We start from the raw sequence: 56,684 nt of genomic DNA on the forward strand, positions 1-56,684 counted from the left end.
GGCGGTCATCTCGTGCTCGTCGATCACAAACGGCAGCCCGAGCCGGTCGGCGGCCTCCACCAGCCACTCGGCGAACTGGAAGGGCACCGGCAGGCAGCGGGCATCGACCTTGGTCCAGCCCGGGATCTCCTCGACGGCGTAGGTCAGCAGAGCCTCGGCGATGGCCGGCTGGCGCTCGTGCCCGGCCGAGATCGGCCCCATGTAGTCGGTCAGGTCCTCGCCGCCCAGGAACGTGAGGCACCCGGGGCAGTCGGGGCCGGCGGGGTCCAGGACCAGCGGCGCCAGGCCCACCGGGTCCGGGTCGAGGAAGGTCAGGACCAGGAGGCGGCGCCCAGCACCGAACTCGCCCCACCACGCCCGGCTCCACTCGGGAGTGGCGAACACGTGGCGGTAGGGGTCGGCGGCCAGCAACGCCGGCCACTGGGGCAGGTCGAAGGCGGCCTCCCCCTCGGTGACGGCGACATCCACGGCCGAGACGCTAGCACGGGCCCTGTTGTGGGCCGGTCTTGTCGTACCCTCCAGGGCGTCTACCGGCTGGCGGGCATGACCCCCAGCGTGCGCCAGGACATGATGGCGGCCGTCCTCGCCGGGGGCACGGGGCCGTACTGTCGCACCGGGCCGCCGCCTGGCTCCTGGGCCTCCCCGGCGGCAGCATGGCGCCGGCGATCACCGTGCCCCGCGGCCGCCGGCCCCGGGCGCCGGGGGTGACGCTGCACACCACCACCGACATGCCGGTACCGGATTGGGGCGTGCACCAGAACATCCCGGTCACCACACCCGCCCGCCTCCTGGGTGACATGGTCCCCGTCACCTCTCGCCGGGAACTGGAGATCCTGGTGGACGCGATCCTGGCCAAGGACCTGGCTAAGCGGTCCCGGATCGCCTGGCGCATCCAGGAGCTGTCCAGGCAGGGCCGGGAGACAGGCGTGCTGGTGGAGCTGCTCGAGGCCCGCACCGACGAGGCCGGGGTCCCGGCCAGCGTGCTCGAAAGCCCATTCCGGCTCGTGGTCCAGGGCTTTCCCGGCCTCACCTTCAACCGGCGGGTGGTGGCGGGCAAGGAACGCCGGGTGGACTGTGACCTCAACCCGCTGAACCTCATCGCTGCCTGGGCAGCGGTAGACCCGCGGGTGGCGGATCAGGCGATCTGCGGCTCCGGGAGCGGCAGCACGGACGCCAGGCGCAGGAAGACGTCCACCACCTCGGGATCGAACTGCACGCCCGCCCCCGCCTCCAGGCGGTCGAGCGCCTCGTCGACCGCCAGGGCCCGGCGGTAGGGCCGGTCGGTGGTCATGGCGTCGAAGGCGTCCACCACCGAGAACACCCGGGCGCACAGCGGGATGTTCCGGCCCGTCAGGCCCTCGGGGTACCCGGTGCCGTTGAACCACTCGTGGTGGCAGCGGATGACGTCGAGGGCGTCGGCGTCGAGGAAGCGCAGCGGTGCGACGATCCGCAGCCCCATCGGGACGTGCGAACGCATGATGGCCTCCTCGGCCCGGGTGAGCGGCCCGGCCTTGTCGAGGATGGACTCGGGGACCACCACCTTGCCGACATCGTGCAGCAGGAAACCGTACTCCAGCTCCGGGTTGACCATGTCGGCGTCGATCGCCTCGGCCAGCGCCAGCCCGTAGGTGCGGCAGCGCTCCAGGTGGGAGCCCGTCACGGCGTCCTTGGCGTCCACCATAAAGGCGAGGGTCTGGACCATGGAGTAGTCAATTGCCCGCCGCTCCAGCACCAGCTCTTCGAGGCGCGCCTTCTGCGCCCGCTCCCGCCGGTACGCCTCGCCCACTTCTTTGGCGAAGACGAGGAGCTGCTGGCGCGTGCGGTCCAGGTCCATTACGTAGTTCCCTGCGACGTCCTCAGCCACCGGTCGTCCCCCTCCCCCAAGCGGCGGCCTCCGCCGCCACTAACAAGATTAGCGCCCGCGACTGGCGGAAAGATACTCCTGCGGGCCACCGAAGCGGTGAGTTTTTCTTCAGGCCCGGGCGACGCTCCGAGCGGTCCCGGGCGCGCCCGGGATAGGCCCGGTCGGTCCCGCAACTCCCGAAACGGGGCACCGACCTAAAGCTGCAGCCCGATCCCGCCGACGCTTACTCACGCGTGCACTAGTCATTTTTCGCTATGGCACACCATCCCGGCGGGCCACCCCTCCGGGGGGCTGTAGGCCGGAACGCAGGGCGGCAGGAGTTCGCAGTGCGACGTACTGGCGGTTCGAGGATGTTCATCTGGGTGATCGCGGTCCTGACCGCAGGGCTACTCTCGGTCACCCTCTTCGCCATGAACCGGTCGCTGCAGAACGCCATCTCGCCCCTCTTCGCCGCCGGGCGGGTGCAACCCACCGCCGCCGCCGGATCGCCCAGCCCGCTGACGCCGGCCACCCCCATCGTGCTGGCCACAGCCACCACCGTGCCGCCCGCCGAGCCCCTGGTGGGCGTGAACTTCGCCGCCCCGGACACCGGCTCCGGCCTTTCCCCGAATCCCGCCCCGAATCCCGCCCCGGCGCCCGCCCACGCACCCCAGGCGCCCGTCCACAAGCCAGCCCCCAGGGTGCTCGCCGCCGCCATCTCCGTGCCCAAGGCCGGGGCGTTGGTGGCGCCGGTCGCCGAGGTGCCCCGGCCCCCGGTCGCGCCCGTGAAGGCCGCGGTCGCGCTCGCCGCGGCGCTGCACTCCCCCACCCAGACCGCCTTTCTCGACATGCCTGCCGTGGCGCCCCTGTCCACGCCGGCAGTGGCGGCAATCGTGCTGCCGGTGCCGCATGTGATCACCACGATGCCCATGCCCACCCCGACCGCGACCCACCATCACCACGACGGCGCCCAGGAATCGGTGGGGACGAGGAGCGGGGGCCACAACGGCCGGAGCCCGGACCGCGGGGACAGCCGGGACAGCTAGAGCGCTTCGGCGGGCTACGAGGACAGCAGGGCGGTCGGGTCTTCCTGGCCCTCGCGGTAGCGGCGCACCAGCTCGGCGGTGAACTGGTCCATGACGCCCTGGACCCGGCGGCGGCGCTGGGAGGTCTCCCGCTCCGCCTCGGTCAGGCGCTCGACCATGTCGCCGATCTCGTCGGAGGTCAGCTCCTCGAGCCGGGCCAGGTCGGCGGTGGACGCCACCCGCTCCACCTCCCGGCGCTGGTTGTCGGCGTTGGCCGGGGCCAGGATCCGGGGCAGCCGGCCAGCGGCGCCGCCGACGCCCTCGGAGAGGATGCCGGGCAGGTCCTCCACCATTTCGGTCACACCCAGGCTCTCGCCGTCGGCCATCTTCTCGGCGCCCGCCCGCAGGATGTCGAGCTTGCCCTGGATGAGGCGGCGGGCGTAGGAGATCTCCGCCTCGAGGGCCTCGCACTCGTCCTTGCGGCGGCGGATCTCCTCGACCGGCATGGCCTGCAGGCCCTCCACGTAGGTCGGATCAACGATCCGATCGATTGTCCTGCGCGGTCCCTCGGCCATACAACAACATTACCAAGACTTGGGAGGCCCGCTTCCCACCGACCGCACCGGCGCAGCCGCGCGGGGACCCGGGGGCCCCGTGGCATGATTGCCTCGTGCGTGGCGTCGAGGATTACCTCCAGCAGATCAAGCGCCTCGAGGAGGGCGGGCAGCGCTGTACCGCCACCGTCCTCGCCCAGACCCTGGGCGTCTCCCTCCCCTCGGCCAGCGAGATGCTGAAGCGCCTGGCGGAGGAGGGCTACCTGGAGCGGGAGAAGGACGGGGCGATCCGCCTGACCGCCTTCGGCCGGCCGCTCGCCCACCAGGTGCTGCGCCGCCACCGGCTGGTCGAGCGCCTCCTCACCGACATCCTGGGCATGCCCTGGCACGAGGTCCACCGGGAGGCCCACCGGCTGGAGCACGCGGTCTCCAGCCGGGTCGAGGAGCACCTGGCCGCGGCCCTCGGCTACCCGGAGTACTGCCCGCACGGCCACCCGATCTGCCCGGTCGACCGCCGGGAGCTCCGCCCCTTGGAGGCGCTGCACCCGGCCGAGCAGGCGGCGGTGGCCCAGATCTCCGAGATCTCCGAGGAGCTGCTGGCCTACCTGGACCAGATCGGCATCAGGCCGGGGACAGTGCTGACCATGGTCGAGGCTGCCCCGTTCGACGGCCCGCTCACCTTCGAGGGCGAGGGTGGGCTGGTGACCGTGGGCCGGGAGGTGGCGGCCCACGTCCGGGTGTGCGACCCGGCGCAGGCCAGCTGGATCGAGCGCCGGGCGATGGGGATCGGGAGCCGGATCTAAAGCGCCTCGAACGCCCGCCGGATGAGGTCGGCCTGCTCCACGGCGTGCACCTTGAGGCTCCCGGTGGCCGGGCTGGCGCTGGCCGGCCGGGCGACCACCGACAGCGGGAGGCCCAGTTCCTCGGCGAACGCCGCCTGCACGACGCGCCAGGCCCCCATGTTCTTCGGCTCCTCCTGGACCCAGACCCACTCGGTGGCACCCGGGTAGGCGTCCAGCTCCCGGCGGAGCGCCTCGGCGGGGAACGGGTAGGGCTGCTCGAGGCGCACGACCGGGAACCGCAGGCCCCGCTCCTCCCGGAGCTTCACCAGGTCGTAGTACGGCTTGCCCTGGGTGAGCAGGACCCGGGTCGGGGCGTCGACCGAGGTCACTGAGGGATCGCCCAGCACCTCGCAGAAGTGCCCCTCCACCAGGTCGGCGGCGGCCGATCTCGCCGCTGGCAGGCGCAGCAGCGACTTGGGGGTCATCACCACCATCGGTTTGGCCGGCATCCGGTGGGCCTGAGCGCGCAGGGCGTGGAAGTACTGGGCCGGCGTGGACGGCACGATGATCTGCATGTTGTCCGCCGCCCCCAGCTGCAGGAAGCGCTCCAGGCGGGCGCTGGAGTGGTCGGGCCCCTGGCCCTCGTAGCCGTGCGGCAGCAACAGCACGAGGCCGCTGCGCTGGCCCCACTTGTCCTCGGCGGCGGCCAGGTACTCGTCGACGATCACCTGGGCGCCGTTGACGAAGTCGCCGAACTGGGCCTCCCAGGCCACGAGGGCGTCGGGGTTGCCCACCGAGTAGCCGTACTCGAAAGCCAGCGCCGCCATCTCGGAGAGTGGGCTGTCGTAGATGAAGAAGCGGGCAGGGCTCTCGGGCAGGAGCCCGCCGAAGCCGCCGGAGAGGGTGGCGAGCGGGATGTGCTCGGCGGCCGTGGTCTGATCCACCAGCACGGCGTGTCGCTGGCTGAAGGTCCCCCGCCGGGTGTCCTGGCCCGCCAGGCGTACGGTGCGCCCCTCCACGAGCAGCGAGCCCAGGGCCAGCGACTCGGCCAGCGCCCAGTCGATGGCGTCCCCCTTCAGCGCCTCCCGCCGGGTGTCCAGCCACTTGCGCAGCTTGGGGTGCACATCGAAGCCGTCAGGGACCTCCACCAGGGCGGCGAGGACCCGGTCCAGGGTGTCCCGATCCACCGTGGCCCCGTCCCCGGCGGGCTGCAGCGCCTCGGGCCGCAGGAACGCGATCCGGGGCGGTCGGGCGGGCCCCTGGGTCTCGTCGAAGGCCTGCTGCAGGCGGCGGCGGAAGGCCTCGAGGTGCTCCTCGGCCTCGTCGATGCCCAGGTCGCCCCGGTTGACCAGGGTCTCGGTGTAGCGCTTGCGCACCGACCGCCGGGCCTCGATGGCCCGGTACATCAGCGGCTGGGTGAAGGCGGGGTCGTCGGCCTCGTTGTGCCCCCAGCGCCGGTAGCACCACAGGTCGATGATCACGTCCCGGCGGAAGGTCTGGCGGTACTCGAACGCCAGCCGGGCCACCCGCAGGCAGGCCTCGGGGTCGTCGCCGTTGACGTGGAACACCGGGGCCTGGATGACCTTGCCGACGTCGCTGGCGTACGTGCTGGAACGGCCGAACGTGGGGCCGGTGGTGAAGCCCAGCTGGTTGTTGACGATCACGTGCACCGTGCCGCCGGTCCAGTAGCCCTTGAGCTGCGAGAGGGCGAGGGTCTCGGCCACCACACCCTGACCGGCGAAGGCGGCGTCGCCGTGCACCAGCAGCGGCAGCACCTGCGCCTCCCGCACCCGGTCCAGCAGGTCGAGCTTGGCCCGCACGATGCCCTCCACCACGGCATCGACCGATTCCAGGTGGCTGGGGTTGGGGGCCAACATGACGCCCAGCCGGTTGCCCGCCCGGGAGGTGTGCTCCCCGGAGGCGCCGGTGTGGTACTGGACATCCCCCGAGCCGTGCACCGCCTCCGGGTCGATGTCGCCCTCGAACTCCTGGAAGATCTGGCCGTAGCTCTTGCCGACCACGTTGGCCAGCACGTTCAGCCGGCCCCGGTGGGCCATGCCGATGACCCCCTCCACCAGGCCCCCGTCGGCGGCCTCGTCCAGGATCGCCCGCAGGATGGGGATCAGGGACTCGGCCCCCTCCAGCGAGAAGCGCTTGTGGCCCACGTACTTGGTGTGCATGAAGCGCTCGAAGGCCTCCGCCTCGCTCAGGTCCTCCAGGATGCGGAGCATGTCGGCCCGGGAGGTGAACGCCGGGACGCCCTCGACATGCTCCTGGATCCAGCGCTTCTGGGCCGGCTCCTGGCTGTGCATGTACTCGACGCTGGAACGGCGGCAGTAGGCGTCCAGGAGGATCGCCAGGATCTCGCCCAGGGTCAGCTCCTGCTTGCCCGCCAGGCCCCCGGTGTCGAAGCTGCGCTCCAGGTCCCAGATGGTGAAGCCGTAGGTGGCGGGGTCCAGCTCCGGGTGCATCTGGGCCGGCTTGGCGGCGAGGGGGTCGAGGTCGGCCATCAGGTGGCCCCGGACCCGGTACATGTTGATGAGCTGGCGCACCCGGCCCTGGCGGCGCTGGGCGTCGGCGGACCCGGCGGGCGGGTTGACGTCCCGGCGCCACGACACCGGCACGTAGGGGGCGCCCATCGCCTTGAAGACGTCCTCGTAGAAGCTGCTCTCCCCCGCCAGGAACCCGTGGACCCGGCGCAGGAACTCACCGCTCTCGGCCCCCTGGATCACCCGGTGGTCGTAGGTGCTGGTGAGGGTCAGCACCTTGCCGACGCCGAACTCCGCCAGCCGGTGGGGGTCGGCCCCGGCGAACTCGGCCGGGTAGTCGATGGAGCCCACGCCGATGATCGCCGCCTGCCCGGCCATCAGCCGGGGCACCGACGCCACCGTGCCGATGGTGCCCGGGTTGGTGATGGTGACCGTCGTGCCGGCGAAGTCGTCGGGCGCGAGCGTGCCGCCGGACGAGCGGCGGATCAGGTCCTCGTAGGCGGCGAAGAACTCGGCGAAGCCGAGGGCCTGGGCGCCCCGGATGTTGGGGACCACCAGGCCCCGCGTGCCGTCGGCCTTGCGGACGTCGATCGCCAGGCCGAGGTTGACCTCGGGGCTGCGCACGACCTGCGGGACCCCGGCCACCTCCCGGTAGACGGCGTTCATCGCCGGCACCTCGGCCAGCGCCCGGGCGACCGCCCACCCAACGAGGTGGGTGAAGCTCACCTTGCCGCCGTCGGTGCGCTGCAGGTAGGTGTTCAGCGTGGTGCGGTTGACCTCGAGGAGCCGGGCGGGCACCGTGCGCATCGACGTGGCCGTGGGCACCCCGAGGCTCTCGGTCATCCGCTGGGCGGCGAACCGGGCCGCACCCCGGAGCGGGGTGCCTACCCCGCCGGCTGGGGCGGCCGGGACCGCCGGGACCGCTGGGGCCGCAGGAGCGGCTGGGGCCGCGGCATGGCCGTTGCCGGCCGCGGGGGCCGATACCGGGATGGCGGGCATGGGGCCGGTGGCGTCGGGCGAGAGGGTGCGCTGCGGGGTGCGGGGCTGGTAGCCGGCGAAGAACTCCCGCCAGCTCTCGCTCACCGAGGCGGGGTCGGCGACGTAGGCGTGGTGCATCTCGTCGATCAGCCAGGTGTTCGGGCCGAAGTCGCCCCGATCCAGCTTGCCCGCCACGTACCGCCTCCCCGTCGGAGCCCTCCACCCATCGTACGCGGCCGGGAGGTCTCCGGCTGCGATCTACGCCTGCAATTCCTCCTCGAACAGCTCGGCGACCACCCCGTAGGCGTCCGGGCGCCGGTTGTCGTCCATCGGGATGAGCAGCAGGCCCCGGCCCCGGGCGGCGGCCACCGCCAGGGCGGGATCATTGGTATCCATGATGGCGATGGCGGGCACGCCCCGGGCCACCGCCGCCCCGGCGAAGCCGTGGTCGGCGAAGACCAGGTCGGGGGCCTCCGGTCCGTCCCCGTTGGCCAGCACGTGCTCGAGCACGTGCTCCATGGCGTTGGGCAGGTGGGTGTGCAGGACGTTGGCGCCGTCGGTGAGCGCCGCCACCCCGCCGAAGTACTCCAGGCGCAGGGCGCGGCCGTCGTGGTGGTACAGGATCTGGCCATCCATCGGCCGGACGATGCTCGCCCCCGCCCGCTCGAGCGCCCGTACCAGGCGGCCGTGGTGGACCAGGAGCCCGGTGGGGTGGCCGGTGGCGACGAAGATCCGGTGCTGCTGGCGGCACGCCGCCTTCAGGCGGGCGGCGGCTGCCCGGATGCCGGCGATGGTGGCGGCCGGGTCGATGTGCTCGGCCCCCGGCGCCGCCCCGGTCACCGCGGCAACGGCGGCGAGGGCGTCCTCGGCGCTGGCCGACGTGACCTCGGCCATGCCGAAGGTGAAGTCGGTGTCGCCGGTGGCGAGCATCCCGGCGTTGCGCCGGTTGGAGGCCTCGGAGTGGGACTGGTGCGGCCCGGCCAGCCCGCCGGCGATCAGGCGGGCGACGACCTCGTCGTCGGTCATACCTGCAGTTCGATGGGGGTCGCGTCGACGGTGCGCACCACACCGCCCCGGGAGAGGCGCACGGTGACGCTGCGCCCGATCGCCTCGCCCACCATCACGGTCTGCAGGTCGCCGGCGGTGCGGATCGGGATGCCGTCGATGTCCAGGATCAGGTCCTCGGGGCGCAGCCCGGCCCGGGCGGCCGGCGACCCGTCGAAGACCTCGACGATCTCCACGCCCGCCCGGCGGCCGGTCTCCTCGGCCAGGCGGGGCGGCAGCGGCCGGGGGCCCACCGCCACGCCCAGGTAGGCCCGGCGGAACCGGCCGTCGCGCATGAGGGCGCCCACGATGCGCCGGGTGGTGGCGTTGATCGGCACTGCCAGGCCGAGTCCGACGCCCGCCACCGCGGTGTTGATGCCCACCACCCGTCCCCGGCCGTCGGCCAGGGCACCCCCGGAGTTGCCCGGGTTCAGGGCGGCATCGGTCTGGATGACGTTCTCCACCATCCGCATGGCGGCGCCCTCCCGGGTGGGGAAGGAGCGCCCCAGGGCGCTCACCACCCCGGCGGTGACCGAGCCCGAGAACCCGAGCGGGTTCCCGATGGCCACGACCAGCTGGCCTACCCGCAGCCCGTCGGCATCGCCGAGGGCGGCCTCGGGCAGGTCGTTGGCCGCCGCCCGGAGGACGGCGAGGTCGGAGAGCGGGTCAGCCCCGACCACCTCGAAGTCGATCTCCCGGCCGTCGGTGAAGGCCGCCTCGCCGCTCTCGGCGCCGGCGACCACGTGGGCCGAGGTGATGACGAAGCCGTCGGGCGTGATCACGACGCCCGAGCCCGACCCCTGTGCCTGCTGGCCGTTGCGGGCGCGCCGGGTGACGGTGAGGCTGGCCACCGAGGGGATCAGCCGCTCGGCCACGGAGGTCACTGCCAGCGAGTAGGCGTCGAGGGCCTCGGCGTCGGTGGGCGCTCCGGGCTGCTCGGCGGGGCGCTCCGCGGGCAGCTCCGGGCCCCGGAAGGCGAGATCGATGAAGCGCAGAGAGTCCACGAGAAAGGTATACCACCGGGGCGGATTTGTCGGGTTTTGCAATCTGTGTACATCGGTTTGCCCGGCAAGGACACTCCCGCATACACAGAACTTCGTCAAACCTCCGGGCGGACGACTAGTCGGGGGTGATTGCCCGTCTCTCGGTCTGTGAGTGTCTAGGGGTGCCATAGGGACCTGAGCACTCACAGACCCCGCACCGCTGGCCCAGCGTGTTGAAGGCGGGGCCGCACGCACACCGCCCGGGCTAGCCCGGCGGCCAGGTCATCGGGCGGCCCCCCAGCACGTGCATGTGCAGGTGGCCCACGGTCTGGCCCCCGTCGGCGCCCACGTTCAGCACCAGGCGGTACCCGGACTCGGCCACGCCCTCGGCCTGGGCCACCCACTGGGCGGTGGCCACCATCTCGGCCAGCAGGCCGGCGTGCGCGTGGGTGAGGTCGGCGGCGTTGGTCAGGTGCTCCCGGGGGATGACCAGGGCGTGGACGGGGGCCTGCGGATGGATATCCCGGAACGCGATCACCCGATCTCCCTGGCGCAGGACATCGGCGTCGACGTCCCCGCGCGCCAGGGCGCAGAACAGGCAGCCCTCCACGTCAGGAGTGGATCCGGCCCGCTGCCTGGTCCAGGTGGCCGCCGGAGCGCCCCGACCGCAGGGCGATGATCTGCGCCATGATCGACACCGCGGTCTCCTCGGGGGTCCGGGAGCCGAGGTCGATGCCGAGCGGGGCATGCACCCGGGCGATCTCCTCGTCGGTGATGCCCACCTCCCGCAGGTTGGCCTTGCGCTTCTCATGCGTGCGCCGGCTGCCCATCGCCCCGATGTAGCCCACCGGCGACTTCAGGGCGAACTCGAGGATGGGGATGTCGAATTTGGGGTCGTGGGTGAGGATCACGATGGCGGTGCGCTTGCTGATCGGGGCGGTCTCCAGGAACTCGTTCGGCCACTGGACGATGACCTCGTCGGCCTCCGGGTAACGGTCCCGGTTGGCGAAGATCTTCCGGGCATCGACCAGGGTGACTTTGTAGCCCAGGAACTTGCCGAGGTGGACCACGGCGCTGGCCAGGTTGACCGCGCCCAGCACGTACATGTCCGGCGGCTGCGAGAAGGCCTGGATGAAGACCTCGACCTCCTCGGAGTTGCCCTGCCCCTGCGGCCCATAGGTCCGGGTGCCGGTCTGGGACATCTCGATCATGCCCCGGGCGTGGTCGAGGACGGCCCCGTCCAGGCCCTCGTCCCCCAGCGAACCGAGCACCGACTCCTCGCCCACCAGCATCTTGGCCCCCGGGTTGGGGCCCTGCACCTCGGTGACGAGGGCGACGGGATCCTGGGCGTCGATCGCCTTGCGCAGCGCGTCGAAGATCTCACCCATTACCAGTCCACACGCTCGATCATCAAATGGACGGTGCCCCCGCAGGTGAGGCCCACGGCGCAGGCGTCCTCGTCGGTGATGCCGTAGGTCATGCGCTTGGGGGCGCCGGTCTCGATGACCGTCATCGCCTCGCTGATGGCTGCAGGCTCGACGCACCCGCCCGAGATGGAGCCGAGCACCTTGCCGTCCTCATTGACCGCCAGCGCGGCGCCCGGGTCCCGGGGGGCCGACCGCTCGGTGGCGATCAGGGTCACCAGAGCCACCTTCTTGCCCTGGTCCAGCCAGTCCGTTACGCCATCCAAAATGTCGAGCATTGCGGCTCACCTCCTGATCGGCCGGTTGTTGCAGGCCCTCGCGTCGCAGGCTATCGCAGTGCAAGAACTACCTCGCCCGGGGGCGATATTCCCGGGCCGATGCGCCGCGAGCGAACAGAGGTGGATAACTGGACCCCCCGGGTATCCTGGTCCCAGGCAACACGAGTGCAACCCGAGTGCAGCCCGAGTACCAGGGACACCAAACCGGGGAGGAACGACATGGCCGAAGTCGTCGAGCTCGACGGCGACAACTGGGATACCGAGGTGATGCAGTCCCCGCTCCCCGTACTCGTGGACTGCTGGGCCACCTGGTGCGGGCCGTGCGCCCTCATGGAGCCCGAGGTTGCGGCCCTCGCCGACCAGGAGCAGGATCGGCTCCGGGTGGCGAAGATCGACGTCGACGCCTTCCCCTTCCTCATGCAACTCGTCGCCGACATCGACCTGCTGCCCACGTGCCTGCTGTTCGTCAACGGCGAACTGGCGCATACCATCCCCGGGTTCCATGCCAAAGACGAGCTCCTCTGGGAGATCGAGCCCTTCCTCAAACGCCGGAAGATGGAGCAGCCACCCATGACGTCGCTCACCTCCGAATACTGAGTGACTAGGTAAGACGGCGGGTGGGGGATGGTTTTCCCCGAAATCAGGTGCTGGCGCTTCAGCTTCGCGGGCGGGGGGACGACTCTAAGTAGGACAGAACGCCACACCACTCACCGAGACACGGAGACGTCGATATGACCGACGGGGGACTTCCGGACTACATTGCCGATCACTTTGAATACCTGGTGCGCTGCTCCAAGCCCGCCCGCCTCGGCCAGCTTGCCTTCTTCGGCCTCGGGCTTGTCGTAGCCCTCGCCGGGCCGTTCTTCCTGCCGGACCTGGTCAACGCTTCCGGGCTCGTCGACAAGGCGATCTTGTTCGTGGGCGGAGCGGCCTTCGTGGCTTCCTTCCTCTGGTACGTCACCTGGCTGCAGGAGCGCCGGGACAAGTTCCGCAAGGAGATGCCCACCAGCTACGCCCGCTGGTTCGGCGCCCGCCGGCGCAGCCCCTTCGGCGGCCTGCACATCCGCCCGAACCTGCGCCTCGCCCGCCTGCAGCTGCGCTACCTGCTGACCTCGGTGGAGCCCTCGTCCAGCGAGACCCTGGCCCTCACCATGGACTTCGCCCGCCACAGCCTCGTCTAGCTCGCCACGACACCCGAAACGCGAACCAGCGCGAGCCACCCGGCCCGCGCTGGTTTTTCCGTATTGGAGTCCGTATTGGAGTCCGTATCGGAGAAGGGCTAGACCGAAGCCTCGACCTCGATGTCCACGGCATCCTTCAGGCGGAAGGCGCCGAGCGGGCCCTTGAAGGGCTTGATGCCGAAGTTGCTCTGGACGATGGTGGCCGTGGCCTTGACCCGGCCCCCCATGTCGGAGAGGTTGACGGTCAGCGGGCCGCTCTTGCCGGCGATGGTGAGGGTGCCCTGGACGGTGGCCGAGTTGCCCGACGACGAGACCGACGAGGACTGGTAGCTGATCTGGCCGGAGCCCAGGATCTTGCCGGTGATGTTCTTCTTGATTTCGTTGCGGTCGTTGTCGCTCAGGGGCTTCACGCCGCCGTGGCCCTCACGGATCTCGAAGGAGCCGATGTCGACCGAGGCGGAGAGCGAGCTGGCGCCGGGGTCCTCCGCCACGGTGGCGGTGGCATTCCAGCGGGTGGCCTCGATGACCAGGGCGTGGGCCATCCGGGCGCCCGGGCCTTCAACGCCGGTCTTGATGATGAGTTTGCCGTTCTGCGGCCCCAGGTTGTAGGTACCGGGCTCTATTGCCACGAGTCGACCACCTCCGTCTAAGAAATCGCCCACCCCTAAGCGGTGGGCGGCGAGCGTACATTACCAGGCTGACATTCCCGCAGGCCCCGAGGCGCGCACCACCTCCCCCGGGCCCTAATGCTGACTACCTGAGGGTGTTCATTATCTAAAAATGCCCTCGCGCAACGCAACAGAAACCGCCCGGGCACGATCGGTCACCCCCAGCTTGCGGAAAATCGCCCGCACGTGGGTCTTCACAGTGTCCTCGGAGATCACCAGGGCGTCGGCGATCGCCCGGTTGTTGAGGCCGTCCACCATCGTGCGCAGCACCTCGCTCTCCCGCTGGGTGAGGCCCATCTCGGACCCCGGCCAGATGTGCCCCGGGCGCACCTGGGCGGCCCGCCGGGCGATCTGGCCGGTGAGGGCCGGGTCCACGATGGTCTCGCCCCGCCCCACTTCCTCCAGCACGCGCACGATGTCCTCGGGCGAGGCCCGCTTCAGCATGTAGCCCTTGGCGCCGGCCCGGAGGGCCTCGAAGACGTACTGCTCGTCCTCGTACACGGTGAGGAACACCACCGCAAGTCCGGGATGGGTGGCGGTGATCACCCGGCAGGCCTCGAGCCCGGACTGGCCCTGCAGGCGCACGTCGAGGAGCACGGCGTCGGGCATGTCCCGGGCGATCTCCCGCAGGGCACCGGCCAGGTCCGGGGCCTCGCCGATGATCTCGACCTTGGTGTCGCGCAGCATGGCCCGCAGCCCGGCCCGCACCATCTGGTGATCGTCGACGATGAGCACCCGGATGCGGCCCTCGCCCTCCTCAGCGCCCTCGCCGCTCCGTGGGAACGTCACGCCACCCCCTTGGTGCGCCCGCCCGACAAGCCGTCCTTGAGGGCCGGGCGCTCCACCGGGATCCGGATCTCCGCCCGGGTGCCGCGCCCGGGCTCGGAGGACAGCGAGAGCGTGCCGCCGACCATCGCCAAGCGCTCGACGACGCCCGCCAGCCCGAAGGAGGTCTCCGGGCGCAGGCTCCGGTACGCCTCGACGTCGAAGCCGCGCCCGTCGTCGATCACGATCATGCGGATCTCGTCCCGCTCCGACTTCAGGTTGACCTCGACGTGGCGGGCGGCGGCGTGCTTGCGGACGTTGTTGAGCAGCTCCTGGCAGATGCGGTAGACCGCGGTCTCCAGGTGGGTGGGGTGGGGCTGGATGTCGGTGGCGACGTTGACCTCCACCTCGGGGCCGAAGGTCCGCCGGGCCAGTGCCTCGACCGCCGGGACGAGGCCGAGGTCGTCGAGCGTGGCGGGGCGCAGGTCGTAGATTGCCGAACGGGCCTCCTCGAGGGCCTCACCGATCAGCGACTTGGCCACCTCCAGCTCGGCCCTGGCGGCCGGGACATCCCGCTCCAGCAGGCGCTCGCAGGCCTGCACCCGGTACCAGATCGAGATGAGCTGCTGGGTGACGCCGTCGTGGATCTCGGTGGCCACCCGGCGGCGCTCCTCCTCCTGGGCGGCCACCGTCCGCTTCACCATGCCCTGGAGTGCCTCCTCCTGGTCCTCCAGGGCGCGGAAGAGGGTGGCGTGCTCGATGGCGGCGGCGAGCAGCGAGGCGACGTGGTTCAGCAGGTCGATGTCGCGCTGGCCGAAGGCCCGGTACCGTTCGGTGTGCAGGTTGACGACGCCGATCAACCGGTCGGCGGGCGAGATCAGCGGGACGGAAAGCATCGAGGTGTAGCGGTCGCCGCCCAGGGCCGGGATGTACTTGTAGCGGGCGTCGGCCCACTTGTTGTCCGGGATGACCACCGGCTCGCGGTGCTCCGCCACCCAGCCCGAGACCCCCTCGCCCAGGGCCAGCGTGACCGTGCCGACCACATCGGTGTACGGTTCGCTGGCCGCCGCCAGCACCAGGCGCCCGCCCCCCACCGCCTCGTAGAGGTGCAGGAAACAGGCATCCACGGCGGTGGTCTGCAGGACGAGTTCGACCGCGGCGGACAGCACGCGATCGAGGTCGACCCCCGACGAGAAGACTTCGATGATGCGGTTGAGCGCCCGGTTCTCCTCCTGAACGAGGTTCAGGGCCGTACGTAGCGCTTCGCTGTCTCCGGCCTCGGCCACACGCTCTGTCTCCCGGCGCTCCGCCCCCGGCGCCGCTGTCTGCGGCGTCTCCGGCGTCTCCGGCGTCTCCGGCGGGCAGGGCGCAGGTTAGCATCGCCCCACTGCAGGAGGGCGGCGGTGCCGTCAGCCCTTGGCGCCCTCCTGGGCCCGCAGCAGGTGGCGGGCGCTCACGATGCCCACCAGCTTGCCGTCATCCACCACCGGCAGGTGCCGGAAACCGTTGTCCAGCATCAGCGCCACCGCCTCGGAGATCAACGACGCCGGGGTGGCGACCAGGGGGTCCTTGGTCATGACGTCCTCCAGGTGGGTGTTCCAGGGCACGAGGCCGCGGGCGACCGCCTTCATGACATCGCGCTCGGAGATGATGCCGACCACCTGGCCCTGGGTGACCACGACTGCGGCGCCCACGTTGCGCTCCACCATCGACTGGGCGGCCTGCTCCAGCGTGTCATCGGGCCGGGCGGTGGTGACGTTGCGGTTCATGTGCTCGCCGACGGTCGTCATCCCTGGACCCCTCCTGGGCTGCGTGCTGAGGCTGCGAACGATAACACCCGCCCGGGACCGCCCAGCAAGTCCCCGAATTCAGGGCCCGGGCTCAGGGGCCGGGCTCCAGGGCAGTCGGGCGGAGCAGGCCGAGCGCCGGCTCCAGGAGTCCTGCGGTGGTGACCAGGATCCCGCCGCTCCCGTCCGGGTCGGGGGCGCCGTCCAGCGAGCGTGCCTGGAGCCCGGCCCTCTCCACCAGCAGCAGCCCGGCGGCCACGTCCCAGGGGCTTGCCGGCATGAGCACCAGGCCGTCCACCCGCCCGGCGGCCACCCAGGCCAGGTCGAGGCTCACGCACCCCAGGGTGCGGAAGGCACGGATGGCCCCCATGAGCCCGCCCGCCACCTCCCACAGCACGGGCGCCCGCTGGTAGGCCTTGTTGACGATGAAGACCGCCCGCTCCAACCCGGTGGGGCCGGGCGGGGCCACCCGGGCGGCGTCGGTCCGGAGGCCGAGGTGCCACTCGTCCAGGGCGGGCGCGTAGATCACCCCGAGGGCTGAGCCCTCGCCGTCCAGACACCCGAGCGAGACCGTGAACATCGGGAGCCCGGCGACGTAGTTGGTGGTGCCGTCCAGGGGGTCGACCACCCACCGGAAGCCGCTGCTGGATTCCCGGGCGGTGCCTTCCTCGGCCAGGAGGCCGTCACCCGGGAACGCATCGGCGAGCGCGCCGGCGATCAGAGCCTCCGCCCGGCGGTCGAGCTCGGTGACGATCCCCCGGCCCTTGTCCTCGGTCCCGACGCCAGCCCGGAAGCTGGCCATGAGCAGCTCCCCGGCCTGGCCGGCGACGGTCTGCGCCCAGGCGAGCCGGGCCGGGAGGGTGGCGGTCACCCGCAGGCGGCGAGTGCCGCTTCGATGTCGGCGAGGAGGTCGGCGGGGTCCTCCAGGCCGGTGGACAGCCGGATGAACCCGTCGCCCATCCCCTGGCGGCGGCGCACCTCCGGGTCGATCTGGCGGTGGGTGGTGGAGGCCGGGTGGGCCACCAGGGTGTGCGGCCCGCCCAGGCTGGCGCCGATCCAGGGGATGGTGAGGGCTTCGCAGAACGCCGTCGCCGCCTCCAGGCCCCCCTCGAGATCGAAGGCCACCAGGCCCCCGGAGCCGCCGCACAGGATGCGCTGGCCGGTGCCGTGGGAGGGATCGCCGGGCAGTCCGGGGTACCGGGTGGCGGTGACCCGGCGGTGGCCGGCCAGCAGCTCGGCAATCGCCTGGGCGGTGGCGCAGTGGCGCTCCACCCGGAGGGCAAGCGTCGCCAGCCCCCGCAGGCACAGCCAGGCCTCCAAGGGCTGCATGGCCCCCCCGGTCTCCCGGGCGGTGGCACCCAGGGCGGCGACCGCGTCCGCCGAGGCGCACACCGCCCCGCCGATCAGGTCGCTGTGGCCGCCGATGTACTTCGACGCCGAGTGGAGCACGTGGGTGAAGCCGAAGGCTGCGGGGGTGCACAGGTAGGGGGTGGCCACCGTGTTGTCGACCACCGCCGGCACGCCGGTGCGGGCACACAGGGCCCCGAGCGCCGCCAGGTCGGCCACCGTCAGCAGCGGGTTGGCGATGGTCTCGACGTACAACGCCGCGGCCCCCTCCAAGGCGGTTTCCACGGCGCTGAGGTCGGTGGGGTCCACGAAGTCGACCGCGATCCCGTAGCGGGGCAGGACGGTGGCCAGCAAGGAGTAGGTGCCACCGTAGACCTGCGGGCTGGCCACGATCCGGTCGCCGGAGCGGGCAAGCGTGGTGGCAACGGTGTGGACCGCGGCCATCCCGGAGTCGAAGGCCATCGCCGCCCCGGTGCCCTCGAGGCTGGCCATGGTCGCCTCGAAGGCGGCGACGGTCGGGTTCCCGTACCCCCGGCCGTAGACGAAGCCGTCGCGCTCTTGGGCGATAACCTCGGCGAAGTCCTGCAGGGTGTCGAAGCGCCAGGTCGAGGTCTGGTAGATGGGCGTCGATGCCGGGCGCTGCCCCACGGGTGGGGCGGCGGCCCCGTGGACGGCCCGGGTGGCGAAGCCGGGCCGGCCGGCGCGGTGGCCGTGGGCCGTCGCACCCGCCTCCTGCTCGCCCATCACCAGGCCGCCCACCCTACCGTCCCGCCGGGGACTCGGCGGTGGCCCGTAGAGTGGATCCATGAGACCCGAACACCCCGCGCCCCACCGGGTTGGGGAGATCCTCGATCAGCTCGCCGCCCGGGGGATGCGGCGCACCTCGGCCCGCCAGGCCATCCTGGAGGCCCTCGTGGGGTCGGAGGACCACGTCACCGCCGAGGACATCGCCACCGAGGTCCATCGCCGGTTCCCATCGGTGGACGTCTCCACCGTCTACCGCACCCTGGACATCCTGGAGCAGCTGGGCATCATCGAGCACACCCACCTCTCGCATGGGCCGGCCATCTTCCATCTCGCCGAAGACGACCACCAGCACCTGGTGTGCGAGCGCTGCGGCCGGGTCGAGGAGGTCCCGCCCGGGAAGCTCGAGCCCCTGCTCGAGGCCATCCGCACCGAATTCGACTTCGACGTCGACCGCCGCCACTTCGCCCTCGTCGGCCTGTGCGGCGAGTGCCGCCGGGTTTCGCCGGCCCCCGGGACGGGCATCCCGCTGACGTAAGCACGTCTCGAAGGAGGTCTTCCATGTCGCATGTCTTCGCCAGCCCCCACGATGCCGAGAATGCGGTCGGCGATGAGCCGGAACCGAGCGTGGGTCCCTGGTCGCCCCGGATCGACGTCATCAACCACGAAGGGATCACCGAGGTGCGGGCCGACCTGCCGGGCATCAACCCCGCCCGGGACCTGAAGGTCATCGCCCGGGACGGGCACCTGACGCTGCGCGGGGAGCGCCGCGCGGAAGCCACCATCCCCACCGACACGATCGTCCACGCCGAGCGTCGCCACGGCATGTTCGAGCGGACGATCCTGCTCCCCGAGGGCGCCGACCCGACCCGGGTGCGGGCCGAGTACCGCGACGGCGTGCTGCGGGTGACGATCCCCACCGACGGCGTTGCGCTCTAGCCACGTTTCGCTGTAGCCGGGGGGAATCCCGGCGGTTTGCCGAGGGCCCGCGGCCTTCAGACCCGCAGGAGGCTCGCGTAGACCGCCTGCGTGGCGGAGCACGGCCAGGGCGTGCATCAGCAGCCGGTACCCGCTCTCGCCCAGGGGAGCCAGGCGCACCAGTTCCCGGCCGGCCCGCACTGCGGCCGGCAGCTCGGTGCCCCCGATGCCCACTCCCGCCGCGCCGTACGCCTCCAGCGCCCGGAAACGGACCTCCCCCGGCCGACGGCGTTTCGCTCTAGCAACATTTCGCTGTAGCAGGGGCGGATCCCGGCGGTTTGCCGCCGGCCCGCGGCCTTCAGGCCCGCAGGAGGCCGGTGTAGACCGCCTGCGTGGCGGAGCACGGGGACACCCCCAGCTCGTCGCGGAGCACGTCCCGGAGGCCGGCGTAGACCACCAGCGCCTCGGCGGCGTTGCCCTGGCCGGCCAGGGCCTGCATCAGCAGCCGGTACCCGCTCTCGCGCAGGGGAGCGAGGCGCACCAATTCCCGGCCGGCTCGCACTGCGGCCGGGAGCTCAGTGCCCCCGAGGCCCAGTCCCGCGGCGCCGTACGCCTCCAGCGCCCGGAAACGGATCTCGCCCAGCCGGCGCCGCTGCTCGTCGACCCAGGTTCCGTCCTCGCCCGGGAGGAACTCCCGCTCGGCCACGACCAAGGCGGAAATAGCCGGCCCCCAGGCGCGGGCAAAGTCCCCCAGGGAGACCCGGGACTCCGCCTGGTGCACCGCCGCAGGTGCGGCCTCGACATCGACGAAGCAAGCCTCCGGAAACTGCAGCCGGAGGCTCGACCGGCCTTCGAGGGCCCCCGCGCCGAGAGCCTTGCGCAGCTTGGATATGAGGGCGTTGAGCCCGGCGTCGGTTGCCGGGGGCAGCTCCTGGGGCCAGAGGGCCTCGACCAGCTCGTCGCGGCCTATGGGCCGGTGCCGATTCAGCACCAGGTAGGCGAACAGAAGGCGGCCCTGGCGACCGGGCAGGCGGCCCTCCAGGCGCGTGCCGCCGCGCTCGATCGCGGTCGGGCCGCACAGCTGGATGCGGGTGAGCGTCGTGGGCGCCAAGGTCATGCCAACATTCTCGCAATAGCCTCGCCGTAGAACTCGTCGAAGGAGGGGGCCATGGCAAGGATCATCCGGTGCGAGTGTGGCTACGTTGCCCGGGGAACCACGGACGACGAGGTCATCGCGGTTATCCGGGCGCACATGAGTACCGACCATCCCGCCCTCCTGGAGACCGTCGAGTTCGAGGACCTGCTCGGCTGGATCCAGATGGAGTAGGTCCACCGGGAAGGAGGTGCCAGATGGGTCTGGCGACCCTGGCTGGCAAGGAAGTGTCGACGAACCGGGAGGTGGTCGTTTCGCCGGACTGGCTGGAGGAGCGGCTGCACGATCCCGGCGTCCGGGTGGTGGAGGTGGATGCGAGCCCCCGGGCCTACAGCGAGGGCCACATCGAGGGGCGGTGCTGTGGAACATCCACCGCGACTTGAGGGAGCCGGACTACCAGCTCCGCGACGGCCGCATCCTGGACTGCTCCCGGTCGGCATGGCAGAGCGATGGCCGGCCGTGGAGCACCGAGGTGCCCGAGATCCCGGCGACGAGCGACCCGCAGTACCTGGGCGGACGGTTCTGGCCTTCAGGCGGGATGGAGGAGGGAGGTCGTGCCGGCCGCGTGCCCGGCGCCGTGCACCAGTCGATCGACGGGATCTACGACGACCGGGGGGCATTCCGCCGCGCCCATGACCTCGCCCGCATCCTGAGCGGGGTGGACCTGGCGGACGACATTGACGTGATCACCTACTGCACTTTGGGCGGCCGGGCGGCGACGACCTGGTTCGTCCTCACCCACCTGCTCGATCGCCCCGGGGTCCGGGTCTACGACGGCTCGTGGGCCGAGCGGGGGCGGTTGGCAACCAAGCCAGCTGAGACTGGCACTGGAAGAAAGGAAACGGAGATGGCAGGGCTGATCCGCAAGAGCCTCGACACCCCGGAGGAGACCCGGGCGTTCGAAGGCGGTTCCGGCCAGCTGCAGCTGGTCAACCTCGCCCAGGGACCGGTGGGCCGCGCCACGTTCCTCCCGGGATGGAAGTGGTCCGAGCACGTCAAGCCCATTGCCCACACCGACAGCTGCCAGGCGGCCCACATGGGCTACTTCGTGTCCGGGCGGATGAAGGTGGTCATGGACGATGGCGAGGAGATGGAGTACGGCCCCGGCGACTTCGCCGTCATGGCCCCGGGCCACGATGCCTGGATCGTGGGCGACGAGCCCTGCGTGGTGATCGACTGGCAGGGCTTCGCCGACTACGCCAGGCGCTGAGACCCCGAAACAGAGCAGGCCGGGGCAGGTCGAACTGGGGAGGTTGTTGTCCCAAAAATGGGCCAAGAACCTCCCCAGTAAGGCCGAGGACCCCCGCCGGTACCTGGGCCGGGAACACCGCCGGCCAGAGGGTGATGTTCTGCCATCCGCCGAGAATCTAGGGAGCTCGGGAGGCAATTCTGAGGAGCACTCCCGATGTGCCGGTCCCCCCCTTAGGGCCATCGTCATGCGTGGTTCGAGGCCGCACCGAACGGCCTCGCAGGCGAAGGAGGGACACGGTGGAGACGGCCCAGGTGCTGCACGGGAAGCTGCAGGGACGGTGGACCAGCAGGACGGCCAGGATGGTGCTCGGCATCCTGATCGCAGCAGTGGCCGTGATCGCCGTCGTCGCCTGGCGGTTGAGCGCCAGCAGCGCTCCGGCCGGCGGCGTGGTTCAGGCGCCGCACGTCGCCACGAGCCTCCCCCCGGTCACGTGCTACCTGCACGTGGGCTGCGGCGCTGCCGGCTAACTCCGGGCGCGACAATCCGTCTGTGGGGGCCACGATCACCCGGGCACCATTCGCTGGCCGGGACCAGGCGTTGGGGCTGCTGGAAGCAGCCCTGGGCTCCCTGGCTGGCGAGGGTCAGGCAACCGCACTGATCGGTGGCGAGGCGGGGATCGGCAAGACCCGCCTCGCCGACGAGGTGTGCGCCCGGGCACGCGACCGGGGATTCCTTGTCGCCCGCGGCTCCTGCTCGCCCGTAGGGGGGCGGAGGCAGCCGTTCGGCCCGGTGGTGGGGATGCTCCGGGAGCTCGAAGCCGAGGCAGCTGACCTCGGCGTGACCCGCCCCCTGGAGCCCCTGGGGCATGGACTCGGTCTCGTGGCCTGGGGACCGGTCGAGTCGAACGGCGACCCGTTCGCCCCGCTGGCCGGCAAGATGGCCAAGACGACCCTGTTCGACCACGTGCGTACCGCCCTCGCCGGAGTGGCCGGCCGGTGCCCGGTGGTTTTGGTGCTCGAGGACCTCCACTGGGCGGACAGCTCCTCGATCGAACTCATCGACTTCCTGGCCCGCAGTCTGCGTGCGGCGCCGGTGCTGCTGATCGGCACCTACCGGGAGGACGAGCTGGAGGCGGATCACCCTTTGCGCCCGGTACTGGTCGAGCTCGGCCGCCAGCACCGGGTGTCGAGGCTGCACCTCGAAGGGCTCGGCGAGGAGGCCATTACCAGCTTGATCGCCGGTGTGCTGGGGGTGGCACCGGCCCCTGAGCGCGCGAAGGCAGTCTTCGCCCGGAGCGCGGGCAATCCCTTCTTCGCCGAGGAGATCGCCCGGGCCGGAGACCTGCCGGGGGTGCCCAAGCAGATCAACGAGCTGATCCTGCTCCGGGTCGGGCGCATGTCGCCCGAGGCGCAGCAGGTGCTCCGGCTCCTGGCAACCATCGGTGATGCGATCGACCACGATCTGGCGTCGGCCGCCTGCCAGGCGGCGGGGTTGGCTCTGGACCGTGCCTTGAAGGAAGCCGTGGCGCGCCGGATGGTCGTGGTCGATCAGGGGCGCTACCGCTTTCGGCACCCGCTGGTCCGGGAGGCAATCTCCGGATCCCTGCTGCCGGGGGAGTCGCAGCGGGTGCACCGGCTGGTGGCGGAATGCCTTGCTCGGACCGGCGGCGAGGCAAGGGAGCTGGCTCAGCGAGCCGCGCAGCTGGCCGAGCACTGGTGGGCGGCGGCCTCCTGGCCCGAGGCGCTGAACGCCTCGGTGGCGGCGGCCTGGGCTGCCGGAGCGGTGTTCGCGTTTAGCGAGGGGCTCGGCCACCTGGAGCGGGCTTTGTCGGTGTGGGAGAGGGTGCCGGACGCCGCGGCCATCGCGGGCATGGACCATGCCACGCTGCTCGGCCTCGCAGCCGACGCGGCGTATTTCGCCTCGAGCAGCCCGCGCGGCGCTGAGCTCGCCCGGGCGGCGGCCGAGAAGATCGATGGGGTCCGGGAGCCGGGCCGGGCGGCCCTGGGCTGGGCGAAGGTCGGGCGCAACTGCTTCCCGATCAACCTGGACGCCTCGGCCCGGGCCTTCGATCGGGCGCTGTCGTTCCTGCCGGCGGGCACCCCCTCAGCCGAACGCGCCCGGGTCCTGGCCGAGAAGGCAGCCGCCCTCGCCTGCCTGTCGCGGTTCGCCGAAGGCGAGGCTACGGCCCGGCAAGCCATTTCTGAGGCCACCGCTGTGGGCGCACGCGCGGAGGAGGGCCACGCCCTCGTGACCCTCGGGTCCTGCAGCACTTCCCTCGGCCGGCTCGCGGAGGGGGTCCGCTGGACCCAGGAGGGGGTGGCGATCGTCGAGGAACAGGCGCTGGCCAACGACCTGAACTATGGCTATACCTCCTTGAGCTATGCCCTGTTCGCGGCCGGGCGGATGGAGGAGGCGGCGGCCGTCACCCTGGACGCCATGGCGGTGGGCGAGGAGCTGTGCGGCATCCGCCTCGAAGGCGCCGCGCTGAACAGCATCGAGGCACTCCTGCAGGTCGGCCGCTGGGAGGAAGCGGAGGCGATGCTGGCTGAGCGGGGCCACGTCCAGGGGCCCTGCGGCTACGGCTGGTTCGAGCTGGTGAGCGCGATGGCGGCGCTGCGCCGGGGACGCTACGTGGATGCGAAGCGCGGGCTGGTTGCCGCCGACCGCTGGACCGCCGTCCAGGACGACGTCCAGATCCGGGGCTGGTACTACCGCCTTGTTGCCGAACTTGCCCTGGACGAGAACCGGTGGGCCGAGGCCTTCGACCCGCTCGACCGGGCGCTCGACCTAGGGGCCTCCTCCGAGGACGAGGTCAACCGGCCGGAGATGCATGCGCTGGCGGCACGGGCCATCGCCGACCAACACGGGGCCACGCCGCGCCGCCCGGGCTGGGAGAACCGGCTGGAGAAGGCCCGGGCCGCCGCCAATGGGCACACCACCGAGTCCGACCGGCTGGTCCGGGCGCCGCTGGCGCGCGGCGGCCAGATCCTGCCGATGCCGTGGGCGTTCGCCCTCACCTGCCAGGCCGAGGAATCCCGCCTGCACGGCAACGATGCCGCTCCCTGGGAGGCGGCGGCGCGTGCCTGGGACGCGCTTCCCTGCCCGTACCAGGCAACGTACTGCCGGTGGCGGCAGGCCGAGGCGCTCCTCGCCCATCCGGGGGGGCGGGGTCCGGCAGCCGAGGTCCTCGCCCTGGCCTGGCAGACCGCCCGCCACCTAGGGGCCGAGGGCCTCGCCGCACGGATCCAGCTCCTTGCCCGCCGGGCCCGGCTGGTGTTACCGAAGGCCGCCGACCCGGCGGAAGGGCACTCGGTCGCCAGCGACCTGGGCCTCACCGCCCGGGAGGTCGAAGTCCTTGAGCTGCTGGCCGGCGGTGCGACTGATGCCACCATCGCCGAGCGGCTGTTCATCAGCAAGAAGACGGCGAGCGTCCACGTCTCGAACGTGCTGCGCAAGCTGTGCGTGTCCAGCCGTTACGAGGCGGCAGCCGTCGGTCAGCAGGCGGGTCTGGGGGCCTGACCGGAGCCGACTTCTCTACTGGACGATCACCGTCGCCCGCATGCCCTGGGCGTAGTGCCCCGGCTGGTGGCAGCCGATCAGCAGCGTGCCCCGGTGGGCGAAGGTGTAGTCCAGGGTCGCGGTTCTGCCCGGGGCGACGTCCACGACCGGCAGGTCCATCCCGGCCATCGAGTCTCCGTGTGTGCGCATCAGGCGGTCGTGGGCGGCCTGGGCGGCGGTGTCGCCGATCAGCGCCTCGTGGGTCTGGCCGCTGGCGTTGTGGAAGACGAAGCGCACCCGCTGACCCTCGGAGACCGTGAAGGCGTTGGGGGCGAAGGCGTAGTCGCTCATCGTCACCCGGAAGGTCTGGCTGACCGGCGGGGGGCGGCGGAGCCAGGCGGTCACCCCGGCGACGGTACCGAACAGCACCACGGGCGCCAGCCAGGCCGCCACCACCCGGCGGCGCAGGGCCCGGCGGGCCGCCGCCGGCGGCTTCATGCGGGTCCCCCGGTCGAAGCCCGACCCGCCGAAGCTGGCCAGCCGCAGGCTGTTGGCCACCACCGAGACGCTGGAGAGACCCATTGCCGCCCCCGCCACCACCGGGTTCAGCAGGCCGAACGCCGCCAGGGGCAGGGCCGCCAGGTTGTAGCCGAACGCCCAGCCCAGGTTCTGCAGGATGGTGGCGTAGGTCCGCCGGGCGAGCTGCAGGGCCACCGCAACCCCCCGGAGGTCGGGCGACAGCAGCGTGATGTCAGAGGCCTCGATGGCCACGTCGGTACCCGTCCCGATGGCGATGCCCAGGTCGGCCTGGACCAGGGCGGGGGCGTCGTTGACCCCGTCGCCCACCATGGCCACCGTCCGGCCCTCGGCCTGCAGCCGGGCGATCTCGGCCACCTTGCCGGAAGGCAGGACCTCAGCGAGGACCCGGTCGATCCCGGCCTGGCCGGCCACCGCTCGGGCGGTGCGGGCGTTGTCGCCGGTCACCATTACCACCTGCATCCCGGTGGCCTGGAGGGCGGCCACCGCCTGGGCGGCGCTGGGCTTCAGGGTGTCCGAGACCGCGATGGCTCCCCGGGCGGCCCCCTCCCAGCCGGCGAGCACGACCGTACGCCCCAGGGCCTCCTGGTCGGCCACCGCGGTCGCCAGCCCGGCGGGGATCGCCATGCCGTGCTCCTCGATCAGCCCCGGGCGGCCGACGACCACCAGGCGCCCGGCCACCGAGGCCCGCACCCCCCGGCCGGGAACCGCCTCGAAGCCGGACACCCCTGCGACGGGCAACGCCCCGGGTTCGTCGGCCGCCATCGCCGCCAGCGCCCGGCCCACGGGGTGCTCGGAGCCCGCTTCGGCGGCGGCCACCAGCCGGCGGAGCTCGGCCGCATCCACCCCCGGGGCGGGCACGACGTCGGCCACGACGACGTTGCCGGTGGTGAGCGTCCCGGTCTTGTCCACCACGACGGTGTCCACCACCCGGGAGCGCTCCAGGATGTCGCCCCCCTTGATGAGCACGCCGGAGTTGGCCCCCCGGCCGGTACCGACCATGATTGCCATGGGGGTCGCCAGGCCCAGGGCGCACGGGCAGGCCACGATGAGGACGGCGACCGCGGCGAGCAGGCCGGTGCCCGGCTCCCCCGCCAGCCACCACCCGGCGAAGGTCACCGCCGCCAGCACCAGCACCACCGGCACGAAGATGCCCGCGGCCCGGTCGGCGAGGCGCTGGATGGGAGCCTTGGCGTTCTGCGCCTGCTCGACGAGGCGCACCATGCCCGCCAGGGCGGTGCCCGCCCCCACCGCGGTCGCCCGGATGGTCAGCACGCCCTGCTGGTTGACGGTGGCACCGGCGACCGGGTCGCCGGGGGACTTGTCCACCGGCAGCGACTCGCCGGTCAGCATGGACTCGTCCACCGAGGAGACGCCCTCGACGACCACCCCGTCCACCGGCACCTTCTCGCCCGGCCGGATCCGGAGCAGGTCGCCCACCGAGACCGCCTCGACGGACACGGCGTGCTCCTGCCCGTCGGCAGCCACCAGGGTGGCCTCCTTGGCCCCCAGCTCCACCAGCGCCCGCACGGCCTGCGAGGCCCGCCCCCGGCCCCGGGCCTCCAGGTAGCGGCCCAGCAGCAGGAAGGCGATGATCAGGGCCGCCTCGTCGTAGTGCAGGTGGCCGCCCAGGGCGTCGCCCGCGCCCAGCAACTCGAAGGTGGAGAAGGCGAAGGCGGCCAGCGTGCCGAGAGCCACCAGGGTGTCCATGTTGGCGCTGAAGGTGCGCGCCCGGACAGCCGCCGAGCGCAGGAACGGCCAGCCGGCCCAGAACTCCACCGGCGTGGCCAGGAGCGCGGAGGCCCAGCGGGCCCCGCTGGCATGGGGCCACCCCATCGACAGCACCAGGGTGGCAAGAGCGAGCGGCGCCGCCACCGCCAGCCGGCGCAGCCACATCGCCCGCTCGGGGTCCCGCTGCTTGGCCCCGGACAGGGGGGCCGACATCGCCGTGAGGTGGTAGCCCACCCGATCGATGGCGGCCACGAGGTCGGTGGGCGCCGCCGGGGCCTCGGCGCTCAGCTCGATGGTGGCCCGTCCGGTGGCGAAGTTGACCCCGGCCGCCACGACGCCGCTCTGGCGGCGCAGCGTGCGCTCCACCCGGGCGGCGCACGACCCGCAGGTCATCCCTTCGACGTCGAAGACGAGGACGTCCCGGGGCGCGCCGACGGCCGGGGGCGCCGCCTCCGCGGCGGCGAGCTCCCCGAGGCTAGGGCTTCGGCGCTCCGGCATGGCCGCCGCCCCCCTGGTCTGGTTAGGGCTCGTCCGGACCGGCGCCCAGGGGGGCCGGCTCGGAGGTGGGCTGAGGGGCCGGCTCGGAGGCGGGCCCGGAGGTGGGCCCGGTGGTCACCCGGTCGAAGCGCATGGCCTCCATGAGCTCCTCGACGATCTCCTCGGTGCGCCCCGCCACCATGGCGGCGGCGACGCAGGTCTCGAGGTGGTTGCGCAGCACCAGGCGGCTGGCCCGCTCGAGCTGGCCCTGGACCGCCGAGAGCTGCTTCATGACGTCGGGGCAGTAGGCATCGTCCTCGACCATGCGCAGGACGGCGTCCAGATGGCCCCGGGCACTGCGCAGGCGGTTGACCACGGACCGCTGGTAGGACTCTTTCATGGCTGCAGTATACCCCACCCCCCCTGGGGTAGGGCTAGGGGTGGGACGGGGCCTCCGTGGTGGGCGTGGTCGTGGTGGTGGGTGTGCACCTCGGCGCCGTGGGAGTGGCTGTGCTCGTGGATCAGGTTGACCGCCAGCAGCAGGTCCCGGTCGCCCAGGATCTCCCCGGGCGGCCCCTCGGCCACGATGCGGTGCTCCTCGGAGAACACCACGCACCGGTCGGCGAGGGCATGGAGGCTCTCCAGGTCGTGGGTGGCCAGCACGATGGTCTTGCCCGCCTGGTTCAACTCCACGATGAGGTCCATGAGCCACTGCTGGGTGCGGGGGTCGAGCGCGGCGGTGGGTTCGTCGAAGAGCAGCACGGCGGGGTTCATGACCAGCACCGAGGCGATGGCCACCCGCTTCTTCTGGCCTCCGGAGAGCTGGTAGGGAGCCCGGTCGGCGATCCCGGCGAGGTCGAGCATCGCCAACGTGTCGTCCACCCGGGCCTCGACCTCCGCCGGGGGGAGGCCCATGTTCAGCGGGCCGAAGGCGATCTCCTCCCGGACCGTGGGCGAGAACACCTGGGCGTCGGAGTTCTGGAAGATGAACCCCACCCGGCCCCGGAAGGCCCGGTTGAACTGCTCGTCCTCCAGGGCCTCCTCGGTGACCGGGGCGCCGAAGGCCCGGTACGCCCCGGAGTCCGGGAAGATCAACCCGTCCAGGACCTTGAGCAGGGTGGACTTGCCGCACCCGTTGGCCCCGAGGAGGGCCACCTTCTCGCCCGGTTCAATGCCGAGGGTGACACCGTCCAGGGCGGTGAACCGGCCGAGGTAGGCGTAGTGGAGGTCGCGTACTGCGAGCAGCGTCACGCCCGTTAGCGCCCGAGTGCCCGGTCGAGGCCGAGGACCGCCGCCATGGTCACGAGGCAGGCGCCCATCCAGCACCACTCCCGGGCGGCCAGGCGGGAGCGCTGCAGCGTCCGGGTGTGGCCGGTGTAGCCCCGGCTGACCATCGCCTGGTAGACCTCCTCGGACAGGGACTGGGCCTTGCCGAAGAGCGCCCCCCCGGTGGCGGCGACGAAGGCCCGGCCCGCCCGGACGTCGGACTCGGCCCCCACCGTGCGGCTGCGCCGGGCGGTGTACATGTCCTCGACCGAGCCCAGCAGGTGGAAGACGTAGCGGTAGGACATCCCGATGACCTGGACGAACATCGGCGGCACCAGCAGTGCCCGGAGGGCGGCCATGAGCTTGGCCCACGGCGTGGTGAGGGTCAGCAGGACCACCAGCGAGATCGACACCGCCACCCGGGCAACGATGCGGGCGGCGGTCTGCAGCCCCGGGGCGGTGACGCCGATCTGGTGGCCGAACCACCACGACCCGAGGGGCACGACGATGTGGCCCTTCGTGATGATGTTCAGCGTTGCCGGGGCCACCACCACCCCGGTGAAGACCGGGATGAACAGCCAGACCCGCTTGACGAAGAACCCGATGCTGATCCGGGAGGCGGCCGCCGCGCCGAGAGCCAGGGCGTAGAGCCCGAGCAGGACCCAGGTGGAGTGCACCAGGCCGGCCACCACCAGCAGGCCGAGGAGGGTGACCAGCTTCACCCGGGCGTCCAGGCGTTGCAGGAGGCCGTCCCGGCCGGCCACCTCATCGCCGAAGAGGGCGGAGCGGAGCACGCCGGAGGCCCCCCGGAGCGTCTTCTCGACGAAGCTGCCCTTGGAGCGGGTCCCGATGCACCCGCACGGGCACAGGCCCACCTCGCCCCGGAGGAGCCAGGCCGGGGTCGTGGAGGACGCCGCCCGGGGCACTGGGAGGGACGCGGGGATGGATGCGGGGATGGATGCCCTCGGCTCCCGGCGGCGGAGGGCCCGGAGCGCCCGGAGCGCCCCGTAGCCGGCGGCCACCGCCGCTCCGATGGCGACGACGCCGGCCAGGGCGGACACCAGGTACCCCAGGGTCGGGTGGGCGGCGTGGGAATAGTCGTAGCCGCTGAAGAGGGCGTGGTGCCAGAACCCGGTGTAGCGGGCCAGGCCCGAGGGGAGCGCCGAGAGGTGGGCCTTGGCCAGGAACCCGGCGGTGTGGGGATTGTCCTCGCCGAATGCGCCGCCGGGGGCGAGGAGGCCGAGCGGGGACAGGGCCAGCATCGCCCCAAGGGGGATCAACGCATGCCGCCAGCGCAGGCGGCGGGCGAAGGCCTCCTCGGGCACGCCGGCGGCGGCGTCCGGGTGGTTGAGGCGCAGCAGCGGCAGATTCGCCCGCTGCAGGTAGGCGATCACCCCGAAGGTGAGGGCGAACTCCACCCCACCCGCCACGGTGAGATGGGCGAGCATCATGGCCGGGATCGTCTGGGCGAGGTGGTAGGGCGAGTAGAGCGGCGACCCCCCGGCGGTGTGGAAGAGCACGGGCTGCAGGCCCAGCTCGACGGAGGCGCACAGAGCCGCCGCCGAGATGCCCAGGTAGCCCCCGAGGGCGGCGGCGAACGCCCGGCGGGGCGAGGTCAGGCTGGCGCCCCGGCTGAGCGGCCGGTAGACGAGGTAGTAGCCCACCAGGGTCATGACGACGGCCATGTTGAAGGCGTTGACCGGGTAGGCCAGCACGCCGCCGTCGCCGAAGAAGAGGGCCTGGATGGCCAGGGCGGTGGCCACCGCGATGATGGCCGCCTCGGGCCCGAGAATCACCGCCACCAGGACGGTGCCCACGGCATGCGCCGTCGTCCCGTCCGGGATCGGGACGTTGAACATCATCACGAGGAAGCAGAACGCCGCCCCGATGGCCAGCAGCGGCACCGACCGGCTCTTGACGACCCGCCGCACCCCCCGGCCTGCCCGGTAGAAGACCGGGAGCATGGCCGCCCCGCCGACCGCGCAGGTCTCGGGGCTCAGGTAGCCGTCGGGGATGTGCATCGCCGGCCCAGGGTAGCGTTATTGCAAGCTGGTCGCAATACCGAGCTGGTGGCTATCCGGCCCACTCCAGGTCATGCCGGCGGGTGCGGCAGATGGCCGCGATCATGGCGTCGTTGACCCGATGGGTCTGCGGGACCTCCAGCCAGCTCCGTCCGCGGGGATGTCGAACTCAACCCCACCAAGTCCCTGGCAACACCAGATGAACTCTGTGAAGCGGTCAGGCCCCGGCTCGGCAACTGCCCGCGCCGGGGATGGCCCGCGCCGGGGAGTCGGCCCTACTCGTCGAAGACGCCGCCCTCGAAGACCCGGCTCTGGGTGATGTCCTCGGCCTCGATGGTCACCAGGTCGCCCTTGGTGAGGGTCCGGCCCCGGTCGGCCGCCTCGAAGAGCCGGATCGCCTGGCGCATGCGCAGCCGCTCGATGGCGTTGCGCACCGACCGCCCGTTGGCGAAGTTGGGCTGCTCCCGGCGGAGGGCCATGTACTGCTCGAAGGCCTGCTCGGCGTCCGGGCTGAACCGGTAGCGCTGGGTGCTCATCATCAGGCGGGCGATGCCCATCAGCTCGGGCAGCGAGTAGTCGGGAAACTCCAGGTGGTGGGCAATGCGGGAGGAGATGCCCGGGACGTCGCCGAAGAACCGGTCCATCTTGTCCTTGTAGCCGGCCATGATCACCACGAGGTCCTGGCGGTCGTTCTCCATGACCTGCAGGAGCATCTCGACGGTCTCCTGGCCGTAGTCCCGCTCGTTGTCCAGGCGGTAGATGTTGTAGGCCTCGTCGATGAAGAGCACGCCCCCCATGGCCCGCTTCAGCACCTCCCGGGTCTTCGGGGCGGTGTGGCCGACGTACTGGCCGACGAGGTCGTCGCGGCTGGCCACCACGATATGGCCCTTGCGCACGAAGCCCAGCTTCCACAGGATCTGGCCCATCTTCATGGCCACCGTGGTCTTGCCGGTCCCCGGGTTGCCGGTGAAGGACATGTGCAGCGTCGGCTGGTCAGACTCCAGGTTGAGGGTCCGTCGCAGGCGGTCGACCAGCAGCAGCGAGGCGATCTCCCGCACCCGCCGCTTAACGACGTCGAGGGCGACGAGCTCCCGGTCGAGGGCGTCGAGCACATCAAAAATGCGGGAGTCGGTGAAGAGCTTGCCGGCGTCGACCGCCAGGTCGTCGGGCAGTTCGGTGAGCGGGTCGCTGATCCCGGAGAGGTCCCAGACCTTCTCCACCTCGCCGTAGCGGGTGTAGTCCGGTGCCGCGGCTCCCGGTCCCATGGGCGGCGGTTCCGGCTTCTTGACTGCAGCCTTCAGCGGGGCGGAGCCTGTCGGCACCGGGGGCGCCGAATCCGGGTTGTCCTCCCGCAGGAGCTCACCCTCCAGATCGTCGTGGTCGCTCTCCCGCCCAGACCAGCCCAGGCCCTTGGTGGCCATGCGGACCGGGACCTCGGGAGCCGGTTCGTTGTCGCTGTCGCTCATGGTCGCTCCTTGGTTGGGCGGTACGACGGTGTAGGACCGCTACCGGACTGATACCCGGAAAGGATGCCCGGGCTTTCGGGCGAAACATCCGCGGGGGGTGGCGCCGGCGGGGAGGAGGTGCGCCCCCCCGCCGGCCACTTGCAACGGTTGTGGCTTAGTTGCCGTGGTACGACGACACGGACTCCCCGTAGCGTTCGCCGTGGGGCTTGTCGTTCGAGTACGACCGCAGCGTGTAGCGGATCACCCGGTCGTTGCTCTCCTCGCGCACCAGGTCGAACCCGGGCTCGTTCTCCGGCCGGTGCACGATGAACTGCAGGCCGGTGGTCTGCTTGGTCAGCTTCGGGTTGTAGAGCGTGACCCGGATGTAGTGGTTCGGGTACGCCTCCCGGCAGCGGTTGACCTCGAACAGGCCGGCGGCCGCGTCCTTGGCGTCGAAGTCCGGGAAGCCCCACATCTCCCAATAGACGTTGCGGGGGTGCGGGTCGTCGGTGAACTCGACGGCCACTGCCCAGCCGTTGTCGATGCCGTACTGGATCTGGGCCCTGATCTCGTCGTCGGTCAGCGCCGGCAGGTACGAGAAGGTGCCCTGCGTGATGTGCATTCGTCAGTCTCCTTACTCTCTTCCCGGTACCTACTAGCTCGAAGCGGTCGGCAGCGGCATGGCGTCGGGCACGTCGGTGGATTCGAACTCGAAGGTGACATCGCCCCACACGTCCAGGGCCGAAGCCAGCGCCCGGGAGTGGTTGGCCGCCTTCTTCAGGATCGCAGGCCCTTCCTTCATGTAGTCCCGGCCCTCATTGCGGGCCTGGATCATGGCCTCGACGGCGAGGCGGTTGGCCTCGGCGCCGGCTGCGATCCCCATCGGGTGACCGATGGTGCCGCCACCGAACTGCAGGACGACGTCCTCGCCCAGGTAGTGCAGCAGCTGGTGCATCTGGCCGGCGTGGATGCCACCGGAGGCCACCGGCATGACGCCCGGCATGTGGCACCAGTCCTGCTCGAAGTAGAAGCCGAGCTCGGGATCGACGGGGTTCAAGTCCTCCCGCAGCCGGTCGTAGTAGCCCTTGATCGCCCGGGGGTCACCCTCGAGCTTGCCGACGACGGTGCCGGCGTGGATGTGGTCGACGCCGAGGAGGCGGCACCAGGTGGAGACCACCCGGAAGTTGACGCCGTGGTTCTTCTGGCGGGTGTAGGTGGCGTGGCCGGCACGGTGGAGGTGCAGGATCATCGTGTTGTCCCGCGCCCACTTGGCCATCGACCCCATGGCGGTGAAGCCGATGGTGAGGTCGATCATGATGATGCAGGAGCCAACCTCTTTGGCAAATTCGGCTCGCTTGTACATCTCCTCCATGTTGGCGGAGGTCACGTTCAGGTAGTGGCCCTTGATCTCGCCGGTGGCCTCCTGGGCACGCTGCACGGCCTCCATGCAGTAAAGGTAGCGCTCACGCCACCGGTTGAAGGGCTGCGAGTTGATGTTCTCGTCGTCCTTGGTGAAGTCCAGGCCGCCGCGCAGGGCCTCGTACACCACCCGGCCGTAGTTGCGGGGCGACAGGCCGAGCTTCGGCTTGGTGGTGGCACCGAGGAGCGGGCGGCCGTACTTGTTGAGCATCTCCCGCTCGTTGATGATGCCGTGCGGGGGGCCCTGGAAGGTCTTGACGTACTCCTTGGGGATCCGCATGTCTTCGAGCCGGAGGGCCTTGAGGGCCTTGAACCCGAACACGTTGCCGATGATCGACGAGGTCAGGTTGGGGATCGAACCCTCCTCGAAGAGGTCCAGCTTGTAGGCGATGTAGGCGATGTACTGCTGCGGGGCGGTGTTGGGCACCGGCACCACCTTGTAGCACTTGCCCTGGTAGTTCTCGTGGGCAGTCAGGCGGTCGGTCCACACGACCGTCCAGGTGGCGGTGGAGGACTCACCGGCGACGGCAGCCCCCGCCTCCTCAGGATCGACGTGGTCCTGCGGGATGATGCGGAAGGCCGCGATGATGTCGGTCTCCTCGGGCTCGTAGTCCGGCCGCCAGTAGCCCATGGTCTTGTAGGGGATAACCCCTGCCAGCCAGCGCGGGCGTCCCTCCTTCACCTCTCCTGCCATAGCTCGCCTCCATCCCCGAACGGGGTCTCGGCGGGTCGGCCAGCCGGAGCCGGACGAACCCGAACGTGCGAATTTTTGCTCCTTAGTTGCGCATGATAGGCCGGCATGGGCGAGAGCACAATTGAATTTTCAGATCCTTCCATTAGATAATGGTCTAATGCACGACGGCACCGGCGACGGGAGTTGCAGGCGATGACGTTCTCCCAGCTCCGCACCTTCTTGGAGGTCGCCCGGCAGGGCTCGGTCCGGGGCGCCGCCGCCACACTGCTCATCACCGAGCCGTCGGTCTCGGCCGCCCTCGCCGCCCTGCGGGACGAGATGCAGGTACCCCTGGTCGAGCGCGAGGGCCGGGGCATCCGCCTCACCGCGGCGGGCAACGAACTCGCCCGCCACGCCGCCCAGATCCTGGGCCTGTCCGACCAGGCGGTGCGCCGGGTCCGTGAGGCCGCCGGGCAGGCGGCCCCGCTCAAGCTGGTGGCCGTCACGACGGCCAGCGAATATGTCCTCCCGCCGATCCTCAAGGTCTACCGGCAGGCCCACCCCGGCGTCCAGCTGCGGATGGAGGTGGGCAACCGGGCATCGGTCATCGACCGGCTGTCGGCGCGGGAGGCCGACCTCGGCTTCGGGGGCCGCCCGCCCGAGGGCCGGGGCCTCGTGGGTACCCCGTTCCTGAACAACGAGCTGATCGTTGTGGGCCCGGGCGACCACCCCCTGGCCGGGGAGCCCGCCTTCGAGCCCGCCCGCCTGTCCCGGGAAACCTGGCTGGTGCGCGAGCCGGGCTCGGGCACCCGGGAGACCACCGAGGAGTTCTGGGCGCAGTCCCAGTTCCAGGTGTCGTCGCTCATGACCCTGGGTTCGAACGGGGCGGTGAAGCAGTCGGCGGCTGCGGGCCTGGGGATCACACTCATCTCCCGGCATGCCGTGGCGGCGCAGCTGGCCAGCGGGTCGCTGCGGGCGCTCCCGGTCGAGGGGACCCCCCTGCGGCGGTCGTGGTACGTGCTCTACCCGGAGGACAACCCGCTCTCGGGCAGCGCCTCCCAGTTCCTGGACCTCGTGCAGTCGCCGGGCGTGAAGACGGCGGTGGACGACTGGTTCGGGGCCGCCGCCATCGCCCGGCCCTAAATTTTTCTTCGCGACCTTTCGTTTTTCTGCGGTTTTTGTCGGTGCGCCTCAGTTATCTGAGGGTATGAACGATGTTGATCGTAAGATAGCTCTTCTCGCCGAGCGCCAGCACGGCGTGGTGGAGCTCAAGCAGGTACTGGCCCTCGGGGCGAGCCGGGAGGAGGTCGAAGCCCGGCTGGGTCGCGGCCAGCTGGTGCAGATCTTCCCGCGGGCCTACCGGCTCGGGGCGGGCGAGCCTCCGTTCGAGCAGACCATGATGGCCGCCACCTTGGCAGCGGGCGGCGGGGCGGTGGCGTCCCATCGGGCCGCGGCCAACCTCCACGGGCTTCCCGGCATCGCCCGGTGGGCGGAGATCACCGTGCCCCACCAGCGCCGGGTGCGCCTTGAAGGCATCACCGCCTTCCGGGCGCGCAGGCTGCCGGAGGAGGACCGGGCTCTGGTGCAGGGAATCCCGGTGACCACCCCCGGACGGACGTTGCTGGACCTCGCGAGCCTTTTCCCTGTCGAGCGCCTCGGGCGCGCACTGGCCCACTGCTTGATCCACAAGCTGGTCACGCGGGCGGAACTGCAAGGCCGCACGGAATCCCCATTGCAAGGCCATGCCGGCATCCCGGCGGTGCGGACGTTGTTGGAAGCCTGGCCCGTCTCGGCCCGCCCAATCGGCAGTGAGTTTGAACTGGAGCTCTACCGGGCGCTGGATGAGGCAGGCATCGAGCGCCCCGAGCCGCAGTGCCGGGTGGTCCTCCCGGACGGGACGGTGCGCTTCATTGACTTCGGCTATCCCCGGATCCGTTTCGGCCTGGAGGCGGAGGGCTTCGTCTGGCACGGATCACGGCCGGCCTGGGAGCGGGACCGCGTGCGGCACAACGAACTCATCGCTGCCGGTTGGGACTACCTCACCATCACCTGGGGGCTGCTCCACGACCACCCGGACCAGGTAGCGGACCTGGTGCGGCGTTCGTTGGCGATCCGTTCGGGAAGCTAGTCCCGTACGGGAAAAGTTCTGGGGACATTTTTCCGGCAAAATGACGGCAAAACTTCCCCAGAACTTCCGACGAGCCCGAAAGCTACCGAGTGGCCGCCGCCCCCACGAGCTGGAAGACAATCAACAGCTGGGTGAGCGCCAGGCTCTCGCTCCGCTTGGTCTGGTTGGCATCGATGAAGACCCCGATGGCATCCCGGTTCAGCTCACCGTCCGGGTGCGCCATCTTGTCCCAGATGATCTCCTCGGCGGCGGCCGAGACCTCGGGGGGCACGGAGCCGTCGATCTCCAGCACGTCCACCGGCTTGCCCCGGTCCCGGGCGAGGTGGAAGCGGATCGGCTCGTAGCGCGGGGTGCGGGTCTCGGCGGCGATCTCGGCCAGGTAGGGGTGGGGCAGGGTCGGCCGGAGCGTCAGCTTCACGTTGTACTTGGTGGAGTCGTAGCTCAGGTCCCCGCCCGGCGGCATGAAGCGCACCACGATGTCGGCGTGCTCGCGCTGGGGCTCGATGAACTCCTTGGAGTCCGGCTCCCGGCGCTGCATGTCGGCGATGACCTCGTCGATGGTGTAATTGCGCTTCGAGGTGTCCCGCTTCACCTTCCAGGCGGCCCGCAGCTCCTGGGGCGGGTCGAGGAAGATCTTCACGTCGAAGCAGTCCCGCATCGGCTTGGTCGAGAAGCCCAGCAGGCCCTCGATCACGCAGATGTCGTTCGGCTCGAACAGCTCCGGGGCATCGAGCGTGCCGTGATGATGGTTGTAGACCGGCTTCAGGATCGGCTCGCCGATGGCCAGGAGCTGGAGGTGCTGCTCCATGATCTCCATGTAGTTGCAATCCGGGTGGAGCGGCGTGAGCTGGACGACCTTGCGGGCCTCCCGGTCGTAGCGGTGGTAGTCGTCGGTGCAGATGGCATTGACCCGGTGCCGGCCGAAGATGTTCTCGATGCCGGCGGTCAGGGTGGTCTTCCCGGCTGCGGAGTCCCCGACAACGCCCAGCATGATCGGCCGCCGGCCATTGCGGCCGCCGTTGGTTCCCCGAGAGTTGTGCAACCCGAAGGGGCTCATGGCCATCGCCTAGGTTCTCCTCCGCTCGACTCCGACTCGACCCGACTCGACCCAACCGGACCCCAGAAGGGGCTGCTGCACCAACGCCAACCTGCAACGGGGTATTAGGTCCCAAGGCTAGGGCGACCTGGGTTCGTGGCAATCCCCCGCCGTAGGTATGGTCCCGAGTATTCCCCGGTCACCTGGCGGGGTGATCCATGCAGGGTAACAACTTTGGGGTCCCCGATGCATCTCAGCGCAGTCCAAGGCGCCGAAGGGCCAGAACCGGTCACACTTGGGCATGAGAAGCCGCGGGAGCGGCTTCACCCCACAGGGTGAGACCGCCTCAACCTGGGGCCTGACATTGCCGGGGGGTCATCCTCCGGCTGGGCTTTGACCCTCCCTTTCACCCGGTGGTGGAATAGCGGCGCGGCGGCCCGACCGGCTACCGTATCGCCGGCCATGACCACGCTTGATGCCCACGCTGACGCCCCACCGACGCCCGACGAGGTGAACCGACCCCATGAACCCGACTCCATGACTCCCCGTAATTGGATTGTCCCGTCCGTGCTCAACGCCGACCCGGGGCGCCTCTACGACGAGGTGGCCCGCCTCGACGCCGCCGGCGTCGACGCCATCCAGTGGGACGTGATGGACGGCCACTTCGTCCCCAACCTGACCTTCGGTCCGGCGTTCATCAAGGCGTGCCGGGCGGCCAGCAGCGTGCCGTTCGAGGCCCACCTGATGATCGAGGCGCCCGAGCGCTGGATCGGCGAGTACGTGGAGGCCGGCTGCGAGACCGTGATCGTCCAGGTGGAGGCCAGCGTCCACCTGCACCGCACCCTGCAGGAGATCCGCCGCATGGGGGCCAAATCGGGCGTCGCCCTGAACCCGCACACCCCGTTGGAGTCGATCCGCTACGTGCTGGACTCCATCGACCACCTGCTGGTGATGACGGTGAACCCGGGCTTCGGCGGGCAGGCCTACATCGCCGAGATGGAGCCCAAGATCGCCGACGCCCGGGCGATGATCGACGCCACCGGGCGGGACATCCCGCTCGAGGTGGACGGCGGCATCGCACCCCCGACGATCGGCGCGGCAGGGGCGGCCGGGGCGGACATGTTCGTGGTGGGCTCGGCCCTCTTCCGCCACCCCGACGGCATCGCCGCGTGTGTGGCAGAGTGCCGCGCGAACCTGGCGGCGGCGCTGGAGGACGCCGGCCCTGTTGCCCCGCTGGCCGCGGGCGGTGGAGCCGAAGACGGGAGCGCCAGAGAGAAAGTGAGCGACCGATGAGCCCGACCGAAACCCTGTCCAAAATCATCTCGCCACCGGCCTACGGCAGCGAGGCGGAGCTCCTCGCCATCGACACGATCCGCACGCTGGCCGCCGACGCCGTGCAGGCCGCCAACTCGGGCCACCCGGGCGCCCCGATGGGCCTCGCCCCCGCCGCCTACGTGCTGTGGACCCGGTTCCTGCGCCACAACCCGGCCAATCCCGGGTGGGCCAACCGGGACCGCTTCGTGCTCTCCTGCGGCCACGCCTCGATGCTGCTGTACTCGCTGCTCTACCTGACCGGCTACGGGCTCGAGCTCGAGGACATCAAGAATTTCCGGCAGCGGGGATCGCTGACCCCCGGGCACCCGGAGTACCGCCACACCAAGGGCGTCGAGACCACCACCGGCCCCCTCGGGGCGGGCTTCGCCACCGGGGTCGGCATGGCGATCGCCGAGCGGATCCTGGCCGATCGGTTCAACAAGCCGGGCTTCAGCGTGGTCAACCACTTCACCTACGCCTTCTGCTCGGACGGCGACGTCATGGAGGGCGTGTCGCACGAGGCCGCCTCGCTGGCCGGGCACCTGCGCCTGGGCAAGCTCATCTACCTGTACGACGCCAACGAGATCACCATCGACGGCCCCACGTCGCTGGCGTTCACCGAGGACGTCGGCCGGCGCTTCGAGGCCTACCAGTGGCACGTGCAGCACGTCTATGACGGCAACGACCTCGACGCCCTGACGACCGCCTACGAGGCGGCGCAGGCCGACCCCCGGCCATCGATCATCGTCACCCGCACCCACATCGGCTACGGCGCCCCCACACGCCAGGACTCCGAGCTGGCCCATGGCCAGGCCCTGGGCGAGGACGAGGTCCGGGGGACCAAGATCCGCTACGGCTGGGACCCGGACAAGAAGTTCTTCGTGCCCGACGAGGCCCTCGCCACCTGGCGGAAGGCCCTGGACCGGGGCACGGAGGTCGAGGGGACCTGGACCTACCTCATGGACCGCTACCGGGCGGAGTTTCCCGAGGACGCCGCCGAGCTGGAACGGGTCCTGGAGGGCCGGCTGCCCGAGGGCTGGGACGCCGACCTGCCGACGGTCGGCCCCGAGAAGGCCCTGGCCACCCGGGTCTCGTCGAACATGGCGATCAACGCCGCCGCCGGCAGGCTGCCCGAGCTGATCGGTGGCTCGGCCGACCTCACCGGGTCCAACGGCACCGAGATCAAAGGCGGCGGGGTGCTCGGTCCCGAGGCCGGCGGCCGCAACATCCACTACGGGGTGCGGGAGCACGCCATGGGGTCGATCCTGAACGGGATGGCGCTGCACGGCGGCGTGCGTCCCTTCGGCGGCACGTTCCTCATCTTCTCGGACTACATGCGCCCCGCGGTCCGCCTAGCGGCGCTCATGGCGATCCCCAGCATCTTCGTGTACTCGCACGACTCGATCGGCCAGGGCGAGGACGGCCCGACCCACCAGCCGGTGGAGCACCTCGCCAGCTTGCGGGCGATGCCCGGGCTGTGCGTGATCCGGCCGGCGGACGCCAACGAGGCGGTCGAGGCCTGGCGGGTGACGCTCAGCCAGCGCAGCGAGCCGGTGGCGCTCGTCCTCACCCGGCAGAACGTCCCCACCCTGGACCGGACCCGGCTGGCGCCGGCGGCCGGTCTGGCGAAGGGCGCCTACGTGCTGTCGGACCCGCCGGCGGCCAACGGCGGGTCGCCCGACCCGGACCTGATCCTCATCGGCACCGGCTCCGAGGTGTTCCTCTGTGTCGAGGCGGCCGACCGTCTCACGGCCGAGGGAGTTCGCACCCGGGTGGTCAGCATGCCGTCGTGGGAGCTCTTCGAGCGCCAGCCGCAGAGCTACCGGGACGAGGTGCTGCCCCCGGCCGTCCGGGCCCGCCTCTCGGTGGAGTGCCTGTCGACCTTCGGGTGGGAGCGCTACGTCGGGGAGGCTGGCGGCTCGCTCGGCCTCGACCACTTCGGCGCCTCGGCACCCGGGGGCACGCTGCTGGCGGAATTCGGCTTCACGGTGGACAACGTGGTGGCGCACGCCCGAGCAGTTCTGGAGAAGCAGGGGAGGGCGGCCGCTCCCCTGCCGACTCCGTAGCGCCCATGAGAGCCCGGTAACGGCTCTCTAACCGGACGGAGCGCCCTCCACCAATTTCGAGCAGCTTCCAAATAGGAAAACACGGGTAAGCGAGCGGACTCGGGGAGCAGCAGAGTCGGTCCTCGACGGGGGACCGGGGTGGAGGGAGGCTGGCGCATGGCGGAAGAAGGCACGTCGCTGTCGGTGGGGGTGCCCAAGGAGTCCTACCCAGGGGAGCGTCGGGTCGCTTTGACGCCGCCGGCGCTCCCCGCCCTGACCAAAGCCGGGCTGCGCATCGTCGTCGAGAGCGGTGCGGGCGCCCAGGCCGGGTTCTCCGATGACGCCTACCAGAAGGCCGGTGCGACCGTCGGTACGCGCTCGGACGCCTTCGGGGCCGACATCGTCGCCCAGGTCCGTACCTTCACCGCCAACCCGGTGGCGGGCCGGGCCGACCTCGACCTGATGCGCCCGGGGCAGATCATCCTCGGGCTGGCCAACCCGCTGGCCGCCGCCGAGCTGGTGCCCGAGTTGGCCGCCCGCAAGGTGACCGCCTTCGCCATGGAGCTGATCCCCCGGACCACCCGGGCGCAGGCCATGGACGTCCTGTCCTCGCAGGCCAACATCGGCGGCTACAAAGCGGTCATCCAGGCGGCCGGGCACCTGCCCAAGATGATGCCCATGATGACCACGGCGGCCGGGACGGTCCCCCCCGCCAAGGTGTTCGTGCTCGGCGTGGGCGTCGCCGGCCTGCAGGCCATCGCCACCGCCAAGCGCCTGGGGGCGGTGGTGCAGGCCTTCGACGTGCGCCCGGAGACCGCCGAGCAGGTGGAGAGCCTGGGGGCCAAGTTCGTCAAGGTCGAGCTGGAGGCCGCCCAGGGCGCCGGCGGCTACGCCGCCCAGCAGAGCGAGGAATTCCTGCGCAAGCAGCGGGAGGTGCTCTCAGGGGTGATCGCCGCCAGCGACGTCGTCATCACGACAGCCCAGGTGCCGGGCAAGAAGGCCCCGGTGCTGGTCACCGAGGAGATGGTCAAGGGGATGGCACCGGGCTCGGTGATCATCGACATGGCTGCCGGCCAGGGTGGCAACGTCGCCGGGTCACAGCCCGACCAGGTGGTGGACATCGACGGCGTGATCATCGACGGCCCGACCAACCTGCCGGGCACCATCCCGGTCCACGCCTCGATGACCTTCGCCAAGAACGTCACCAACTTCCTCTTCAACATGTACGACAAGAAGGCGGGCACGCTCCGGCTCGATGCCGGCGACGACATCATCGAGGGGTCGATGATCGCCCGGAACGGTGACGTGGTGCATCCCCGGGTCCGGCAGGCCGCCGGGCTCGACGCCAGCGAAGGAGGGGCCAAGTAGATGGCAAGCCAGCTCTCGACCTACCTGTTCGTCTTCGTCCTGGGGACGTTCATCGGCCTGGACGTCATCAAGCGGGTCAGCCCGCTGCTGCACACCCCGCTGATGTCGCTGACCAACGCCATCGCCGCCATCGCCGTCGTGGGCGCCATCCTGCTGGCGGGGCGCACCGGCAGCAAGGTGGCCACCGTCCTGGGCACCGCCGCCATCGTCGCCTCGATGGCCAACGTCGTCGGTGGGTTCTGGATCACCGACCGGATGCTGAAGATGTTCAAGACCAAGGCCGCCCCGGCCAAGAGTGAAGCCAAGAGTGCGGTCGAGAGTGCGGAAGGCGGGGCGAAGTAGATGAGCGCCGCCACCCGAGCCCAGATCATCGACTACTCCTACATCGTCGCCGTCATCTGCTTCATCTACTCGCTGAAGTGGATGAACAAGCCGGCCACCGCCATCAAGGGCAACCGGATCGGCGAGTTCGGCATGGCCCTCGCCATCGCCGCCACGCTGATCAGCCACGACATCCACTCGTTCACCTGGATCATCGTCGGCCTGGTCATCGGGGCCCTCGCCGGCATCCCGCTGGCGGTCCTGACCCCGATGAAGGACGTTCCGCAGCAGATCGCCTTCATGCGGGCGTGCGGGGGCCTGGCGGCCGCCCTGGTGGGGACCGCCGAGTTCTACCTGCAGGAGAGCGGGATCATTCACTCGCACTTCAACATGGGCGCCCTGTGCGCCGAGGTGATCCTGGGCTACCTGACCTTCACCGGGAGCCTGGTCGCCTCCGGCAAGCTGCAGCAGATCCTCCCCCAGAAACCCGTCCTCTACAAAGGCCACAACGCGGTCAACGGCATCGTGCTTGCCGCCGCCCTCATCGCTGCGGTGTACCTCAACTTCGAGCCCACCAAAACCGGGGTCTTCGCCGTCATGATCGTGGTGCCGATGATCTTCGGCGTCCTGCTGATCATCGCCATCGGCGGGGCCGACATGCCGACGGTCATCGCCCTGCTGAACGCCTACGGCGGGCTGTCGTCGGCCATGATGGGCTTCGTCCTGGCCAACAAGCTGCTGATCGTCGCCGGGGCGCTCGACGGCTCCTCCGGCCTCATCCTGTCGATCATCATGTGCAAGGCCATGAACCGCTCGTTCACCAACGTGCTGTTCGGGGGCTTCGGGGCGGTGGCATCCAAGGGCGGCGCTGCCGAGGAGCGCAACTACCGCAGCGCCTCGGCCGAGGAGGCGGCCTCGATCCTGGACGCGGCGGCGACGGTGGTCGTCGTGCCCGGGTACGGCATGGCGGTGGCCCAGGCCCAGCACAAGGTTCGGGAGCTGTACGACACCCTCACCAAGGCGGGCACCGATGTGAAGTTCGCCATCCACCCGGTGGCCGGACGGATGCCGGGCCACATGAACGTCATCCTGGCCGACGCCAACGTCCCCTACGAAGCCCTGGTGGAAATGGACGACATCAACGGCGAGTTCCCCCAGACCGACGTGGTGCTGGTGATCGGGGCCAACGACGTGGTCAACCCGGCGGCCAAGACCGACGAGACCTCGCCGATCTACGGCATGCCGATCCTGGATGTGGACCGGGCGCGCAACGTCATGGTGATCAAGCGCTCGATGAGCCCGGGCTTCGCCGGGATCGACAACGACCTGTTCTACCTGGACAAGACCCTGATGCTGTTCGGCGACGCCAAGTCGTTCACCGCCGACATCGTGAAGGAGATCGCGGCCGCCAAGGCAGGCGTCTAGGAGCGGGCAGGGACCGGTGGCCGGTCCTCCCCGGTCGACGTTTCGGAAAGGCCTCTAGGGGTCGGAGTCAGGCCCGGGTGCGGGCGCGTGCTCCGGGTTCGGCCCCTGGGGGTAGGGCTCCGGCCATACGTAGTCGGGGGCGGAGCTGGGCGGCACCGGCGATGGCGGGCCGGGTGCCCCCGGTGCACGCCCGGGAGAGCCGTAGCCGGGAGGGTACTGGTAGCCGCCCGGGTAGCCGTAGCCCGGGTGGGCGGCCCCCTGCGCCTGCCTCACTTTGCCCCGCTTCACCGCGGTATGGATGATCACGAGCAGGCCGATGACCAGCGCCAGAACCCCGAGCCCCAGGGCACTGATGACGGCCCCTACCAGGAGCGGGGCGACGCTGCGCCCGACCGCCAGGCCCCCGGTCCCCACCGAAGCCGAGGTGATCTGAAAATCGCCGCCCGGCTTGGGGATTCTGAAGGCGGCGATCCCCTCCCCGTTGTGGCCGTCGATCTTGTAGGCGACGAAGGCCCGGCCCCAGGACCCGCCGTAGCGGCCAATCGTCACCCGCTGCGTGCCTCCGGAGGGCACCAGGGAGACGGTGACCAGCGGCACGTGGTCGGGAACCCCGCTGCCTTCGTAGTAGATGACGTAGCCACCCGGGTCGAGGGTGAGCAGCTCGGTGCCGGTGAGTGGCATCCGCTGGAAGTTATCGATGCGCCGGACGTAGACCCTCAGGACGGCTGCACCCACCAGGCCGGCGCCGAGCAGCCCGACCGCGATGACCACCCCGCCGATCCAGTAGCCGGCTTTCGAAGGCCCCGCCGGGGGCGTGCTCATGCCCTAAGTAACTCGCAGAGCTAGGGATCTGTCAAGCTCAGGCTGGTTGGTACGGGTAAGGATATTCGCCGGGGGGAGGGTATGCCCGCCGGGCGCGCCGGCGGCGGGCGAAGGTGGCGATGATCAGGACCACGCCGAGGACGAAGCCCACCAACCCAATGAACACTGCCCCCAGGACGGTGAAGGCCAAGCGGGGGCCGATGGTCTTGCCCACCGCCAGCGTGGCGCACGAGGACGGGGCATCGGTGCACACCGACGCCACGTGGTAGGTCCCGGGCGCAGGGGCGGAGAAGGTGTCGGCGGCGTCGCCCGAGAACTGATCGACGTTGTAGGTCAGGGTCGTGCGCCGCCCGTTCTGCAGCGTCCCGTAGCGGGCGAGCGGCAGGGGCGCTGTCCCCCCGGGCGCCGTCACGGTGGCCGAGAGGCCCAGATCGGCGGGGAACAGGGGCGATTCGTTGTACAGCACGTAGTTCCCGGCCGCGGTGAGGTGGACGTCACCCCCGCCGTTGGCCGGCACCCGCTGGAATGCCTTGACGTCGGTGCGGAACTGGGCCAGCCCGGCGACCACCCACAGTCCGGCCCCGATGCCCCCGGCCACGATCACCAGGAGACCAACCAGGTACCCCCAGCGGGTCGGGCGCATCGCAGCGTCGGCTACACCATCTCCACCAGGTGGCGCAGGACGTGGTACTGGGTGGCCTGCGCCTCCTGGATGCGGGGGATGTACTCGAAGTCGATGGTGACGCAGTGGTCCACCAGCTTGCGGGCGACCATCGGGCCACCGCCGTAGCCGGCCAGCCCGAAGGTGGTCATCTTGCGCCGCCGGGCCTCCTCGAGGGCGGCCAGGACGTTGCGCGAGCCACCCGAGGTGGAAACGGCGAAGGCGATGTCGCCCGGCTGCCCGAAGGCGATCACCTGGCGGGCGTAGATGTTGTCGTAGCCGACGTCGTTGCCCACCGCGGTCACCACGGCCTCCTCGTTGGTCAGCGAGAGGGCCGGCCGGGGGCGCATGCCGGGAGGCGGGGCCATGAGGTCGGTGACGAAGTCCTGGGCGTCGGTGGCCGAGCCGCCGTTGCCGAAGGCGAGGAGCTTGCCGCCGGCGCCGAACTGGCGAGCCAGGAGGCGAGCACCGTCCACCAGCTGGTCGGGCTTGGCCACCCGGATCGAGATCACGTCCTCGGCCTTCTGCTGGATGGAGCCCTGCACCTCGGCCAGCACGGCGTCGAGGTTGGTCTCGGCCTCGGCCAGGAACGGGTACAGGAAGCTGGACGCCCCCGAGTCGTGCACCGGGCCGGCGTCCCGGCCCTTCAGCAAGCCCTTGTGCTCGAAGAACACGTGCACCAGCTCCCAGAGCATGTGGTAGCCGGTCTCGTGCACCTCCTGGACCACGAAGGGGTCGGGGTCCTCGCAGCTGAACAGCCAGTCGGCCTCCCAGGACCGCTGCCGGGACGTCGGCCCGGTCAGGGCGATGGTCATGATCCCCTTGGCGGCCGCCTGCTTGATCCCGGCCGCGATGGCGGGGCCGCTGGCGTCGTCGGGCGCCAGCGCCAGGCCGATGGCGATGTCGTCGGGCCGCCCGAGGACGTCGATCTGCCGGGCGAACACCGAGGAGGAGTCCTCGGCGGCCAGGCCGAGGGCGGTCGGGCCATCGTTCGGCAGGGCGATGGCGGGCAGGGCACGCTTGCCGACGATGACCGGGTGGACGAACTCCACCGAGATGTGCGAGGCGTCGGTGGCCGCCGGGCCCATGCCGAAGGCCAGGATGCGCCCGCCCCGGGCGAAGCGTTCCGCCATCTCGTGGCACGCCCGGGCGAGCCGGGGAGCTTCGGCGGCGAACTGCGCCCGGACGACGGATGCCCGGTGCTGGTACTGGTCGATCACAAAGTCTTCCAGCTGCGCCATGCTGCTGCCCCCGTTCGGCCGGTGAACCCCCAACCACCTTAGCGCGGCGTATGCCCGGGCCTCGGGCGGCATGGGGCTCGCCAGTCTTGGGCGGTTACAGTGCGAACGGGCGGTTGGCAGCCGAGTGAAAAGGGTGACGTGATGACCACCGTGCGCAGCGAGACCATTGCCATCCCCGGCCGGGGTGAGTTCACCGCCCACACCGTGGTGCCCGATGCCGGTTCCGGTCCGGGTCTGCTCATCATCCAGGAGATCTTCGGCGTCAGCCCCTACATCAAAGATGTGTGCGACCGGGTGGCCGCCCTTGGTTACGTCGCCATGGCGCCGGACCTGTACTGGCGCATCACGCCCGGCGTCTCGATCGACGAGCAGGACCCCGACGCCCTCCAGCGGGCCATGGGGTACGGCGGCCGGCTGGACTTCGAGGGCGCAGTCGGCGACGCCGTGGCCTCGCTCAAGCACCTGAAGGCGTTGCCGGAGGTGCAGGCCGGGGGAGGCAAGGCCGGGGTCATGGGCTTCTGCCTCGGGGGCGGGATCAGCTACCGGGTTGCGGCGGCGGCCGACCCAGCCTGTGCCATCTCCTACTACGGCTCGGCGGTGCCCGATGCGCTCGGGGTCGCCGGCGACATCCACTGCCCGATCCTGTTCCACTTCGGTCTGGAGGACAACTACCTCACCGTGGGGCGCCAGGCGGCGGTCCGGGAGGCTTTCGCCGGCAACGCCCTGGCCGAATTCCACGACCATGAAGGAGCCGGGCACGCTTTCGACAACCACAACTCGCCGAGGTTCTCCCACCCGCGGGCCGCCGCCGAGGCGTGGGAGCAGACCAAGGACTTCCTCCGCCAGAAGCTGCCGGTCTGATCGGGCCCGGACTGCGGCCGGACTGCGGGCCGCAGCCCCCATCATTCGGGGGACATTTGTCCCACTGCCCGGGACACAAGTCCCCGACTTCAGCCGAGGGGCGGCATGCGTGGACCCCGAGCGATGGCATGGGTCCGGGTGCCCCTTGACCGGCAAGGTTTCGTATCAGAGCCCGGACTGCATTGCCGGACCGAGTTCTGGGGGCGATTTTCCGCCTAAACGACGGCAAAAAGTCCCCAGAACTTCCCTCGAAATCGGCTAACGTCCCGAGCGGGACCGCACCACCCCGGCCAGGACGGAGATGAAGCGGGGGTCGTCGTTCGGGGAGGCGGTGCGGCGCAGGTCGATCCCCAGCTCGGCGGCCTTCTCCACGCACTCGACGTCGATGTCGTACAGCACCTCCAGGTGGTCGGCCACGAAGCCGATCGGCGCCACCACGGCCCGCTTCCCCCCCCGGCTGCAGAACGCCGCCAGCGAGGTCAGCACATCCGGGCCCAGCCACGGCTCGCCGGTGTGGCTCTGGCTCTGGAAGGCGAACTCCCAGTTCGGCGCCCCGGCCACGGCGGCGATCAGGCCGGAGGAGTCGAGCAGCTGGTCCTGGTACGGGTCGCCGTCGGCCAGGATGCGTTCGGGCAGGCTGTGGGCGCTGAAGAACACCCGGGTGGTGGTGTCCTCGGCGTCCCAGTCGCCCAGGGCGGCTCTCAGGTTCTCGGCGGCGAAGCGAACGAACCCCGGGTTGTCGTACCAGAAGGGGATCATGTCGACCCGGAAGGTCGCCCCGATGGCCTCCGTGGCCGCCCGCAGGCGCTGCTCGTAGCCCCCGATGCTCATCTTCGAGTAGTGCGGAGCCAGGACCAGGCCGATGACGCGGTCGTGGCCGTCGGCGGCGATCTGCTCCACCGCCTCCCGGACGAAGGGATGCCAGTGCTTCATGCCCACGTAGGTCTGGTAGCCGTCGCCCAGCTCATCGCCCAGGGCGGCGGCCTGACGTTGAGTGATCTGGGGCAGGGGCGACAGGCCCCCGATGCGCTCGTAGCGGGCGACGAGGTCGGCCAGCGCCTCGGGCGAGGGCTTCCGCCCGCCCCGGATGTCGGTGTAGTACGCCTCCACCTCGTCGGTCGAGCGTGGGCCGCCGTAGGCCATGCACAGCACCGCCGTGCTCATTGCGCCGTCCTCTCGTGCACCCGGTCGACCAGGAGCTTGAGGTTGTCAAGGGGCGAATCGGGCAGCACGCCGTGGCCCAGGTTGAAGATGTGCCCCGGGCGGCCGGCGGCGGCGGCGAGGACGTCGTCCACCCGCTGGGCGAGAACCTCGGGGGGCGCCAGCACGGCGGCTGGCTCCAGGTTGCCCTGGACCGCCCGGCCGGGGCCGATCCGCTCCCAGGCGGCGTCGAGCGGGATGCGCCAGTCCACGCCCACCACATCGGGGGGGATTGACGGGGGCCCACCGGGCGAGGCCATCTGATCGAGCAGCGTCGCGGTGTTGGTGCCGAAGTGGATCCGGGGGACGCCGAGGGAGGCCGTGGCGTCGAAGATCGTGGCCACGTGGGGCGCCACGAAGGCGGCGTAGTCGGCGGGCGACAGGGCGCCCACCCAGCTGTCAAACAGCTGCAGGGCCTGGATGCCGGCCTCCACCTGGGCGCCGAGGTAGTCGATCACCATCGTGACCAGGCGCTCCATCAGCTGGTGCCAGGTGGCGGGCTCGGTGAACATCATTGCCTTGGTGCGGGTGAAGTCGCGGCTGGGGCGGCCCTCGATCAGGTAGCTGGCCAGGGTGAACGGCGCCCCGGAGAACCCGATGAGCGGGGCGACCCCCTCCAGCTCCCGGCGGGCGATCCGGATGGCGTCGAGGACTGCGGGGACCGACTCCCGGGCCGGGATGGCCGTCAGGGCGTCGATCTGGGCCGCCGAGCGGATGGGGTCGGCCACCACCGGGCCGACGTCCTCCACCAGCTCGAAGCGCACCCCGAGCCCGGCGAGGGGCAGCATGATGTCGGCGAACATGATGGCGGCGTCCACCTCCAGCACCTGGAGCGGGAGGAGGGTCACCTGGGCGCACAGCTCGGGGCGCTTGGTGATCTCGACCAGGCCGTAGTGCTCCCGCAGCTCCCGGTAGGCGGGCAGCGAGCGGCCCGCCTGGCGCATCATCCACACGGGGGTGGCATCGACCGGGCGCCGGGCGCAGGCGTCCAGGAAACGCCGGGCGCGCGGAGGGCCGGCCAGCGGTGCAGCGGTCGGGGTGGAGGGGGAAGCGGTGGCGGCGTCGGTCGTCACGGAGCCTCCACCTTACCAGGGCCCCCGCACGGCCCTGGGGGCCCGGCGAGCCCGGCGGCCGGTCAGTCCCGTCCGGGCGGGACGAGGCGAGAACCCACTCGAGGTCGAGGCAGCGCCGCCGCCGGCGCCGGGTAGAGCTGGCCAGAGATCAGGTATTTGTGCATGGGTGGACATGATAATCCTGTTCGGCCATGCACAAAAAGGACCTGGCGGGGGCCCGAACCCAGGGGCTAGCCACTCGAAACAGCGACCGGGCTCCGGCCACCCCGAAGCTTCAGCGCACGAGCTCCAACAGGTCGGCGCTCGCCGCGGCGAGCGAATCGTAGACCCGGGGTGCCCCGCTCAGCGCCTCGGGCTTGTGGGTCGTCGCTACCGCCACCACCGACATCCCACCCCGCAGGGCCGCTTGGATACCCACGGGCGCATCCTCGACCACCGTGCACGCCGCCGGCGCGGCGCCCAACGCCCGGGCCGCCTTCAGGAAGCACTCGGGATCCGGCTTGCCCTGGGTGGTGTCGTCGCCGCAGACCATCACCGCCGGGGGCTCCACGCCCGCGGCCGCCAGCAGGGCCGGGCCGTAGCGCCGCCGAGCGGAGGTGACCACCGCCCAGCGGTCGGGGGGCAGGGCGGCCACGAGGGCCTGCGCCCCGGGCATGGCGACCGCCTTCGAGGTCCCCTCCTCCATGAGGCGCTCGAAGCTCTCCAGGGCCTCGACCACCCGGGCGGGCGGGGCGTCGACCATGATCGAGGCGATCACGTCCTCCGGCCGCCGTCCGTGCAGGTCCCGGGGGAACTGGGAGCGCTCGATCCGGTAGATCTTCGCCCAACAGGTGTAGGCGTAGCGGTAGGCCTCCAGCGACTCGATGAGCACGCCGTCCATGTCGAACAGGAGCACCCGGCGCTCAGCCATCGGCGCCGTCATCCCCACCCCCACTGCGGGCGTACTCGGTCAGGATGTCCAGCCAGCGCAGGAGGGCGCCGCACCGGGGGCACTCGGAGGCGTCGCGCTCGACGTCGATGAAGGCGATGTCCCGGGGCGCCAGCTCGAGGCGCAGGCGGTCCACCAGCTCCGCCTCGGTCGGTTCCTCGTCCTCGGTCAGCATGCCCTCGTCGGCCATCCACGAGGCCAGGCCGCGGGTGTCGATCTCCTCGTCGAGGCGGCGGGAGTGGGCCGGGACAAAAGCGGCGGGGATCCAGAACTGGATCTCCTGGCCGCAGCGGTGCCGGATGCCCAACATGATTGCGCGTGATTCGTCAGCCACCCCTTCATGATGCCCCCATTGCTGGCCGAGTTGTCCCCGGAGGGCTCCGAGGTGGCGGTGGTGCCGCCCACCGGGCAACCTTTCGGGACGCCAGGCAGTCTGTATGGTCGTGAGGCAGACACCGACCACCGCAACCCTGGGGCCGACGCTGGACCCCTCAGATGCCGCTGAGGCGGCCCCCGGCGGCTCGTTCGGCGCCCTGTACGCCGAGCACCGATCCCCCGCCCTGCGCCTGGCCTACCTGCTGTGCGGGGACACCGACCGGGCCGAGGAAGCCGTCGCCGAGGCCTTCTGCCGGGTGTACCCGCACTGGCGGAAGGGCCAGGTGGCCGACGCCGGCGCATACATCCGGCGGGCCGTCGTCAACGAGCTGCGCAGCCGGGGCCGCCGCCGGGTCCTGGAGCTCCGGGAGGAGCGCCGCCGCACCGTGGACCGGACGACCCTCGAGGACGTCGCCCAGCAGGCGGTCGAGCGGGACCGCATCCGGATCGCCCTTGCCGCCCTGCCCATCCGCCAGCGCGCGGCGGTGGTGCTGCGGTTCTACGAGGACCTGCCCGAGGCGCAGGTCGCCGCCGCGCTGGGCATCAGTGTCGGCACGGTGAAGTCATCGGTGTCCCGGGGGCTTGCCCGCCTGCGGGGGGCACTCACTGACGAACAACGAGAGGAAGACGCATGACCACCTTCGAGGAACACCTGTCGCACATGCTGCACACCGTCGCCGACGAGGTGGCGCCGGGAGCCACTCTCGACGACCGGGTGTGGTCCGGGCTGGTCCGGCCCCGCCCGGCGTCCCGCCGGCCGCTCGTGGTCGCCTCGGCGGCCGCCCTGGCCCTAGTGATGGCCGCCGTGGCGGTAGCCCGCCCCTGGGACGCCAGGAGCACCCCGGTGCGCACGCTGGGAGGCGGGTCGCTGGCGGGCGCCGGCCCCGACACCTGGACCGGGATCCCGAAGGCACCGGTGGCGCCGAGGAACCAGTTCCTCGAGGCGTGGACCGGGTCGCAGATGCTGGTCTGGGGCGGCGATGCCGGGACCTCCGAGCTCGCCGATGGTGCTGCTTTCACCCCGGCGGCCGGGACCTGGGACACCATCCCGGCCGGCCCCCTGCCCGCCACGGCTGGGCCCGTGGGGGCCTGGGACGGATCGGAGCTGCTGGTCTTCGCGGGAAACCCAACGCCGGCGACCAGCCCCGGTGCCGCCTACAACCCCGCCACGGGCAGGTGGCGATCGCTGAAGCCGTTCCCGCTGGGGGCCGTGGGCGACGCGGGCAGCTACGCCGTGTGGACCGGGTCCCGCCTGCTGGTCTGGGGCTTCTTCGGCAACGACGCCCGCAACTCCGAGCGGGGCACCACTGACACCCGGGCGGCGGAGTTCGACCCGTCCACCAACACCTGGACCGAGACATCGGCCGCCCCGGTGGCGGCGCCGATCTTCGGGGACGGCTTCTGGACCGGCGCACAGCTCCTGGTCTATGGGCAGGTGGGCACCAGCGGCTCGAGCGCCGGGCAGCCCCAGCTGGTGAGCTACACGCCGGCGACGGACGCCTGGCAGGTGCTCCCCGCCCCGCCGTCGCCGGTGACCGGGGGCGGGGCAGCCGCGTGGACGGGCACGGAACTTGTCGTCGGGGGGGGCAGCGAGGGCGGTCCCGGCCTGCTGCCCAATGCCGCTGCGTTCAACCCGGCGACGGGCACCTGGCGCACCCTCCCGGACGCACCGGAGGGCTTCACCGGGAACTGGCGTTACCGCGACCTCTGGACGGGGACGGACGTGCTCATCCTGGACGACGGCGACGCTCAGGGCCGGCCCCTGCTCTTCAACCCCGCCACCGACACGTGGCGCTTCGGGGCGGCCTCACCGGTCCCCGGGCGCACCGACGGGCCGGCGGTGTGGGACGGCACCGCGGCCCTGGTCTGGGGCGGCGGCCGTTCGCAGGCAGAGGGAAGCACCACCCCGGCCACCGTTGATGTGGCCCCGACGCCCGGGGCGAGCCCGGCCCCGGCGACCTTCCCCGCAGGGACCCCGGAGGGCACGTCGTGCTGTACCAGCGTGGAGCAGGGGTACTCCTACACGCCCCCGTCGTAGGGCGGCGTCGTAGGGTGGCGGCGTGGTCCGGCCGCTCAGAAATCCATCCGGCCGGCGAAATGGGCGCCCACGTCGGGCCGCACCAGTTGGTACAGAGCCACCCGGTGGCCACCGGGGCCGGTGAACGAGCAGCACGGCCCGTGCGGGATCTCGAAGGTGCGCTCCTTCGTCCACCCCTGGGCCTGCAGGGCGGCGAGGGAGCCTTCGAGGTCGGCCACCCGGTACACGAGGATCGCCCGGTCGCCCTCCAAATGGTCCGCCAGCAGCACCTGGGGCGGCCCGGCGCTCAGTTCCACCATGGCCACCCGGGTGCCCATGGCATCGATGGCGAATACCAGCCGGCCGCCGAGGACATCGCAGAACCAGGCGGTGTCGGCCGCCACGTCGGTGCTCGGCGTGTACAGGAAGTCGAGCTGCTCAAACGGGGGCGCCACCGCCCAGAAAGCCTACGGCAGGTCCGAGGCGGGCGTGGTGGCCGGGGCGGTGAGTGGGGCGGTGAACGGAGAGGTCGTGACTCTCTGAGACGGGGCCAAGCCGTGTCTCGATCGGCGCCACTCAACTACAACCACCACATTGCCGATCTTCACGGTGGAGGTTCGGATCCAGCCTCAGAAGCCTGTGTTGGCATTCTTGCTACCCAAGCATTGGGGTCGGAGCTGATGCTGAAGCCCAGGGTCCCTGATTGGTCGTATTGGCAAAAGAAGGCGGTCATGCTCGGACCATCTGCTGATGGACGCTACCTTTTCGACTCATCTTATGGAAGGGGTTCCATCTGTTGGTCCTGCCCCAAGCGGACACGCACTTGTGAAGCGCCTTAGAACTGTTCAACAGAGTGCTCCCGTGAGCCGGTGGAAGCGACTTGCACGGGCCTACCTGGCGGGATTACCGGCCATTTTATTTTGGTACGGTGTGCTGCTGGTGCGTCACGACTACTTCGGCATGATCCTAGTGCCATTCATTGGGTTAGCGTTATTCGGGTCTGTGTATATCTACATCAGATGGCATTTTCGACCTCCCAAACAACGCGACCCTAGGTGACGCGCTCTGTCAGGTTGAAGCCGGGCCCGTTGCAGGTAACTAAAGGGGAATTACTCGGGGAAAGACTGCCGGCGCCAGTGGTCCGGTGACCACGACGGTGCCTTGGGTCCTCCCCTTCGCTCCCTTCGGCGTCGGGTCCCCCTACATCGACCCCCGGCCGGTCGACCTTGGTACCTACGGCAGGTCCGAGGCGGGCGTGGTGGCGGGGGCGGTGAGCGGGGCGGCCGGCAGGACCAGGCGGTTCCCGGCGTCGTCCAGGATCCCCCGGGAGACGGTGACCGCCACCTCCGCCCCCGGGGCGGGCGCCGAGGCGAGCACCAGGTCGACGACGGCGTCGGCCGTGCCGGTGCAGGTGGCCAGGGCCACATCGACGGGCGATCCGCCGGCGGTGACCGAGAACTCGCCCAGATTGACGCTGGAGCACGACACCGGCTTGGAGAGCAGGACGGCGACGACGCTCGACTCGCCCGAGGCCAGGATCCGCTGCACGGCGGGGGGCTGGGAGTTGACCACCAGGGTCTGGGTGGCTACCGGCGAGGTGGCGCCGCCGGTGTCGACGGCCTCCAGGGCCACGGTATGCGGCCCGTCGGGGAGGCCCGGCGCCTGGTAGGACCAGGAGACCGGCTGGCCGACCGGGGCGGTCGGCGAGCAGACCGGGCACGACACCCCGCCGGCGGTGAACGGCCCGCCGTCCAGGCTGGCCCGGATGCCGGCCACGCCGCCGTCGGGGTCGGTGGCGCTCCCGGTGAACGTCGGGCGGGGGCTGGAGGTCGTCGTCCCCGGGGCCAGGGCGAGTTGGAGCGTCGGGGCCTGGTCGGCGGCGGTCGCCACGAGGCGGGGCGTCGCCACCGGGTTGCCGGCGGCGTCGGTAGGGCCGGCGGCGCCGGCGGGGCCGGACGCAATGGTCACGACCACCTGATCGCCACCCCGGGGGGCGGCGTCGAGGGTGAGGGCGACCGACGCACTCGACGCCCCGGGGCACGCCAGGCTCTCAACCACCACCGACCGGTTCGGGCCGGCGGTGATCGAGAACTGCCCCGCCTGGAGCGACGAGCACGCCAGGGGCTTGGAGAACGTCGCGGTCATGGAGACCGATCCGCCGACGGCGGTCAGGGCAGCCGGCTTGGGCGCCACCGTGTCGACGGTGAGGGTCTCGGTCACCGCGGCCGAGGCGGTCCCGGCGTTGTCCACCGACTGGAAGGCCACCGTGTGCGCCCCGTCCGCCAGGCGGAGCGGCGACTGCCAGGTCCACTGCTCGGGAGCCCCGAGGGCCCCGGCCGGGCCGCAGGCCGTGCAGCCGATCCCGGCCCGGGAGTACGGCGCCCCGTCCACACTGGCCTGCACCGATGCCACCGTCCCGTCCGGATCGGTGGCCGACCCCTGGTACGACGGCCGGGCCTGGTCGGTGAGGCCCCCGTCGGGGGCGCCGGCGGTCATCGACACCGAAGGCCCGACGTTGGTGGCCGTGGCGCCGATGGTGTGGGCGGCGGTGAAGTGGTTGCCCGGCACGTCGGTCGGCCCGCCTGAGAGGACCGTGACGGCCACCGGGTCCCCGCCCCGGGGCGGGGAGGCCAGCGTCAGGGCCACAGTGGCGTTCGACGGGCCGGCACAGCTCACCGAGGCCACGGCGTCGTAGCGGCCGCCCACCATCACGCTGAAGCCCGAGGGCTGCAGCGAGGAGCAGGCGAGGGGCTTGGAGAAGGTCATGGCCAGCGCCGCCTGGCCGCCGGTGGCGGCCAGCCCGGCGGGCGCCGGTGGGACCGTGTCGATGGAGACGGTCTGCGAGATGGGCGCCGAGGCGGTCCCGGCGTTGTCGGTCGACTGGAACGCCACGAGGTGGGAGCCGTCGGCCAACCTGAGGGGCGATGCCCACGTCCAGCTCACCGGCGCCGCAAGACCACGATTGGCCCCGCAGCCGGGGCAGGAGACCCCGGCGGCCGAGAACGGCCCGCCGTCCACGCTCGCCTGGATGCCGGCCACGGTGCCGTCGGGGTCGGTGGCGCTGCCCTGGTAGGCGGGCCGCGCCTGGTTGGTGGGCGCCGCCGCCCCCGGGCCGCCGGCCAGGGCGAGGGCCGGGGCGGCGTTGGATGCCGGGGCGCTGATCGAGCGGTCGGTGCCGAAGTGGTTGCCGGGCACGTCGGTCGGCCCGCCCGAGTAGGGCTCGGCCAGGGTGACCGCAACGGCGTCGCCGCCCCGCGGGGGGACCGTGAGGGCCAGAGTGATGCCGGTCGCAGACGACCCATCGCATGCGATTGATGCCACCGGGTCAACGTGGGCGCCCACGAGGACGCTGAAGCCCGACGGCTGGAGCGACGAGCACGCCAGCGCCTTGGAGAAGGTCATCGTGACTGCGCCGGCACCGCCGGTCGCCGACACGGCCGTGGGCTTGGGCGGCACGGTGTCGATGGTGACGGTCTCACTGGCCGCCGGCGAGGACGCCCCGGCGTTGTCCACCGACTGCCATGCAAGCGTGTGGGCACCATCGGCCAGCCGGGCCGGGGGCCGCCAGGTCCACGACACCGGGGCGGCGAGCCCGCCGGCGTACCCGCACCCGGGGCAGGAGACCCCGGCGCTGGAGAACGGCCCGC

54 protein-coding genes and 3 pseudogenes (2 of these 57 cut by a window edge) are annotated in these 56,684 nt (G+C 71.2%); 22 read left to right on the forward strand and 35 right to left on the reverse strand.

Annotated elements, in window-relative coordinates:
* Together VFW71_09635 and VFW71_09640 are read right to left on the reverse strand one after the other, a co-directional pair.
* Positions 1-468, reverse strand: partial view of a GNAT family N-acetyltransferase gene (locus VFW71_09635; GenBank protein HEU5003026.1) — the 5' end (the start) only. It extends 549 nt beyond the left edge of the window; only the first 468 of its 1,017 coding nucleotides appear in the window; the start codon lies at positions 466-468; its stop codon lies off the left edge, out of view.
* A 667-nt stretch (positions 469-1,135) separates the two neighbouring features.
* Complete coding sequence (locus VFW71_09640; protein HEU5003027.1) at positions 1,136-1,864, reverse strand: HD domain-containing phosphohydrolase; 729 nt, start codon at positions 1,862-1,864, stop codon at positions 1,136-1,138.
* 362 nt (positions 1,865-2,226) lie between these two features.
* Between VFW71_09640 and VFW71_09645 the strand changes: the two genes are divergently transcribed.
* Complete coding sequence (locus VFW71_09645) at positions 2,227-2,889, forward strand: hypothetical protein (protein HEU5003028.1); 663 nt, start codon at positions 2,227-2,229, stop codon at positions 2,887-2,889.
* A 14-nt stretch (positions 2,890-2,903) separates the two neighbouring features.
* On the opposite strand, the gene VFW71_09650 is transcribed toward VFW71_09645, so the two are convergent.
* Positions 2,904-3,443 carry a hypothetical protein gene (locus VFW71_09650; protein HEU5003029.1) on the reverse strand — a complete coding sequence of 180 codons (540 nt, stop codon included), beginning with the start codon at positions 3,441-3,443 and terminating at the stop codon, positions 2,904-2,906.
* Between the two features lie 95 nt (positions 3,444-3,538).
* Between VFW71_09650 and VFW71_09655 the strand changes: the two genes are divergently transcribed.
* A complete protein-coding gene (locus tag VFW71_09655) occupies positions 3,539-4,225 on the forward strand; it encodes a metal-dependent transcriptional regulator (GenBank protein HEU5003030.1) in 687 nt (228 codons plus the stop codon).
* Here VFW71_09655 and VFW71_09660 read toward each other — a convergent pair.
* The 6 genes from VFW71_09660 to VFW71_09685 form a co-directional block, all read right to left on the reverse strand.
* Entirely contained in the window at positions 4,222-7,866 is a 3,645-nt protein-coding gene (locus VFW71_09660; GenBank protein HEU5003031.1) for a multifunctional oxoglutarate decarboxylase/oxoglutarate dehydrogenase thiamine pyrophosphate-binding subunit/dihydrolipoyllysine-residue succinyltransferase subunit, read from the reverse strand. The genes VFW71_09655 and VFW71_09660 overlap by 4 nt on opposite strands.
* 63 nt (positions 7,867-7,929) lie before the next feature.
* A complete protein-coding gene (locus VFW71_09665; protein HEU5003032.1) occupies positions 7,930-8,697 on the reverse strand; it encodes a phosphatase in 768 nt (255 codons plus the stop codon).
* Positions 8,694-9,674 (reverse strand): trypsin-like peptidase domain-containing protein, encoded by a 981-nt coding sequence (locus VFW71_09670; GenBank protein HEU5003033.1) that lies wholly within the window; start codon positions 9,672-9,674, stop codon positions 8,694-8,696. Before VFW71_09670 ends, VFW71_09665 begins: the two co-directional genes overlap by 4 nt.
* 289 nt (positions 9,675-9,963) lie before the next feature.
* The gene (locus VFW71_09675) at positions 9,964-10,308 is read right to left on the reverse strand and encodes a histidine triad nucleotide-binding protein (GenBank protein ID HEU5003034.1); all 345 of its coding nucleotides are present in this window, start codon (positions 10,306-10,308) and stop codon (positions 9,964-9,966) included.
* Position 10,309: 1 nt separating this feature from the next.
* A complete protein-coding gene (locus VFW71_09680) occupies positions 10,310-11,086 on the reverse strand; it encodes an XdhC/CoxI family protein (GenBank protein ID HEU5003035.1) in 777 nt (258 codons plus the stop codon).
* Positions 11,086-11,400, reverse strand: a complete 315-nt coding sequence (locus VFW71_09685) for an XdhC family protein (GenBank protein HEU5003036.1) — start codon at positions 11,398-11,400, stop codon at positions 11,086-11,088. Before VFW71_09685 ends, VFW71_09680 begins: the two co-directional genes overlap by 1 nt.
* Positions 11,401-11,619: 219 nt before the next feature.
* Between VFW71_09685 and VFW71_09690 the strand changes: the two genes are divergently transcribed.
* Together VFW71_09690 and VFW71_09695 are read left to right on the forward strand one after the other, a co-directional pair.
* Positions 11,620-11,997 carry a thioredoxin domain-containing protein gene (locus VFW71_09690; GenBank protein HEU5003037.1) on the forward strand — a complete coding sequence of 126 codons (378 nt, stop codon included), beginning with the start codon at positions 11,620-11,622 and terminating at the stop codon, positions 11,995-11,997.
* Between the two features lie 134 nt (positions 11,998-12,131).
* On the forward strand, positions 12,132-12,581 hold the full coding sequence (locus VFW71_09695) for a hypothetical protein (GenBank protein HEU5003038.1): 450 nt from the start codon (positions 12,132-12,134) through the stop codon (positions 12,579-12,581).
* 98 nt (positions 12,582-12,679) lie between these two features.
* Here VFW71_09695 and VFW71_09700 read toward each other — a convergent pair whose 3' ends face one another.
* From VFW71_09700 to VFW71_09725, 6 genes are all read right to left on the reverse strand, one after another.
* Entirely contained in the window at positions 12,680-13,210 is a 531-nt protein-coding gene (locus tag VFW71_09700; GenBank protein ID HEU5003039.1) for a YceI family protein, read from the reverse strand.
* Between the two features lie 141 nt (positions 13,211-13,351).
* On the reverse strand, positions 13,352-14,038 hold the full coding sequence (locus VFW71_09705) for a response regulator transcription factor (GenBank protein HEU5003040.1): 687 nt from the start codon (positions 14,036-14,038) through the stop codon (positions 13,352-13,354).
* A complete protein-coding gene (locus VFW71_09710) occupies positions 14,035-15,300 on the reverse strand; it encodes a GAF domain-containing sensor histidine kinase (protein HEU5003041.1) in 1,266 nt (421 codons plus the stop codon). The genes VFW71_09705 and VFW71_09710 overlap by 4 nt, the downstream gene beginning before the upstream one ends.
* 123 nt (positions 15,301-15,423) lie before the next feature.
* On the reverse strand, positions 15,424-15,804 hold the full coding sequence (locus tag VFW71_09715) for a CBS domain-containing protein (GenBank protein ID HEU5003042.1): 381 nt from the start codon (positions 15,802-15,804) through the stop codon (positions 15,424-15,426).
* Between the two features lie 91 nt (positions 15,805-15,895).
* Entirely contained in the window at positions 15,896-16,672 is a 777-nt protein-coding gene (locus VFW71_09720) for an inositol monophosphatase (GenBank protein ID HEU5003043.1), read from the reverse strand.
* On the reverse strand, positions 16,669-17,892 hold the full coding sequence (locus VFW71_09725) for an aminotransferase class I/II-fold pyridoxal phosphate-dependent enzyme (GenBank protein HEU5003044.1): 1,224 nt from the start codon (positions 17,890-17,892) through the stop codon (positions 16,669-16,671). Before VFW71_09725 ends, VFW71_09720 begins: the two co-directional genes overlap by 4 nt.
* Positions 17,893-17,953: 61 nt before the next feature.
* Between VFW71_09725 and VFW71_09730 the strand changes: the two genes are divergently transcribed.
* Together VFW71_09730 and VFW71_09735 are read left to right on the forward strand one after the other, a co-directional pair.
* On the forward strand, positions 17,954-18,430 hold the full coding sequence (locus VFW71_09730; GenBank protein HEU5003045.1) for a transcriptional repressor: 477 nt from the start codon (positions 17,954-17,956) through the stop codon (positions 18,428-18,430).
* Between the two features lie 23 nt (positions 18,431-18,453).
* The gene (locus tag VFW71_09735; GenBank protein HEU5003046.1) at positions 18,454-18,831 is read left to right on the forward strand and encodes an Hsp20/alpha crystallin family protein; all 378 of its coding nucleotides are present in this window, start codon (positions 18,454-18,456) and stop codon (positions 18,829-18,831) included.
* A gap of 111 nt (positions 18,832-18,942) precedes the next feature.
* Here VFW71_09735 and VFW71_09740 read toward each other — a convergent pair.
* A pseudogene (locus VFW71_09740) lies at positions 18,943-19,131 on the reverse strand (BTAD domain-containing putative transcriptional regulator).
* Positions 19,132-19,168: 37 nt separating this feature from the next.
* Positions 19,169-19,927, reverse strand: a complete 759-nt coding sequence (locus VFW71_09745) for a BTAD domain-containing putative transcriptional regulator (protein HEU5003047.1) — start codon at positions 19,925-19,927, stop codon at positions 19,169-19,171.
* 51 nt (positions 19,928-19,978) lie between these two features.
* Between VFW71_09745 and VFW71_09750 the strand changes: the two genes are divergently transcribed.
* The 6 genes and pseudogenes from VFW71_09750 (at position 19,979) to VFW71_09775 (ending at position 24,674) form a co-directional block, all read left to right on the forward strand.
* On the forward strand, positions 19,979-20,137 hold the full coding sequence (locus VFW71_09750; GenBank protein HEU5003048.1) for a DUF1059 domain-containing protein: 159 nt from the start codon (positions 19,979-19,981) through the stop codon (positions 20,135-20,137).
* Between the two features lie 23 nt (positions 20,138-20,160).
* Positions 20,161-20,346: a hypothetical protein gene (locus VFW71_09755; GenBank protein ID HEU5003049.1), complete on the forward strand. Its 186-nt coding sequence runs from the start codon at positions 20,161-20,163 to the stop codon at positions 20,344-20,346.
* Positions 20,347-20,501: 155 nt separating this feature from the next.
* Positions 20,502-20,741 (forward strand): annotated as a pseudogene (locus VFW71_09760) (rhodanese-like domain-containing protein).
* Positions 20,742-20,810: 69 nt separating this feature from the next.
* On the forward strand, positions 20,811-21,173 hold the full coding sequence (locus tag VFW71_09765) for a cupin domain-containing protein (protein ID HEU5003050.1): 363 nt from the start codon (positions 20,811-20,813) through the stop codon (positions 21,171-21,173).
* A 278-nt stretch (positions 21,174-21,451) separates the two neighbouring features.
* Complete coding sequence (locus VFW71_09770) at positions 21,452-21,682, forward strand: hypothetical protein (protein HEU5003051.1); 231 nt, start codon at positions 21,452-21,454, stop codon at positions 21,680-21,682.
* 22 nt (positions 21,683-21,704) lie between these two features.
* Entirely contained in the window at positions 21,705-24,674 is a 2,970-nt protein-coding gene (locus VFW71_09775) for an AAA family ATPase (GenBank protein HEU5003052.1), read from the forward strand.
* Between the two features lie 15 nt (positions 24,675-24,689).
* Here the strand turns inward: VFW71_09775 and VFW71_09780 are convergent, their stop codons facing one another.
* From VFW71_09780 to VFW71_09815, 8 genes and pseudogenes are all read right to left on the reverse strand, one after another.
* Positions 24,690-25,151, reverse strand: a complete 462-nt coding sequence (locus tag VFW71_09780; GenBank protein ID HEU5003053.1) for a plastocyanin/azurin family copper-binding protein — start codon at positions 25,149-25,151, stop codon at positions 24,690-24,692.
* Between the two features lie 27 nt (positions 25,152-25,178).
* Positions 25,179-27,419, reverse strand: a pseudogene (locus VFW71_09785) (heavy metal translocating P-type ATPase).
* A 22-nt stretch (positions 27,420-27,441) separates the two neighbouring features.
* On the reverse strand, positions 27,442-27,798 hold the full coding sequence (locus tag VFW71_09790) for a metal-sensitive transcriptional regulator (protein ID HEU5003054.1): 357 nt from the start codon (positions 27,796-27,798) through the stop codon (positions 27,442-27,444).
* Positions 27,795-28,649, reverse strand: coding sequence for an ABC transporter ATP-binding protein (locus VFW71_09795; protein HEU5003055.1), 855 nt, complete (start codon positions 28,647-28,649; stop codon positions 27,795-27,797). The genes VFW71_09790 and VFW71_09795 overlap by 4 nt, the downstream gene beginning before the upstream one ends.
* 5 nt (positions 28,650-28,654) lie before the next feature.
* Positions 28,655-30,685 carry a cobalt transporter CbiM gene (gene cbiM, locus VFW71_09800; GenBank protein ID HEU5003056.1) on the reverse strand — a complete coding sequence of 677 codons (2,031 nt, stop codon included), beginning with the start codon at positions 30,683-30,685 and terminating at the stop codon, positions 28,655-28,657.
* A 275-nt stretch (positions 30,686-30,960) separates the two neighbouring features.
* Positions 30,961-31,857, reverse strand: a complete 897-nt coding sequence (locus VFW71_09805; GenBank protein ID HEU5003057.1) for an AAA family ATPase — start codon at positions 31,855-31,857, stop codon at positions 30,961-30,963.
* A 448-nt stretch (positions 31,858-32,305) separates the two neighbouring features.
* Positions 32,306-32,752, reverse strand: a complete 447-nt coding sequence (locus VFW71_09810) for a ribulose bisphosphate carboxylase small subunit (GenBank protein ID HEU5003058.1) — start codon at positions 32,750-32,752, stop codon at positions 32,306-32,308.
* A 33-nt stretch (positions 32,753-32,785) separates the two neighbouring features.
* Positions 32,786-34,243: a ribulose-bisphosphate carboxylase large subunit gene (locus VFW71_09815; protein HEU5003059.1), complete on the reverse strand. Its 1,458-nt coding sequence runs from the start codon at positions 34,241-34,243 to the stop codon at positions 32,786-32,788.
* Between the two features lie 192 nt (positions 34,244-34,435).
* Here VFW71_09815 and VFW71_09820 point away from each other — a divergent pair, with 192 nt between their 5' ends.
* Both VFW71_09820 and VFW71_09825 read left to right on the forward strand, forming a co-directional pair.
* Positions 34,436-35,365, forward strand: a complete 930-nt coding sequence (locus tag VFW71_09820; protein HEU5003060.1) for a LysR substrate-binding domain-containing protein — start codon at positions 34,436-34,438, stop codon at positions 35,363-35,365.
* Between the two features lie 64 nt (positions 35,366-35,429).
* On the forward strand, positions 35,430-36,350 hold the full coding sequence (locus tag VFW71_09825; GenBank protein ID HEU5003061.1) for a hypothetical protein: 921 nt from the start codon (positions 35,430-35,432) through the stop codon (positions 36,348-36,350).
* Between the two features lie 82 nt (positions 36,351-36,432).
* On the opposite strand, the gene VFW71_09830 is transcribed toward VFW71_09825, so the two are convergent.
* A complete protein-coding gene (locus VFW71_09830) occupies positions 36,433-37,407 on the reverse strand; it encodes a phosphoribulokinase (GenBank protein ID HEU5003062.1) in 975 nt (324 codons plus the stop codon).
* Positions 37,408-37,923: 516 nt separating this feature from the next.
* Between VFW71_09830 and rpe the strand changes: the two genes are divergently transcribed.
* The 5 genes from rpe (at position 37,924) to VFW71_09855 (ending at position 43,859) form a co-directional block, all read left to right on the forward strand.
* A complete protein-coding gene (gene rpe, locus VFW71_09835; GenBank protein ID HEU5003063.1) occupies positions 37,924-38,679 on the forward strand; it encodes a ribulose-phosphate 3-epimerase in 756 nt (251 codons plus the stop codon).
* A complete protein-coding gene (tkt, locus tag VFW71_09840) occupies positions 38,676-40,766 on the forward strand; it encodes a transketolase (GenBank protein HEU5003064.1) in 2,091 nt (696 codons plus the stop codon). The genes rpe and tkt overlap by 4 nt, the downstream gene beginning before the upstream one ends.
* Positions 40,767-40,922: 156 nt before the next feature.
* A complete protein-coding gene (locus tag VFW71_09845) occupies positions 40,923-42,113 on the forward strand; it encodes a Re/Si-specific NAD(P)(+) transhydrogenase subunit alpha (protein ID HEU5003065.1) in 1,191 nt (396 codons plus the stop codon).
* On the forward strand, positions 42,114-42,455 hold the full coding sequence (locus VFW71_09850; GenBank protein ID HEU5003066.1) for an NAD(P) transhydrogenase subunit alpha: 342 nt from the start codon (positions 42,114-42,116) through the stop codon (positions 42,453-42,455).
* Positions 42,456-43,859: an NAD(P)(+) transhydrogenase (Re/Si-specific) subunit beta gene (locus tag VFW71_09855; protein HEU5003067.1), complete on the forward strand. Its 1,404-nt coding sequence runs from the start codon at positions 42,456-42,458 to the stop codon at positions 43,857-43,859.
* Between the two features lie 54 nt (positions 43,860-43,913).
* Here the strand turns inward: VFW71_09855 and VFW71_09860 are convergent, their stop codons facing one another.
* From VFW71_09860 to VFW71_09870, 3 genes are read right to left on the reverse strand one after another with little or no spacing between them, the layout of a single operon-like run.
* Complete coding sequence (locus VFW71_09860; GenBank protein ID HEU5003068.1) at positions 43,914-44,681, reverse strand: hypothetical protein; 768 nt, start codon at positions 44,679-44,681, stop codon at positions 43,914-43,916.
* A gap of 37 nt (positions 44,682-44,718) precedes the next feature.
* Positions 44,719-45,324: a hypothetical protein gene (locus VFW71_09865; GenBank protein ID HEU5003069.1), complete on the reverse strand. Its 606-nt coding sequence runs from the start codon at positions 45,322-45,324 to the stop codon at positions 44,719-44,721.
* Positions 45,325-45,335: 11 nt separating this feature from the next.
* A complete protein-coding gene (locus VFW71_09870) occupies positions 45,336-46,583 on the reverse strand; it encodes an SIS domain-containing protein (GenBank protein HEU5003070.1) in 1,248 nt (415 codons plus the stop codon).
* Positions 46,584-46,724: 141 nt separating this feature from the next.
* On the opposite strand from VFW71_09870, the gene VFW71_09875 reads away from it, so the two are divergent.
* Entirely contained in the window at positions 46,725-47,444 is a 720-nt protein-coding gene (locus tag VFW71_09875; GenBank protein HEU5003071.1) for a dienelactone hydrolase family protein, read from the forward strand.
* A 258-nt stretch (positions 47,445-47,702) separates the two neighbouring features.
* Here the strand turns inward: VFW71_09875 and hemH are convergent, their stop codons facing one another.
* The 4 genes from hemH to VFW71_09895 form a co-directional block, all read right to left on the reverse strand.
* Entirely contained in the window at positions 47,703-48,608 is a 906-nt protein-coding gene (gene hemH / locus VFW71_09880) for a ferrochelatase (GenBank protein HEU5003072.1), read from the reverse strand.
* The gene (gene hemE / locus VFW71_09885) at positions 48,605-49,666 is read right to left on the reverse strand and encodes a uroporphyrinogen decarboxylase (protein HEU5003073.1); all 1,062 of its coding nucleotides are present in this window, start codon (positions 49,664-49,666) and stop codon (positions 48,605-48,607) included. The genes hemH and hemE overlap by 4 nt, the downstream gene beginning before the upstream one ends.
* A gap of 325 nt (positions 49,667-49,991) precedes the next feature.
* A complete protein-coding gene (locus VFW71_09890) occupies positions 49,992-50,627 on the reverse strand; it encodes an HAD-IA family hydrolase (protein ID HEU5003074.1) in 636 nt (211 codons plus the stop codon).
* Complete coding sequence (locus tag VFW71_09895) at positions 50,620-50,979, reverse strand: hypothetical protein (GenBank protein HEU5003075.1); 360 nt, start codon at positions 50,977-50,979, stop codon at positions 50,620-50,622. The genes VFW71_09890 and VFW71_09895 overlap by 8 nt, the downstream gene beginning before the upstream one ends.
* 109 nt (positions 50,980-51,088) lie before the next feature.
* Here VFW71_09895 and VFW71_09900 point away from each other — a divergent pair, with 109 nt between their 5' ends.
* A complete protein-coding gene (locus tag VFW71_09900) occupies positions 51,089-51,655 on the forward strand; it encodes a SigE family RNA polymerase sigma factor (GenBank protein ID HEU5003076.1) in 567 nt (188 codons plus the stop codon).
* Positions 51,652-53,058, forward strand: a complete 1,407-nt coding sequence (locus tag VFW71_09905) for a hypothetical protein (protein ID HEU5003077.1) — start codon at positions 51,652-51,654, stop codon at positions 53,056-53,058. The genes VFW71_09900 and VFW71_09905 overlap by 4 nt, the downstream gene beginning before the upstream one ends.
* Positions 53,059-53,093: 35 nt before the next feature.
* Here the strand turns inward: VFW71_09905 and VFW71_09910 are convergent, their stop codons facing one another.
* Together VFW71_09910 and VFW71_09915 are read right to left on the reverse strand one after the other, a co-directional pair.
* Positions 53,094-53,492 carry a hypothetical protein gene (locus VFW71_09910; GenBank protein ID HEU5003078.1) on the reverse strand — a complete coding sequence of 133 codons (399 nt, stop codon included), beginning with the start codon at positions 53,490-53,492 and terminating at the stop codon, positions 53,094-53,096.
* 778 nt (positions 53,493-54,270) lie between these two features.
* Positions 54,271-56,684: the final stretch of a transglycosylase domain-containing protein gene (locus VFW71_09915; GenBank protein HEU5003079.1), read on the reverse strand. Its footprint extends 2,716 nt past the window's final position; the window shows 2,414 of its 5,130 coding nt (coding positions 2,717-5,130); its start codon lies off the right edge, out of view; the stop codon is at positions 54,271-54,273.

This window comes from Actinomycetota bacterium (genome assembly GCA_035765775.1).
Taxonomy (GTDB): domain Bacteria; phylum Actinomycetota; class CADDZG01; order JAHWKV01; family JAOPZY01; genus DASTWV01.

Coding starts and splice junctions, on each gene's coding strand:
- VFW71_09745 (HEU5003047.1), bottom strand. CDS start 19,927: ATGACCTTGGCGCCCACGACGCTCACCCGCATCCAGCTGTGCGGCCCG.
- VFW71_09865 (HEU5003069.1), bottom strand. CDS start 45,324: ATGCGCCCGACCCGCTGGGGGTACCTGGTTGGTCTCCTGGTGATCGTG.
- VFW71_09650 (HEU5003029.1), bottom strand. CDS start 3,443: ATGGCCGAGGGACCGCGCAGGACAATCGATCGGATCGTTGATCCGACC.
- VFW71_09780 (HEU5003053.1), bottom strand. CDS start 25,151: ATGAAGCCGCCGGCGGCGGCCCGCCGGGCCCTGCGCCGCCGGGTGGTG.
- VFW71_09750 (HEU5003048.1), top strand. CDS start 19,979: ATGGCAAGGATCATCCGGTGCGAGTGTGGCTACGTTGCCCGGGGAACC.
- VFW71_09695 (HEU5003038.1), top strand. CDS start 12,132: ATGACCGACGGGGGACTTCCGGACTACATTGCCGATCACTTTGAATAC.
- VFW71_09825 (HEU5003061.1), top strand. CDS start 35,430: ATGAACGATGTTGATCGTAAGATAGCTCTTCTCGCCGAGCGCCAGCAC.
- tkt (HEU5003064.1), top strand. CDS start 38,676: ATGAGCCCGACCGAAACCCTGTCCAAAATCATCTCGCCACCGGCCTAC.
- rpe (HEU5003063.1), top strand. CDS start 37,924: ATGACTCCCCGTAATTGGATTGTCCCGTCCGTGCTCAACGCCGACCCG.
- VFW71_09815 (HEU5003059.1), bottom strand. CDS start 34,243: ATGGCAGGAGAGGTGAAGGAGGGACGCCCGCGCTGGCTGGCAGGGGTT.
- cbiM (HEU5003056.1), bottom strand. CDS start 30,685: ATGCACATCCCCGACGGCTACCTGAGCCCCGAGACCTGCGCGGTCGGC.
- VFW71_09810 (HEU5003058.1), bottom strand. CDS start 32,752: ATGCACATCACGCAGGGCACCTTCTCGTACCTGCCGGCGCTGACCGAC.
- VFW71_09730 (HEU5003045.1), top strand. CDS start 17,954: ATGAGACCCGAACACCCCGCGCCCCACCGGGTTGGGGAGATCCTCGAT.
- VFW71_09665 (HEU5003032.1), bottom strand. CDS start 8,697: ATGACCGACGACGAGGTCGTCGCCCGCCTGATCGCCGGCGGGCTGGCC.
- hemH (HEU5003072.1), bottom strand. CDS start 48,608: ATGAGCACGGCGGTGCTGTGCATGGCCTACGGCGGCCCACGCTCGACC.
- VFW71_09845 (HEU5003065.1), top strand. CDS start 40,923: ATGGCGGAAGAAGGCACGTCGCTGTCGGTGGGGGTGCCCAAGGAGTCC.
- VFW71_09870 (HEU5003070.1), bottom strand. CDS start 46,583: ATGGCGCAGCTGGAAGACTTTGTGATCGACCAGTACCAGCACCGGGCA.
- VFW71_09875 (HEU5003071.1), top strand. CDS start 46,725: ATGACCACCGTGCGCAGCGAGACCATTGCCATCCCCGGCCGGGGTGAG.
- VFW71_09755 (HEU5003049.1), top strand. CDS start 20,161: ATGGGTCTGGCGACCCTGGCTGGCAAGGAAGTGTCGACGAACCGGGAG.
- VFW71_09685 (HEU5003036.1), bottom strand. CDS start 11,400: ATGCTCGACATTTTGGATGGCGTAACGGACTGGCTGGACCAGGGCAAG.
- VFW71_09890 (HEU5003074.1), bottom strand. CDS start 50,627: ATGGCTGAGCGCCGGGTGCTCCTGTTCGACATGGACGGCGTGCTCATC.
- VFW71_09790 (HEU5003054.1), bottom strand. CDS start 27,798: ATGAAAGAGTCCTACCAGCGGTCCGTGGTCAACCGCCTGCGCAGTGCC.
- VFW71_09850 (HEU5003066.1), top strand. CDS start 42,114: ATGGCAAGCCAGCTCTCGACCTACCTGTTCGTCTTCGTCCTGGGGACG.
- VFW71_09855 (HEU5003067.1), top strand. CDS start 42,456: ATGAGCGCCGCCACCCGAGCCCAGATCATCGACTACTCCTACATCGTC.
- VFW71_09860 (HEU5003068.1), bottom strand. CDS start 44,681: ATGAGCACGCCCCCGGCGGGGCCTTCGAAAGCCGGCTACTGGATCGGC.
- VFW71_09820 (HEU5003060.1), top strand. CDS start 34,436: ATGACGTTCTCCCAGCTCCGCACCTTCTTGGAGGTCGCCCGGCAGGGC.
- VFW71_09830 (HEU5003062.1), bottom strand. CDS start 37,407: ATGAGCCCCTTCGGGTTGCACAACTCTCGGGGAACCAACGGCGGCCGC.
- VFW71_09735 (HEU5003046.1), top strand. CDS start 18,454: ATGTCGCATGTCTTCGCCAGCCCCCACGATGCCGAGAATGCGGTCGGC.
- VFW71_09905 (HEU5003077.1), top strand. CDS start 51,652: ATGACCACCTTCGAGGAACACCTGTCGCACATGCTGCACACCGTCGCC.
- VFW71_09725 (HEU5003044.1), bottom strand. CDS start 17,892: ATGGGCGAGCAGGAGGCGGGTGCGACGGCCCACGGCCACCGCGCCGGC.
- VFW71_09715 (HEU5003042.1), bottom strand. CDS start 15,804: ATGACGACCGTCGGCGAGCACATGAACCGCAACGTCACCACCGCCCGG.
- VFW71_09690 (HEU5003037.1), top strand. CDS start 11,620: ATGGCCGAAGTCGTCGAGCTCGACGGCGACAACTGGGATACCGAGGTG.
- VFW71_09765 (HEU5003050.1), top strand. CDS start 20,811: ATGGCAGGGCTGATCCGCAAGAGCCTCGACACCCCGGAGGAGACCCGG.
- VFW71_09680 (HEU5003035.1), bottom strand. CDS start 11,086: ATGGGTGAGATCTTCGACGCGCTGCGCAAGGCGATCGACGCCCAGGAT.